Here is a 57,671-nt window from a genome sequence, read left to right on the forward strand (position 1 = left end):
GGCGCGGGGCGCGGGCGCGGGCGCGGGGCGCGGGCGCGGGGCGCGGGCGCGGGCGCGGGGCGCGGGCGCGGGGCGCGGGCGCGGGCGCGGGGCGCGCGAGAACGGACCATGCGAGGCGGACGAGCGGTGCGGGCGGGGGCAGGCGCCCGGGGGCGCTCCGCGTGATCTATCCGGTGCCCACCCACGCCCAGTGCCGCGACCAGGGCAACCCGGTCAGGGGTTCCGGGGCAGCCCGACCCACGCAGGGATCAAGCCTGACCGCCCGGAGTGGGTCGGGCTGCCCCGGAACCCCCACACCGCAACCACCCGCAAGAACCAACCAGACGATCAGTGATCAGCGCTGTTCCAGTCCCGGCCCAGGCCGACCGACACCTCCAGCGGCACCGACAGCGGGTACGCCTCGCCCATCTCCCGCCGGACCAGTGCCTCCAAGGCCTCCCGCTCACCCGGCGCGACCTCGAAGACCAGCTCGTCGTGCACCTGCAGGAGCATCCGTGAGCGCAGCCCGGCCTCGCGGATCGCGGTGTCGACGTGCAGCATCGCCACCTTGATGATGTCGGCGGCGGAGCCCTGGATGGGGGCGTTGAGCGCCATCCGCTCGGCGATGTCACGCCGCTGCCGGTTGTCGCTGACCAGGTCGGGCAGGTAGCGGCGCCGGCCCAGGATGGTGGAGGTGTAGCCGTCCTGGCGGGCCCTGGCGACCACCTGCTGGAGGTAGTCGCGCACCCCGCCGAAGCCGGCGAAGTAGTTCTCCATCAACCCGCGCGCCTCTTCGGTGCTGATGCTGAGCTGTTGGGACAGGCCGAAGGCGCTGAGCCCGTACGCCAGGCCGTAGTTCATGGCCTTGATCTTGCGGCGCTGGTCGGGGGTGACAGCGTCGAGCGGAACCCCGAAGACCGACGAGGCGGTGGCGGCGTGGAAGTCGGCGCCGGAGTTGAACGCGTCGATCAGCGCGTCGTCCGAGCTGAGGTGCGCCATGATGCGCATCTCGATCTGGCTGTAGTCGGCGGTGAGCAGACTCTCGTAGCCCTCCCCCACCACGAAGGCCCGGCGGATGCGGCGGCCCTCCTCGGTGCGGATCGGGATGTTCTGCAGGTTGGGCTCGGTGGAGGAGAGCCGGCCGGTGGCCGCCACTGTCTGGTTGAAGGTGGTGTGGATCCGGCCGTCGTCGGAGACCGACTTGAGCAGACCGTCGACTGTCGACTTGAGCTTGGCCACGTCCCGGTGGCGCAGCAGGTGGGCCAGCACCGGGTGCGGCTGCTGCGCGTAGAGCCACTGCAGGGCGTCGGCGTCGGTGGTGTAACCCGTCTTGATCTTCTTGGTCTTGGGCAGGCCCAGCTCGGTGAAGAGGATCTCCTGCAACTGCTTGGGCGAGCCGAGGTTGAACTCCCGGCCCACCGCCTCGTACGCGCCCTGCGCGGCGGCCTTCACCTCGGCGGCGAAGTGGGCCTCCAGCTCGGAGAGGTAGTCGGTGTCGGCGGCGATGCCGGTGCTCTCCATGGTGGCCAGCACCCGCATCAACGGCAGCTCCACGCCCGCCATGAGCCGGGCGGACTGCTCGCCGTCGCGGGACAGCTCGGCGTCGATCGCGTCGGCCAGGTCGAGAGTGGCACGGGCCTGGAGCATCAGGTTCTGCTCGACGACCCCTTCGTCACCGAGCCCGTCGAGGGTGAGCTGGCCGGACTCCGGGACGTCCACCCGCAGCTCCCGGTGCAGGTAGCGCAGCGCCAGGTCGGTCAGGTCGTAGGACCGCTGGTCGGGCCGGGCCAGGTACGCGGCGATCTGGGTGTCCCGGACGATGCCGGTGAGCTGCCAGCCGTGCGCGGCGCAGGCCAGCACTGCCGGCTTGCTGTCGTGCAGGACCTTGGGGCGCTGCGCGTCGGCCAACCAGCCGGCCAGGGCGGCCTCGTCGGTCGGGTCGAGCTGCGCCGGGTCGATCCAGGCCGCCGCGCCGCCGGCGGTGGCCAGCGCGAGACCGGTGATCGAGGCGGTGTGCCGGCGGTTGGGGCCGGTGTCGAGTTTGACCGCCAACCCGACGGGGGTGCCGGTCGGGACGTGCGTGCTCAGCCACCCGGCCAGCGCGCCGGGCTCGGTGAGCACCTCACCGGCCAGGTCGAAGCCGGACTCGGCCTCCGGCTCGACCGCCTCCAGGTACTGGTAGAGGCGGTCGCGCAGGATGCGGAACTCCAGGGTGTCGAAGACCTGGTGCACCGCCTCGCGGTCCCAACCCGTCCAGCGGGTGTCCTCGGGGAGCAGCGGCAGCTCCAGGTCGGAGACGAGTCGGTTGATCTCGTAGTTGCGGATCACGTCGGCGAGCCGCTCCCGCAGGCTGTCGCCGGCCTTGCCCTTGATCTCGTCGGCCCGGGCGATCACGCCCTCCACCCCGCCGTACGTGGTGATCCACTTGGCGGCGGTCTTCGGGCCGACGCCCGGGATGCCGGGCAGGTTGTCGCTGGTCTCGCCGACCAGCGCGGCGAGATCCCGGTACTGCTGAGGCGGAACGCCGTACTTCGCCTCGATCGCGGCCGGGTCCATCCGGGCCAGGTCGGAGACGCCCTTGCGCGGGTAGAGGACGGTGATCTGGTCGTCGACCAGTTGGAACGCGTCGCGGTCACCGCTGCTGATGAGCACCGACATGCCCTGGTCGCGGGCCTGGCAGGCGAGCGTGGCGATCACGTCGTCGGCCTCGAAGCCCTCCTTCTCGACCACCGGGATCTGCAGCGCGGCCAGGACCTCCTTGACCAGGCTGACCTGGCCCTTGAAGTCGGTCGGGGTCTCGCTGCGGCCGGCCTTGTACTCCGCGTACTTGTCGGTGCGGAAGGACCGGCGGGAGACGTCGAAGGCCACCACGATGTGGGTGGGCTGCTCGTCGCGCAACACGTTGATCAGCATCGAGGTGAAGCCGTACACCGCGTTGGTCGGCTGACCCGTCGTGGTGGAGAAGTTTTCCACGGGCAGGGCGAAGAAGGCCCGGTATGCCATGGAATGTCCGTCGACGAGAAGCAGGCGCGGTGTCGTAGCTGTCACGGCAGCGACTCTAGTCCGTCGCACCGACATCCCCGACCTTCGGCACGGGGTGCCGCAACGACTGCCGACCCGAACGCCGACGGCCGGCCACCCCGCGAGGGGATGACCGGCCGGCGGCTCGGGTGGCTCAGGCCACGCCGAGGTACGCCTCCTTGACCGACGGGTCGTGCAGCAGGTCCTGACCGGACCCCTCCTTCACGATCCGACCGGTCTCCAGCACGTAACCGCGGTGTGCCCGCGACAGCGCCTGCTGGGCGTTCTGCTCCACCAGCAGGATCGTGGTGCCCTGCTGGTTGATCTCGGTGATGATGTCGAAGATCTGCCGGATCACCAGCGGGGCCAGCCCCATCGACGGCTCGTCGAGCAGCAGCAGCTTCGGTCGGCTCATCAGCGCCCGGCCGACAGCGAGCATCTGCTGCTCACCGCCGGAGAGGGTGCCACCGGCCTGCTTGCGGCGCTCGGCCAGCCGCGGGAAGAGGGTCAGCACCCGGTCCAGGTCGGCGGCGATGCCGGCGGAGTCCCGCCGGGTGTACGCCCCCATGTCCAGGTTCTCCATGACCGTCATACCCGGGAAGATCTGCCGTCCCTCCGGCGACTGGCACAGCCCCCGGACCACCCGCAGGTCGGCCCGGAGCTTGCTGATGTCCTCGCCGTTGAACGTGATCTTCCCGGCGGCCAGCGACCGGGTTCCTGAGATGGCCCGCATGGTGGTGGTCTTGCCGGCGCCGTTCGCGCCGATCAGGGCCACCACCTCACCCTCGTTCACGGTGAGGCTGATCCCGTGCAGCGCCTCGATCCGACCGTACGCGACGGCGACGTTCTCCAGCTCAAGCAGCGTCATCGGCGGGCTCCCCCAGGTACGCGGCGATCACCTTCGGATCGCGGCTGACCTCCGCGGGCGCACCCTCGGCGATCTTGCGGCCGAACTCCAGCACCACGATCCGGTCGGTGACACCCATGACCAGCCGCATGTCGTGCTCGATGAGCAGCACGGTCAGGCCCATGTCCCGGATCTTGCGGATCAGGGTGAGGAGTTCCTCCTTCTCCGCCGGGTTGAAGCCGGCGGCCGGCTCGTCCAGGCAGATCAGCTTCGGCTCGGTGGCGAGCGCGCGGGCGATCTCCAACCGACGCTGGTAGCCGTACGGCAGGTTGCGCGCCTCGTCGTTGGCCCGGTCGGCGATGCCGACGAACCGCAGCAACTCCAGCGCCTTGGCCTCGGCCGCCCGCTCCTCCAGGATGTGCCGGGACAACCCGAACGTCTTGGCGAACGTGCGACGCGTCTCCTGCCACGTCCGCTGGATGCCCGCCTCGGCGGTCACCTGCGGCAACTCGTGCGGCTTCGGCTTCTTCCGGGGCACCCGGAAGAGCGCTCCGGGCACGCTGGTCTTGTGCCGGGAGTCGGTGCCGACCATGACGTTCTCCAGTGCCGTCATCTCCGGGAAGAGACGGATGTTCTGGAACGTACGGGAGATGCCCAACTGGCTGATCTGATGCGGCTTGCGGCCGGTCACCTTCTGGCCGCGGAACCGGACCGCACCGGAGGTCGGCTTGTAGACCCCGGTCATCACGTTGAAGCTGGTGGTCTTGCCGGCGCCGTTCGGCCCGATGAGGCCGAGGATCTCGCCCTCGTAGATCTGGAAATTGATCTTGTCAAGGGCGACCACACCACCGAAGCGCAGCGTGACGTCGTCGACTTCGAGCAGTACCGACCGGGGCCCCGGCTGGGCCGGGATCTTCGGCGCGGACGTGCTGGTGGTCTGGTCAGACATGAGCGGGCGCCTCCTCTGCCTCCGCCGCGCGATCCTTCAACTCGCGGGCTCGCCGCCGGCTCGGGATCAGACCCTGCGGACGCAGGATCATCACCAGCACCATGGCCAGACCGAAGACCAGCCACCGGTAGTCGGCGAAGTCCCGGAACCGTTCCGGCAGGTACGCCAGCAGCACCGCGCCGAGCGAGACACCGAGCATGTTGCCGGAACCGCCGACCACGACCATCGCGACGAAGAGGATCGAGAGGTTCGCGTTGAACTGGGTCGGGTCGATGAACGCGTTACGGCTGCCGAAGAGGAAACCGGACAGGCCACCGAGCGCCGCGCCCATCGCGAACGCCCACAGCTTGAACTTGAACGGGTACACGCCCATCACGGCGGCGGCGTCCTCGTCCTCGCGGACCGCGAGCCAGGCGCGACCGACCCGGCTGTGCTCCAGCCGACGAACCAGGATCACCATCAGCAGGACGAAGGTGATCGCCAGCCAGTACCAGGGCTTCGCGTCGATCAGACCGAAGACCTTGTTGTCCGCCGACGGCGGACCCTCCGGACCCGGAATTGCCGAGATACCGACCGGACCGTTGGTGACCCCGGTGGCGTTGCGGGCCACGATGCGGATGATCTCACCGAAGCCGAGCGTGACGATGGCCAGGTAGTCACCGCGCAACCGAAGCGTCGGCCAACCCAGCAGCACACCGGAGATCATCGTCAGCACGATCGCGAGCAGGAGGCAGATCCCCCAGGTCACCGCCCAGGTCGGCGGCAGGTCGAACTCCTGCTGGATCCACTTGACGACCGGCGAGTTCACCGAACCGAACAGCGCCACGCTGTAGGCGCCGATCGCGAAGAATCCGATGTAGCCGAGGTCGAGCAGGCCGGCGAGGCCGACCACCACGTTCAGGCCGATCGCGACCAGGACGTAGATGGCGCAGACGAAGAGCACGCCCGCCCAGTTGTTGCCGCCGGCGATCGAGTCGGTGCGGAGGTTGTTCAGACCGGGGATCATCAGACCACCGGGCAGCTTGCCCAGGTACGGCAGGGTGTAGACGAAGACGAGCAGGGCGGCCACGCCGATGGCCTTTTGCCACTTCGGCAGGGCCCCCCAACGGTCGCCGATCGAGGTCAGGAAACCGACCCGGCGGCGATCTGCGGAGCGAATCTTGTCGATCATGCGCGGGCCCTCCCGAGCGACTCACCCAACAGGCCGGTGGGCCGGAACATCAGCACCACGATCAGCACCACGAAGGCGATGACGTCCTCCCAGTTGGACGCGAAGAGCGTCGCGCCGTAGACCTCGACGATGCCGAGGAAGAGGCCACCGAGCAGCGCACCGCGCAGGTTGCCGATGCCGCCGAGCACCGCGGCGGTGAACGCCTTCAGACCGAGCACGAAGCCGATGCTGTTCTGGGTGAAGCCGAACCGCATGCTCCACAGCAGCGCGGCGGCGCCGGCCATGATGCCACCGAGCACGAAGATCAGCATGATCACGCGCTCCTGGTTGACGCCCATCAGCGCGGCGGTCTCCGGGTTCTGGGCCACCGCACGCACACCCCGGCCGTACCGGGTGCGGTTGATGAACCAGTCCAGCAGCGCCATCATCGCCACGGCCGCGACGAAGACGATCAGCTGGATGTTCGTGATCGCGGTGTTGCCGATGGTGAACAGGGTCTCCTGCTGGATGATCGTCGGCATACCGATGATCTGCCGGGGCCGGCCGAACACATCCGGCAACGCGCCACCGAGCAGCTTCGGCAGCACCTGCCCGAAGAGCTCCACGAAGACCAGTGACAGACCGATCGCGGTGATCAGGAAGATCAGCGGCGGCGCGTTCTTGCGCCGCAGGGGGCGGTACGCGACCCGCTCGAGCGCCAGGGCTGTGCCGCCGGAGGCGACCGCCGCGACGATCAGACCGAGCACCAGGAAGAGGATCGCCTGGCCGATGGGCGGGTTATTTTGCACGCCGAGTTGGTTCCACAGGATCAGCACCGCGAAGGTACCGACCATGAACACTTCGGAGTGCGCGAAGTTGATCAGGCGAAGGACGCCGTAGACGAGGGTGTAGCCAAGGGCGATCAGGGCATAGATGGCGCCCTTGGACAGGCCATCGACCGTGTGCTGGCCGAGATGGCCGATCAGTTCATCGAAATGCACCGGGGGTCTCCTTGAATCGAGTGCGGCCGGGGTGAGACACCCCGGCCGCACTCCATTGCGTGGGGCGTCAGCTGAGCTTGAGCTCCTGCAGCGCCTCGATGGCCTCGCCCTTGATCTGGTAGGCCCAGATGACGACCTTGGTCGGGTCAACGTCACCCTTGGCGTCGAACTTGATGTACTTCGACACACCCTGCTTGTCGTACGACTTCACGAACGCCAGGATGTCCGCCCGGGTCTTCTTGCCAGCCTTGAAGGCGTCCAGGTAGATGGTGGCGCCGTCGAAGCCCTCAGCACCGTAGGAGCCCGGCGGGATGCCGAACTTCTTCTGGTAGTCAGCGGAGAAGGTGCCGCCGGCCTTGTCGGCCGGGAGGCACGGGCAGGTGATGATCGCGCCCTCGGCGCCACCGGAGGCACCCTTCGGGAACGCGGTGTCGTAGAGACCGTCCGGGCCGACGAACTTGGCCTGGACACCGGCGGCACGCATCTGCTTCACCAGCGGAGCGGCCTCACGGGTGTAGCCGCCGTAGAAGACGAAGTCCGCCTGAGCGGCCTTGATCTTGGAAACGGTGGCGTCGAACTGCGTCTGCCGCTCCTGGATCTTGTCCTTGTTGACGACCAGCGGGCCGAGCTGCTTGCCCAGCTCGTCGGTGATGCCGGCGCCGTAGGCGCTGGCGTCGTCGACCATGAAGACCTTCTGCGCGTTCTGGGTCTTCAGGTAGCTCGCCACCGCGCCGGCCTGCGTGCCGTCGTTGCCGACCACGCGGTAGAAGGACGTGTTGCCCTTCTGGGTCAGGTCGGTCCGGGTCGCGGACGGGCTGACCATCGCCAGGCCCGCGGCCTGGTAGATCGGCATCGTCGCGTCCGACTCACCGGAGAAGTGACCACCGATGACACCGAGGAACGAGTTGTCCCCAGCGATCTGGTTCGCGAACGGGGTCGCCACCGCGGGGTCACCCTGGGTGTCGAACTCCTGCATGGTGACCTTGCAGTCCGGGTTCGCCGTGTTGAACTGCTCCACGGCGAGCTTCGCGCCGTTCAGCGACGGGATCACCAGACCCGCGTTGTCACCCGTGAACGCGCCGAAGATCGCGATCTTGCCACCGCAGTCGCCCGACGCGGTCCCACCGTCGCCGCCACCGGAATCCTGGCAACCAGCCGCGACCACCAGGGTCGCGGCGAGCGCTACGGTGCCCAGCGCCCGTACATAGCTTCGCCTCACGGCTTCCTGACCTCCTCGAGATGCGGACGCGGCTGACCCGAAGCGACGGCGACAGCAGCAGACCCGCAATTCCACCCACCCCGCAGGGACGCCCCCTGCGTTACGGCTCGTGATGGCGGAGCGTACCGACACGACATACCGTCCCGGAAGGCCTGAAGGCGGGGTCTGCGAAACCGTTACGAAGACGTGGGCAATCATGTCGATGTCCGTAACAGGTGAATCCGCCGGACGGTCCTTAAAACCACGCCCGGTCGACGTCCAGCAGCGCCCACCCCGCCCGCGCGAACCCGACGAAAAGCCGACTGACCTGCGCAAACGCCCGCTCGGGTCAGCTGCCGGGGTGAACCCTCACCGCACCGGCGGCGATCAGGCGCCCAGGCCGGTCGCCGACCACAGCCCGGCCCGGGTGCCGTCGTCCGCCGCCAACCACCACCGGTCACCCACCGCCATCAGCGTCACGTCCCGGTCAACGCCCGCCGGCACATCGAGGGGCATCGTCGCCTCCCGCCACGAACCACCCCGGTCGGTCGACACCCACACCGAGTGCCGTGCCCCATCCGTCACCGCGGCGAACAGACTGCCGCCGGACGACACCAGCGAGCCCACCCCCGGCACCCCGGCCCCACCCCGCCGCCCGAACGCGCCGCCAGCCACCCAGCCCGACGCCTCCTGCCGCCACGCGCCGAACGTCCCCCCGCGCAGCCCGACCGCCACCGGCACGCCGTCGACCAGCACCACCCGCTGCAACTCCTCGTACTCCGGCCCACCCGGCAGCACCGTGCGCCGCCACGACCGCCCGTCCGGCGACGACCACACCGCCGGGTCACGATCGATCCGGCCAGCCGGCAACAGGCCACCCACCGCCAGCCACCCCGACGACGTCGCCACCGCGTCGAACGCCCAGGTCACCCCCACCGCGTCACTGGCCAGCTCCGGTGCGCCCTCGACCAGCGCGAACTCCGCCGCGGCAGGCGACGCCACCCAGGACGCCGCACCCGCCGACCGGTTACCGACGATCAACCAACCCGGCGGGCCGGCCGTCAGCCGGGACACGTTCACCGCCGTCGGCCCGCCGTACGTCTCGAACGGCGCCTGCACCTCGACCAGAGCGCCGTCGGCCACCTGCCGCCACGTGCTCACCCGCGGGTAACCGTGCGCACCGCCGACCTTCGCGCCGATCAACGCCACCTGCCCGTCCCGGCAGGCCGCCGACAGGAACACGTTCTGCCGGCCGTAGAAGGAATCCGGACGCACCGGCAGCACGCTCCACGTCGTACCGTCCACGCTGGTCCAGGCCGCCGGGCGGGTGCCACCGTCGGCGTCCACGACACCACCGACCACGAACCACCGGCCCGCGCACGACGCCGCGTCCCGCACCAGCGGACGACCCTCGCCACCCGGCGGCGTCGGCAACGTCAGCGGCTGCCAACCCGGCCGCAGCGGCGGCGCCGGGGCCGTCGTCGACCCCGCGCCGCTCGGCGCGGCCGGCCCGTCGCACCCGGCGAGCAGCAGCGCGAAGAGGCCGAACACCGCGATCACCCGTCGGACGGACACCCGTCGATGCTAACCAGCAGAGCCCGCACATGGTGGCCCGGCACGGCCCGGCGTCGCCCGGACCGCTCAGACGGTCGGCTGCTGCGACACCTCGCCACCGGCGGTCTCCGCGAGGATTCGCTCGGCGACCTCTTTCATGGTCATCCGGTGGTCCATGGCCGTGCGCTGGATCCACTTGAACGCCTGCGGCTCGGTCATCCCGTAGGTGGTCATCAGCGCGCCCTTGGCCCGCTCCACCGACTTACGGATCTCCAGGCGGTCGGTCAGGTTCGCGACCTCCGCCTCCAGGGCCGCGACCTCCGAGTAACGCGACAGCGCGATCTCCACCGCCGGGACCAGGTCGCTCTTCTGGAAGGGCTTCACCAGGTACGCCATCGCGCCCGCCGCCCGCGCCCGCTCCACCAGATCACGCTGGCTGAACGCGGTCAGAATGATCACCGGAGCGATCCGGGCGCCGGCGATGCGCTCGGCGGCGGCAAGCCCGTCCATGATCGGCATCTTGATGTCCAGGATGACGAGATCGGGCTTCAGCTCCTCGGCGAGGCGAACGGCTGTCTCACCGTCGCCGGCCTCCCCCACCACCTCGTAACCCTCTTCGACCAGCATCTCGGCGAGGTCCAGCCGGATCAGCGCCTCGTCCTCGGCGATCAGTACGCGCCTGCGCTCGGCATCCGTCGGCGTCTCAGCCACCAGCCCTACCCCCACCATCGATCACTGCACGGCTACCACCCATGCTCCCGCATGAGAGTAGTCGGGTACAGTAGGCGCCACCCGCCGGGATGGTGGAACGGCATACACGGAAGTCTCAAACACTTCTGCCCGAAAGGGCTTGCGGGTTCGAATCCCGCTCCCGGCACTCTTGTCATACGCCTGTTCGACGATGTGGACGTGCATCCACCGCAGATGCGGGCACAGGCCCGCGCGCTCCGCGTTCGCGGACACAGCATTCATTCCGTAGCTCGGAAGCTGTCGTTGCCGTACGCAACCGTCTGGCACTGGTGCGTCGATCGGCCCGAACCGGTGCGGCGCGGCACGGAACTGCGCTGCTTCCGATGTCGGCCGGATGTCGACAATCCGACCGACCCCGGGGCCTACGCCTACCTGCTCGGTCTCTACCTGGGCGACGGCCACCTGGTCACGACGGCGCGTGTTCCGGTGTTACGCATCTACTGTTCCGATGCCTGGCCCGGGCTGATCGAGGCGTGCGACGTGGCCATGCGAGCCGTGTTGGCCTCCAGGGTGCAACGGATCCAGAAGCAGGGTTGCGTGGGCGTGCAGAGTTACGGCCTCCACTGGCCCTGCCTGCTCCCGCAGCACGGTCCCGGCAAGAAGCACGAGCGACCGATCGTCCTCGCCGACTGGCAACGGCCGATCATCGAACAGCACCCCGGCGACTTTCTGAGAGGGCTGTTCCACTCCGACGGCTGCCGGGTCGCCAACCGGGTGACCGTGCGCGGCAAGGCGTACGTCTACCCGCGCTACATGTTCGTCAACGAGTCGGCCGACATCATGGGGCTCTGCCAGTGGGGCCTCGACCTGCTGGGCATCGCCTGGCGGATGAACCGGCGCAACTCGCTGTCGGTGGCCCGGCGCGACGCGGTCGTCACCCTGGACCGCCACGTCGGTCCGAAGTCTTGACCGGTCAGGCGATCGTGTCCAGGGCGTGGGCGAGGTCGGCGCGCAGGTCCTCGGGGTCTTCCAGACCGACCGAGAGGCGCAGCAGGGCGGCGGCGGGTTTGGCGTCGCCCTCGACCGGCCGGTGGGTGAGCGAGGCCGGGTGCTGGATGAGGGTGTCCACGCCGCCGAGCGAGACCGCGTGGGTGATGAGCCGGCAGGCACCGGCGACGGTCGCGGCGGCGGGCGCCCCGCCGCGTATCTCGAAGGCGAGCAGGCTGCCGGGTCCGGCCATCTGCCGGCCGACCAGCGCCGCCGGGTCGTGCACCGAGGGGTGGTGCACCCGGTGTACGGCGGGGTGGTCGGCGAGCCAGCCGGCGAGTTTCTCGGCGGTGGCCTGTTGGGCGCGGACCCGCAACGGCAGGGTCTGCAGGCCACGGTGCAGCAGGTAGCCGCCGAGGGGGTGCAGGATCGCGCCGGTGACCGCGCGGACCTGGCGTAGGCGCACGGCCCAGGTGTCGTCGCAGGCGACGACGCCGGCGAGGACGTCGCCGTGCCCGCCGATGCTCTTGGTGGCGCTGTGCAGGACGAGGGTGGCGCCGTGGCGGGCGGGCTGTTGCAGCACGGGGGTGGCGACGGTGTTGTCCACCAGCAGTGGGATGTCGCCGGCCGCGGCGGCGAGGGCGGCGATGTCGACCAGGTCGAGGGTGGGGTTGGCGGGTGTCTCGACGATGATCAGTGCGGTGTCGGGGCGGATGGCGGCGGCGACCTCGTCGGGGTGGGCCCAGGTGACTGTGGTGCCGAGCAGGCCGGTGGCGAGGATGTGGTCGGTGCCGCCGTAGAGGGGTCGGACGGCGACGACGTGCCGGCGGTCGTCGCGGGCGGCGGCGAGCAGGGTGGCGGTGAGGGCGGCCATTCCGCTGGCGAAGGCGACGGCCTGGGCGGTGCCCTCCAGTTCGGCGAGGGCGCTCTCGAAGCGGGCGACGGTGGGGTTCCAGAGCCGTTGGTAGACGGCGCCACCTTCGGCGGGGAGGGTGCCACCGGTGGCGAGCTGCTCGTAGGCGTTGCCGCCGTCGTCGACCGAGGGCAGTGGGTTGGTGGTGGACAGGTCGATGGGCGGTACGTGCACGCCGAGGGTGCGGAGGTCGTCGCGGCCGGCGTGCACGGCCCGGGTGTCCATCGGTGTCATGGCGGTAGCGTCGAACATCTGATGCTATGACGGCAATAGTTCGGAAAACTATTCTGTGAAAAGCTCTTGTTTCGGCAGAGAATTCGGCAAAGGATGCGGGGATGCCCCCCGAGCCGAATGATGTGCGGCCGTACCCGGCCCTGGACGAGGTGGATCGCGCGATCCTGACCGAGCTGGCGGCGGACGGCCGGCTGCCGAACAACGCGCTCGCCGAGCGGGTGGGGGTGGCGCCGTCGACGTGCCTGACGCGCACCCGGGCGTTGCGCGAGCGCGGTGCGATCCGTGGTTTCCACGCCGAGGTGGATCCGGCGGCGCTCGGCCTGCCGTTGCAGGCGTTGGTGTCGGTGCGGTTGACAGCGCACGAGCGGGCGGCGGTGGACGCGTTCCGGGCCCGGTCGGTGCGGCTGCCCGGGGTGGTGTCGGTGTTCCACGTCGCCGGTGCGGAGGACTACGTGCTGCACGTGCGGGCGGCGTCCGGCGACGCGTTGCGCGACTTCGTCCTGGACCACCTGGCGGTCGACCCGGTGGTGCAGCACACCCAGACCAGTCTCATCTTCGAGCAGGCCCGCGGGATGGGTTGAGCGGCGGGTGCGCTGGCCGACGAAAACCCGGATGTCGGAACAAAGCCGGTCGGTGCCGGGTTGGCTGACCTTGTGATCACCGTACCGTTGTCTGTTCTTGATCTTGCCCCGGTCGCCAAGGGCGCCACCGCTGGCGCGGCCCTGCAGGCCACCACCGAGTTGGCCCGCCGCACCGAGGAGTTGGGCTACCACCGGTTCTGGGTGGCCGAGCACCACAACATGCCGGCGATCGCCAGCTCCGCGCCCGCGGTGCTGCTGGCGCACCTGGCGGCGAACACCTCGACCATCCGGCTGGGCTCGGGTGGGGTGATGTTGCCCAACCACGCGCCGCTGGTGGTGGCCGAGCAGTTCGGCACCCTGGAGGCGCTGCACCCCGGTCGGATCGACCTGGGCATCGGCCGGGCGCCGGGCACCGACCAGATGACCGCGTTGGCGTTGCGGCGCACCATGGAGGGCCTGTCGGCGGAGCACTTCCCCCGGGAGCTTGCGGACCTGATGAACTATTTCAGCGGGGAGAAGCCGGGGCAGATCGTCGCCACCCCGGGTCGCGGTGAGCAGCCGGCCGTGTGGCTGCTGGGTTCCAGCGGTTTCAGCGCCCAGCTCGCCGGCCTGCTCGGCCTGCCGTTCTCCTTCGCGCACCACTTCAGCTCGGCGAACACCCTGCCGGCGTTGGCCCTGTACCGGCAGCACTTCCGGCCGTCGCAGTGGCTGGACAAGCCGTACGCGATGGTGGCGGTCAACGCGGTGTGCGCGGACACCGACGAGCGGGCCGAATGGCTGGCCGGGCCGAGCGCCCTGTCGTTCCTGAAGTTGCGCTCCGGGCGGCCGGAGCCGCTGTCGACGCCCGACGAGGCGGCGGCCTACCCGTACACGGAGATCGAGCGGGAGTTCGTGCTGCAACGCCGCGACGGTCAGGCGATGGGCTCGCCGGAGACGGTACGTCGGCAGCTGACCGAGTTGCAGGAGCGCACCGGCGCGGACGAGCTGATGCTGACCACGCTGGTTTACGACGTGCAGGACCGGGTGCGGTCGTACGAGCTGATCGCCGAGCAGGTGGCGGGTGGTCTGCGCCAGCGGGCGTGAAACACGATCTTCACGTCAGCGTCACCCCGCCGACCCGGACGGTGCCTAATGTTGGTGCCGGTGGTGGTACGGCATTCCCGGTCGGGACGGGTTGGGAATGCCGCGGTGTGGCGCACCGGGCCGGAGCTGAGCGGATTCCGCGGCTGCGGCCCGGTGCCTGCCACCCTAGGCGACCCCGGTCGGGACCGCCAGAGCTCGCATCACCGTAGGTGGATGTCCGGCGTCGGTGGGGTGCCCATTCCGTTGCCGATGAAGAACCGCGGGTGCGGCGGTTGGTTGTAGGCGGTGTTCTGCCACGCGATGGCCACCCGGTACTGCGGGTCGTGCATCAGGGTGTAGATCCGGGTGCTGGTCGGGGTGGGTGTGCTGTAGATGCGCAACGCCCGGCTGTCGGTGGTCCGCCAGATCACCTCCTCGCGCCAGTCGCCCAGGATGTCGCCGGAGAGCGCCGGGGTGGCCTTGGTGCCGTTGTTGGACGCCACCCCGCTGCCGTCGAGCAGCCGGGTCTCGCCGCCGGTGCCGTACTTGTCGATCCTCGTGCCGTCCAGCAGTTCCCGCACCGGGTCACCGTCCCACCAGGCGAGGAAGTTCGCCGAGGACGGCTTGCGGCCGACGTTCTGCCCCCTGGTGTTGGCCAGTCCGGCGACCGCTGACGACCACGACTCCGCGCCAGGACTGCCCGCCCAGATGTCCGCGGAGACACCCCGGCCGTTGTCGCCGGACGCCGGCGTGGACCAGAGGACCTGACCGGTACGGGCGTCGGCGAAGTAGGAACTGGGCTTGCTGCCGTCCTCGTCGACCTTGAACACCTCCAGTCCGGCGCGGCCCGGGTCGAGGTCCCCGACGTGCAGCGCGTCGCCGTGACCGTTGCCGGTGGAGTGCAGCAGCCGGCCGTTGTCGTCGATGGTGGCGGCCCCGTACACGATCTCCTGGCGGCCGTCGGCGTCGACGTCGGCGACGGAGAGTTGGTGGTTGCCCTGACCGGCGGCGGCGCCGTTGCCGGAGGAGTTCGAGTCGAACGTCCAGCGCTTGGTCAGCGTGCCGTTGCGAAAGTCCCAGGCCGCGATCACCGCGCGGGTGTAGTAACCCCGGGCCATGATCAGCGAGGGGCGCTGCCCGTCCAGGTACGCGGTGCCGGCCAGGAACCGGTCCACCCGGTTGCCGTACGAGTCACCCCAGGACGACACGGTGCCGCGCGGCGGGTCGTAGTTCACGGTGGAGGCGATCGCGCCGGTCTGCCCGTGGAACATGGTCAGGTACTCCGGGCCGGACAGCACGTAGCCGCTGGAGTTGCGGTAGTCCGCCGATGACGAGCCGATGAGCTGACCGGTGCCGGAGCGGGTGCCGTCGGCGGTCTTCATGGCCACCTCGGCGCGGCCGTCCCCGTCGTAGTCGTACACCTGGAACTGGGTGTAGTGGGCGCCGGCCCGGATGTTGCGGCCCAGGTCGATGCGCCACAACCGGGTGCCGGTGAGTGTGTACGCGTCGACGTAGACGTTGCCGGTGTAGCCGGACTGGGAGTTGTCCTTGGCGTTCGACGGCTCCCACTTGAGCACGATCTCGTAGCTGCCGTCGCCGTTGAGGTCACCGACGGAGGCGTCGCTGGCGCTGTAGGTGTAGCTCTCCCCGCTCGGGGTGCTGCCCCCGGCCGGGACCTGCAACGGCACGTCCAGGTAGCCCGCGCCGAACTGCAACGCCGGTGCCGACGCCGCCTGCTCGGCGCCGCCCACCACGGCCCGCACCGTGTACGTCGACCCGGCCGCCGCGCCGCTGTCGAGGTAGTTGGTGGCGCCGGTGATCGGGCTGGCGTTGACCCTGGTGGATCCCCGGTAGAGGTTGAACGCCACCCCGGAGGTCTCGGTGCCGAGAAGCCGCCAGGAGACCAGGTTGCCGCCGCCGGAGCGGACGCTTATCAAGCCTCGGTCCAGGTTCTCCATCTGCACCACCCCGGCCGCCGGCGGGGGCGTGGTCGGGGGTGGCGTGGTGGGTGGCGGGGTGGTCGGGGGCGGGGTTGTCGGCTCGCCGGTGGGTGGGGCGCCGGTGCAGGTGGTGCCGTTGAGCGCGAAGCTGCCCGGCACCGGGTTGCTGCCGGTCCAGGAACCGTTGAAACCGAACGAGGTGCTGCCGTTGGTGGCGATGGCGGCGTTGTGGTCGACGTTGCGCGCGGTGACCTGGGCACCGGACTGGGTGACCGTGGCGTTCCACGCCTGGGTGACCTGCTGGCCCGCCGGGTACGACCAGGTGACGGCCCACCCGCTGACCGGGTCACCGAGGTTGGTGACGGTGACGTTGGCGCCGAAGCCGCCCTGCCACTGGTTGGTGATTTGATAGTCGACCCGGCAGCCGACGGCGGCGGCCGAGGCGACGACCGTGCCGAGGGTGCCGGCCACGACGGTGGCCGCCGTGGTGGCGGCGAGCAGGATCAGCCGATGTCTGGACGGGTGCATGCACTGCCTCCGGGGATCCGGTGGTGATCGCTGCGGCACACCGGCCCTGCCCGGGGAAGCACGGTGGACCAACCCCACCGCGACGGCGGCGGACGGCGATCTGATCGGGGGTGAAACGCCCTGGAACTCACGGATCCGACTCACCGCGATCGTAGGGCAAGCGCTTTCCGACACGCAACATCGACGCCTGTCGCTCGCTCTGGATTGAGCTTCCGGTCTTGCCCGGACGATCGATGCCTGGTCAACTCGTGCCGGTGAACCCTCACCACATGGACCCCGCCGAATTCCGTCGCGCCGGGCACGCCGTCGTCGACTGGATCGCCGACTACTGGGCGACAGTGGAGCAACGACCGGTCACACCGACCGCTCCCCCGGGCACCGTGGCCGCCGCCCTGCCCGGCGCCCCGCCCACCACCGGCGGCGAACCGGTCGAGGCGGTCCTCGCCGACCTGGACTCGATCGTCGTACCGGGGCTGACCCACTGGCAGCACCCGAGCTTCTTCGGCTACTTCCCGGCCAACACCTCCGGCCCGAGTGTGCTCGGCGACCTGGTCAGCGCCGGGCTCGGCGTCCAGGGCATGCTCTGGGCCACCAGCCCGGCCTGCACCGAACTGGAGACGGTGATGATGGACTGGCTGGCCCACCTGATGGACCTGCCACAACGGTTCCACTCGACCGGCACCGGCGGTGGGGTCATCCAGGACTCGGCCTCGTCGGCGACGCTGGTGGCCACCCTGGCCGCGCTGCACCGGGCCAGCGACGGCCGGTGGCGTCACGCCGGCATCGACCGGCGCTACCGCGCCTACACCTCCGTGCACGGGCACTCGTCCATCGAGAAGGCCGCACGGCTCGCCGGGCTGGGCGACGACGGCGTCCGGTCGATCGCCGTGGACCCGGACACCCAGGCGATGCTGCCGGGCGCGCTCCGGACCGCGATCGAGGCCGACCTTGCCGCCGGTGACGTACCGGCCATCGTGGTGGCGACCATCGGCACCACCTCCACCACCGCCATCGACCCGCTGCCCGAGATCGGAACCATCTGCGCCGAGTACGGCATCTGGCTGCACGTGGACGCCGCGTACGCGGGCGCCGCCGCCGTCTGCCCCGAGCTGCGGTGGTCGCACGCCGGCCTGGAGTACGCCGACTCCTACTGCTTCGACCCGCACAAGTGGCTGCTCACCGGCTTCGACTGCGACGCGTTCTGGGTGGCCGACCGGGCGGCGCTGATCGAGGCGCTGACCGTACTGCCGGAATTCCTGCGTAACGCGGCCTCCGAGTCCGGTGCGGTGATCGACTACCGGGACTGGCAGGTGCCGCTGGGCCGACGGTTCCGAGCCCTCAAGCTGTGGTTCGTGCTGCGCTGGTACGGCGTCGAGGGGCTGCGGGCGCACATCCGCTCCGGGGTGACGCTGGCCGAGCGGTTCGCCGAGCGGGTCCGCGCCGACGACCGGTTCGAGGTGGCCGCCGCGCACCCGTTCTCACTGGTCTGCTTCCGGCTGCGCGCCGACGACGACACCAACGCGGCGTTGCTGGCCTCGGCGAACGCCACCGGACAGGTGCACCTGACGCACACCCGGGTCGCCGGCCGGTACACGCTGCGGCTGGCGGTCGGCGCACCGCAGACCACGGAGGCGCACATCGACGCGGCCTGGACCCTGCTCTCCAGGACCGCCGACACACTGCCCACCCCCTAACCCCACGCCGCACCGCCGATCCACGCCCCTCCCCCGACCTTGCGCGGTTCTCGACGACGAGCAGCGACCGACCGGGGCGGGGTTCGGGGCGCCCACCCCCGCAAGGTCACGCTCGATCCTGGATGTAGTGGCCACGAAACCCCCGGATGCCACTACATCCAGGATCTTGCGCGATCGTGCGGCGGCGCGGGGGTGGGACGCGGACGGCGGGGGGTCAGCGTGCGGTGGGGGTACCCGTCGCGGCGAGATCGGCCGGGACCTCGTCGGCAGCGGCGGCGCGGGACGTCGCGGCACCAGCGGCAGACTCCCCGGCGGGAGCGGGCGCGGCTTCGGCGTGGGCGTGGCGGGTGCGGCGCAGGGCGCGCACGGCCAGCACCAGGGCGGCCAGCCAGCCGGCGGCCAGGAGCGCGTACACGGCGGGGCGGGCGGGGCCGCCCAGTTCGGCGGAGCGGAGCAGGGTGCGGGCGTTGGTCAGCACGATCACCCCGCCGACCGCAGCGCCGAGCAGTTGGGCGGGCACGATACGCACCAGCCAGGCGGCCAGCGGGGCGGCGATGAGCCCGCCGATGAGCAGCGCGGCGACGGTGGGCAGCAGGAACCCCTCCGAGCCCAACCCGATCAGGAAGCCGATGCTGGCCGCGCCGGCCACGACGAACTCGGCGGTGTCCACCGAGCCGATCACCTTGCGGGGTTCCATCCGGCCGGAGACCAGCAGCGCCGGGGTGGCCACCGGGCCCCACCCGCCGCCGCCGGTCGCGTCGACGAAACCGGCGACCAGGCCCAGGGGGCCGAGGAAACGACCGCGGAGCCGTCCGCCGACCCGGTCGGTGCGCAGCGGGCGGGCGAAGCGGACCAGAAGGTACGCGCCGAGCGTGAAGAGGATGCCGGCCATCCACGGCGCGGCGGCCTCGGTGGAGATCGAGCTGAGCACTGTGGCGCCGGCGAAGGCGCCGATCGCGCCGGGCAGCGCGATGCGGGTCACGACCCGCCAGTCGACGTTGCCGAACCGCCAGTGCGCGACGCCGGCGGCGAGCGTGGTGCCGATCTCGGCCAGGTGCACCGAGGCCGAGGCGGCGGCCGGGGCGACCCCGGCGACCAGCAGCAGCGTGGAGGAGGTCAAGCCGTACGCCATGCCGAGCGAACCATCGATCAGTTGCGCGACGAGCCCGACCAGAGCAAGGACCAACAGCTTGCGCACGAGCACCCCCTGACTTTTCGGCATCTCCTATCGACTTGGTCGACAATGCGGGATGGGGCAGCCAGGGTCAAGCCCCCGATCGGTGGATGGGACGCGCCGGGTCAGCGCCCGGGTGACGCCGATCCGGGTGGTGGGCCGGCGATCAGATCCAGGCGCGCGGGTCGGCGGCCAGCTCGGTGACCCGCGCGGGTAGCGCGCCCGCTGCCACGTCGGCGACGCTCACCAGTTCCAGGATCTCCCGCTCGCTCGCCCGCAGCGCGATCCAGACCTCCTGGAGGGCGCGGGCCGGGCCGTGGTAGCCGAGCTGCTCGGGGCGCTGCCCGCGGACGTGGGCGAGGGGGCCGTCGATCACCCGGATCACCTCGGCGAGGGAGATCTCCTCGGCGGGGCGGGCCAGCCAGTAGCCGCCCTCCGGGCCGCGCTGGGCGTGCACGATGCCGCCCCGGCGCAGCTGCAGCAGGATGCTCTCCAGGAACTTCGGCGGAATCTCCTGGGCACGGGCGATCTGGTCGGCCGTGACCGGTCGGCCGCGCCCGGGACCGCTGGCCGTCGCGGCAAGCTCGGCGGCCGCGCGGAGGGCATAGTCGACCCGGGCGGAGAGGCGCATGCCGGCAAGGTTAGTCCCTGGTCAACCGGGCAGGCGGGCGACCCTCGGCCGATCGGCCACGCATCGATGAAAAGTGCCGCCGCCGGCACCCGACGCGCGCCGCCGGAACTGACCGGTGCGGCCCGTCATGATCCACCGCGCGGTGGCGGCCGAAATGCCGGCCCGGAGCGTCCCTATGCTGGGCGTGAAGACGAATGTCCGGCCCTTTACCCGGCCGCCAGCAACATATTGATAAACACCCGGGTCCGCTCGGGGGGAAGGCAACACGATGACCGATATCGCGACCCGCACCTGGGATGGCATGACCATCCCGGTCGCCGGCACCTATCTTCTCGATCAGGCGCACAAGCGGATCGGTTTCCTGTCCCGGCACATGATGGTCAGCCCGGTACGCGGCGAGTTCGCCGAGGCCACGGCGCAGATCACCGTCGCCGATGACCCGCTGCTCTCCTCGGTGACGGCCACCATCATGTCGGCGAGCATCACCACCGGGAGCGTCGATCGGGACACGCATCTGAAGAGTGCCGATTTCCTCGACGTGGAGCGCTTTCCCACCCTCGAATATCGAAGCACCGGTATCACATGGCAGGGCAACGAGGACCCCATATTCCAGTGGGCGCGCCTGCGCAACCACCGGCTGGGCGGACGAGGCCGGAGTCACATTGTTCCGCCGCAGTCCGACGGTATTCCCGGACGATTCGTCCTCACCGGTGAGCTGACCGTGAAGGGAATCACCCGGGCCGTCGACCTGGAGGTGAATTTCGGCGGCGCTCGTCGTGATCCGTACGGGCAGAACATCTTCGGATTCAGCGCGACGGCGAGCATCAACCGCGAGGACTACGGCCTGCTCTGGAACGTCGTCCTGGAGAGCGGCGGGGTGCTGGTCGGCAAGACGGTGCAGATCGAGATCGCCGGAGAGGCCATCTACCAGGCCTGACCCGCCGCATCCCCGCCAGGAGCCTGGCGGGGATGGGTGGACGCGTCAGGCGCCGACGCGGCGCAGCAGACCCTCCTGGACGGCGCTGGCGATCTGCCGGCCGTCAGTGGTGAACATCCGGCCGGTGGCCAGCCCGCGCGCGCCGGACGCGGACGGGCTCAAACAGTCGTAGAGGAACCACTCGTCGGCCCGGAACGGCCGGTGAAACCACAGCGCGTGGTCCAGGCTCGCGCCGACCAACCCGCCCGGCCCCCACACCTCGCCGTGCGCGGAGAGCACCGAGTCCAGCAGGGTGAGGTCCGAGGCGTAGGTGAGCGCGCAGGCGTGCAGCAGTGGGTCGTCGGGCAGTTTGCCGTCGATGCGCATCCAGACGCGCTGGTGCGGGTCGGCGGGCCGGTCGCCGGGGCGGACCCAGCCGGGCTCACCCACGTAACGCACGTCGATCGGACGCGGGATCTGACCCCAGATGCCCAGCCGCTCCGGGTAGCGGGAGAGCCGGTCGCTCATCGTCGGCACGTCCTGCGGCATCGGGACGTCCAGCGGGGCCGTGACCTGGTGGTCCAGGCCCTCCTCGGCCCGCTGGAACGACGCCGACATGAAGAAGATCGGCTTGTCGTGCTGCAGGGCGACGGCCCGGCGGACCGAGAAGGACCGCCCGTCGCGGATGTTCTCCACCTGGTACTCGATCGGCTCGACCGGGTCGCCGGGGCGGACGAAGTAGCCGTGCAGCGAGTGCACGAACCGCTCCGGGTCGACGGTGCGGCCGGCGGCGACCAGGGCCTGGCCGGCAACCTGGCCGCCGTACACCCGTTGTGGGCCGACCGGGGGGCTCATCCCCCGGAAGGTCATCTCCCCGGTCGGATCGAGGTCCAGCACCTCCAGCAGCTGGTCCACCGCCGCCTGGCCGACCGCGACCCGACCGTCGCTCACTGCAGCGCCCGCGCCGACGCGGCGTCGACCAGCGAGCCGAGCTGGTGTACGCGCAGCGTGTTGGTCGAGCCGGGGGTGCCGGGAGGGCTACCCGCCACGATCACCACGTAGTCGCCGGGGTTGGCCCGGTCGAGGCCGAGCAGCGCCTGGTCGACCTGGCGGAACATGTCGTCGGTGTGCTGCACGAACGGCATCAGGAAGGTCTCCACGCCCCAGGTGAGGGCGAGCTGGTCGCGCACCTCGGGGACCGGCGTGAAGGCCAGCAGCGGCAGGTCGCAGTGCAGCCGGGACAGCCGGCGCACGGTGTCACCGGTCTGCGAGAAGGCGACGAGCGCCTTGGCGTTGATGGCCCGGGCGATCGACGAGGCGGCGACGGTGAGGGCGCCACCGTGGGTACGCGGGTCGTGCTGCAACCGCGGCACCCCGATCGAACCGGCCTCGGTGGTCGTCACGATCTTGGCCATGGTGCTGACGGTGAGCACCGGGTACTTGCCGACGCTGGTCTCGCCGGAGAGCATCACCGCGTCCGCGCCGTCGAGCACCGCGTTGGCGACGTCGGACGCCTCCGCCCGGGTGGGGCGGGAGTTCTCGATCATCGAGTCGAGCATCTGGGTGGCCACGATGACGGGCTTGGCGTTCTCCCGGCACAGCTGCACGGCGCGCTTCTGCACCAGCGGGACCTCGTCCAGCGGCATCTCGACACCGAGGTCACCACGGGCGACCATGACGCCGTCGAAGGCCAGCACGATGGCCTCCAAGTGCTCCACCGCCTCCGGCTTCTCGACCTTGGCCAGCACCGGCCGGAACACGCCCTCCTCGGCCATGATGCCGTGCACGAGCTTGATGTCCTCGGCGGAGCGGACGAAGGAGAGCGCCACCAGGTCGACACCGAGACCCAGGGAGAAGCGCAGGTCCTCGGCGTCCTTCTCCGACATGGCGGGCACGCTGACCGCCACGTTGGGCAGCGACACGCCCTTGTTGTTGGAAACCGGGCCGCCCTCGGTGACGAGGCAGCGGATGTCGTTGCCGGTGACGTCGGTGACCTCGACGGCGACCCGACCGTCGTCGATCAGCAGCCGGTCACCGGGCTTCACCTCCTGCGGCAGCTTGCGGTAGGTGCAGGAGACCCGCTCCTTGGTGCCGATGATGTCGTCGCCGGTGATGACGACCGAGTCACCGGTGCGCCACTCGTGCGGGCCGTCGGCGAACCGACCGAGCCGGATCTTGGGGCCCTGCAGGTCGGCGAGGACGGCGACCGGCTTACCCGCTGCCTCCGACGCCTCCCGGACCAGTCGATAGACCGCCTCGTGGTCGGCGTGGCTGCCGTGACTGAAGTTCAGCCTCGCCACGTTCATGCCGGCCTCGACGAGACCCCGGATGCGCTCCGGGGACGAGGTGGCGGGACCAAGAGTGCAGACGATCTTCGCGCGGCGTGTCACGCCCATCAGGCTAGTCTCTCCTTCAGGTCGGACTCGGGTCCGACCCCTTGCAGGCAGCGGAACATGTGTCCAACGACGCGCGGCGCGCGTCGGGCCGGCGGGCGGAACCGCACCGGGAACGTTGTGGCGACGGGCATCAGCGACCGCGCGCCGGGAATCGTACGCCTCCAGTGGCGTGCGCTGTCGGGGTGCTCCCGGCGGCGGCTCACTCCGGACGCCCTGACGGCGGCAGGCGGCGGCTCACTCCGGGTGCACCGAGGGCGGCAGGGTCGGCACCGCGTGCAGCAGGTCACGGGGGTCGTAGCGGCGCTTGGCGTGGCGCAGCCGCGCCCAGTTCGCGCCGTAGGCGAGCCGGACCCGGTCGGTCTCCTGCGGGGCGAGCAGGTTGGGGTAACCACCGGGCAAGGCCTGCGGGGCGAGCGCCGCCGAGGTCCGCTCGGCCCACTCCTGGTGCGGGCCGGCCGGCTCGCCGGGCGCCCACACCGCGATGATCTCGGCCATCAGGTGGTCGGCACGCAGTCCGAACGCTGTGTCGGCGGGTCGGACCCGGGTGGCCGCGCCGTGGAAGTGGTGCACTGCCAGCGCGGAGAATGGCGAGGTGACCTGCCGGGCCGCGTCGACGAGCGTGTCCACGGTGCTGTCGGTGAGCGCGGGCAGCCATCGGGTCCGCAGCAGGTAGTGGTTGCCGTCGACCATTCCGCCGCCGAACATCCGCAGCGCGTCCGCGTACGGCATCGGGCCGATCTGGTCGACCAGCGGGGTGCCCAGCGCGCGCAGCCGGTCCATCCACGGCAGCCCGGCGTCCAGGTCCGGGCCGCTGTAGAACGGGCAGACGAAGATCACCGGCTCGCCGGCCGGGCCGGGCAGGAAGCCGGCCATCACTGTCAGTTCGTCCGGCGCCTCGGCGACCAGCGCGCCATAGCCGCGCAGGACGGCCGGGGCCTCGGACAGCGCGAACATGATCATGCCGGCCAGCACCCCGCGCAGCCGGTGCGCGCGGAACCGCAGCTCGGTGACGATGCCGAGGTTCCCGCCGCCGCCGCGCAGCGCCCAGTACAGCTCGGCGTCGTGGCGCGGGTCGGCGGTGACCCGGCGGCCGTCGGCGAGAACCACCTGCGCGCCGAGCAGACTGTCCAGGGACAGACCGAACCGACCACACAGCGGGCCGTACCCGCCGGCGAGGGTGAGCCCGGCCATCCCCACGGCGTCGACCACGCCGGTCGGCACCACCAGGTCGTACGGGCGGGCGGCGGCGAGCAGCTCGGCCGCCGTGGCGCCGCCGCCGATGGTCACCGTGGGCGCGTCCGGGTCGACCCGGACGGCGCGCAGCCCGGTCAGGTCGAGCACCAGGGCACCGTCGCGCAGGGCCCGGCCGGCCCAGTCGTGCCCGCCGGAGCGGACCGAGACGGGCAGGTGGCAGCGGGCGGCGACGCGGATCGCCTCGGCCACCTCGTCGGCCTCCTGGCAGTGGGCGACCAGCGCGGGCGTCCGCGCCACCGCACCGTTCCAGAGTTGGGTGGTGGCGGCGTAACCGGGATCGCCCGGCTCGTGCAGCCGGTCGCCGAGCAGGGCACGTAGTCGGGCGGCGGCGGATGCGACATCACCGGTGGCGGCGGAGGTCATGGCGACTCCTCGACCGGGGCCGACCCACGACACCGGGTACGCCCCGGCGGCGGCCCGCGCAGGGCGCGACCGTAGCACCGGCAGGCGGGCGAGCGCCGTCGCCATCACGACAGCCACCGATGGACGGCTGCTCAGCTCCCCGCTTTGACCAGCGGAAACTCCAGGGAACCCGCCGGGCAGAGGAAGGTCAGCACTTCCACCCGGTAGAGCCCGGCCTGCACCGCGGGGTCGGCCTCCAGCACGCTGCGGACGTCGTCGACGCTGCCGGTGCGGGCCAGCCCGAACCCGATCGGCGGATCCGGCTCGCGGGCCGGCCCGTCCACTGAGCCGGCGACCAGGATGATGCCGCGTCGCTGCAACGCCTGCATGTGCTCGGTGTGCTCGGCCTGCAACCGCTGCACCGTCTCGGCGGGCAGAGCCCGCCCGGCCGCGCCGGGATAGATCACGATGCACTCGTACGTGTCGAGCGCGAAGTTGACCTGCGGCACTCCCATGGGTGCTCCCTCCACCGTCGCGCCGGAAACGCACCGGCTCCGGCCAGCGTCGCACGGACACCCCGGTCGTACCGGGTGCTTCCCGGCAACTCGGCTCGGCGCGCCCACGGCGTGTCCGCGCCCACACTCGACCGACCGGCGGCATGGCAGCGGAGTTCCGGGGGATGATCCATCAGTGGCGGGTGGGCTCTTCACGCCCGCGCTGTCCACGCCCGCCACGACGAGACGATTGGGGATCGGGCAATGGCAACAAATATCAGTGAGCAACCCGCGAAGGCGTCCGGCACGTACCGGATCGGCGGCGACGTCACCGTCAACCGGCTCGGCTACGGGGCCATGCAGATCACCGGTCCGGGTGTCTGGGGTGACCCGAAGGACCCGGCCGAGGCGGTCCGGGTGCTGCGCCGGGCGATCGAGCTGGGCGTGACGTTCATCGACACCGCCGACTCGTACGGGCCGTTCGTCTCGGAGCTGCTGATCCGGGAGGCCCTGCACCCGTACGCCGATGACCTGGTCATCGCGACGAAGGCCGGGTTGAGCCGCTCCGGCCCCGGCGACTGGCGGGCGCTGGGCCGCCCCGAGTACCTGCGCCAGCAGTGCGAGCTGAGCCTGCGCCACCTCGGCCTGGACAGCATCCCGCTGTACCAGCTGCACCGGATCGACCCGAAGGTGCCGCTCGCCGATCAGCTCGGTGAGCTGGCCCTGCTGCGGGAGGAAGGCAAGATCCAGCACATCGGGCTGTCCGAGGTGAGCGTCGCGCAGATCGAGGAGTCCCGGGCGATCACCGACATCGTGTCGGTGCAGAACCTGTACAACCTGGCCAACCGCAGCGCCGAGGACGTGCTGGAGTACTGCGAGCGCAACGACCTCGCGTTCATCCCGTGGTTCCCGATCGCCACCGGTGAGCTGGCCCGCCCGGGCGGCCCACTGGACGCCATCTCCACCGCGCACGGCGCGTCGCCCGCGCAGCTCGCGCTGGCCTGGCTGCTGCGCCGCTCACCGGTGATGCTGCCGATCCCCGGTACGTCCTCGGTGGCGCATCTGGAGGAGAACGTGGGCGCCGCCGACGTGCGGCTCACCGACGACGAGTTCGAGGCGCTCGCCAAGGCGAGCTGACCGCTCCCCCGGACGCCGTCGACTCAGTCGGCGGCGTCCGTACCGGGCTCCCGGGCCGCCCGCAGCGCCTCGGTCGCCTGGGCCAGCAGGCGCGCCGAGTCGGTGCGCCCGCTCACCTGCAACTCCACCTCGGTGTCGCCGGACTGGATCCGGATGCTGGCCTCGGTGCGCTGCTGGTCCACCCAGGACTGCAGCAGGTTGAACAGACCCGGCAGCAGGCCCTGGGCCAGCACCGCGATGATCACCGCGTCGCTGAAGCCCGGCCGGCCCCCGCCGCCGCCGGCCTGGCGGACCACCGGCCGGTACTCCGGCCGGCGGTGGATCCAGGTCAGCAGGTCGACCGACGGCTGCTGTCGCTGCCGGGGGTTGATGGTCAGCCGTACGGGCAGCCGGGCGGCGGTGTTGCTGTCGGTCACGGGCTCTCCCGGTCAGTTGGCGGCGGGGCGGAAGGTGACACCCTCCCCGTCGGCGGTGACGACACCGGAGACGGAGAACGGGTCGTCGTCGGTGAACGGTGAGTCGCCCCCGAAGTAGGTGTTGGTCCCGCTGACCTGCACCTGACCCCGGGTCTCGCTCGGGGTGGTGACCTCGGCGCTGGCCGGGCCGGTCAACTCGATGGCGAGCTTCGGGTACTCCAGGATCTTCCAGGTGACCTTCTGCGCGGACCCGCCGTAGTAGCGGAACGGGCAGCCCGGTGGCGCGGGGACCGTCTGCTTGGCGCACTCGTCCAACCAGGCGCGCACCCGGGCGTCGACGGCCTCGACCGCCGCCGGCTTGAGCACCGGGGCCAGTTGCAGAGTGGCCGTGTCCTGCCCCGGACCGACCGCCAAGGTCTCGGTGGGCGTCTCGCTGAGCGCGCTGGACGGCCCGGTCGCGGTGTAGCCGCCGGGCAGCAGCGCCAGCGCCGGGCCGTCGGTGCCGCCGGGCAGTTCGACGCCGTTGAGTCGTACCCCGGGGCCGCCGATCGCGACACCGAGCGAGGTCAGGCCTCCGCTCACCCGCCAGCCGTGGAACATCCCGGCAGTGGTTTGCTCGTCGCGACGCAGGCCGAGTGTCGCGGTCTGCCGCTCACCGCCCAGCCGGTACGTCACGGTGGCCGTGGCGCTGTCGTCGTCACGCTCCAGCGAACTGATCTCGACGTCGGTCGGTGGTTGGTAGCCCTCGCCGCGCAGCAGCTGGGCGAGCAGCTCGCGGTCGGGGGCGCTGCTCCCGTCGGCCAGGAGGTCGAGTGCGGCGTCGCTGTCCCGGTCGGCGAGCGCGGCGAAGTAGCCGTCGACAGTCGCCTGGGGGCGGAAGAACGCCCACTGCACCACCCCGAGCCCGCCGGTGCCGACGCAGGCCACCAGCACGAGGACGCCGACCAGCAGCCAGGTGCGGCGGGTGCCGACCGCGCCGGTGTGCCCGAACAGCCGCTCGACGGTGACGTCCGCGGCGGCGTCCGCACCGGCGGACGCGCCGGCCACCGAGGCCCGTTCCAGCGCGTCGAGCCGGAGTTCGTGCGGCGGGTGGGTGGCGCAGACCGCCTCGTCCCAGCCGCTGCGGCCGGACTCGAAGGACAGCCGGCGCTCCAGGATGCGCCGCATCCCGTCGACGTGCCCGGTGAGCACGGCGCCGAGGTCGGCCCGGTACTCCGCGGCCCGGACGTCGCGGGCGTGCAGCGGCAGCACCACGTACCGCATGATGAGCAGCACCGGCCAGAAGAACAGGAAGACCACGAAGTTGGTGGCCGGGTGCGGGAACGTCCGCATCAGCCAGGTCGGCAGGGCGTGCGCGAGGGTGAGCGGCAGACCGACACCACGGACGAAGGCGCTGGTGATCTCGTCCCCGGTACGCCAGTGCACCAACTCGTGACTGAACAGCGCGGCGATCTCGTCGTCCGGTTCGGTCAGCACGGCGGTGGTGACCACCACGTGCCGGGCGTAGGTGCGGGCGTTGCTCAGGACCGGGTCGTCCTCCATCAGCAACCGTGGCACGCTGGGCAGGCCGAGTCGTCGGGCACAGTCGTCCAGCACGGGCCGCAGCCGCGCCGCCTCGCGGCGGCTGGGCTGGCGGGCACCGGAGACGACCAGTAGTCGCGGTTCCAGCAGCACGCGGTAGAGCGTGTAGAGGACCCCGATCAGCGCCGCCGCGGCGACGGTGCCGAGCAGGCCGGCGATCACGGGGAGCGGTCCTTCGGCACCGACCCAGGGCAGCACCAGCACGGAGATGAAGCCGCCCACGAAACCGACGGCGAAGCCGACGACGCCGCCGAGCACTCCGGCGGAGCGGCTCATGAACGTTTCCAGCAGGGAGCCGATCAGCGGCGCGTCGCGCAGCACCTGCGGCACCTGGTCGTCAGCCCCGATGCCGCCGGCGAAGAGGCCGACGACGCCGAGGCTGAGGCCGCCCCAGAACGCCAGCAGCAGCCCGATCGGCAGGTAGAACCAGGTGGCGGCGAAGGCGCCCAGCACACCGCGCCAGTCCCGCAGGATCCCGGCCCGCAACCAGACCAGCGCGCTGGGATAACCCGGTGGTCGGTCGGCGAACCCGCCGACCGACGACGGCGGGTCGGCCGCTGGCGGCTCGGCGGCCCGGACGTCGAGCTGCGGCACTGTCGGCGGGGTGTTCTCCGGCGGCACGGTGTGCGGCTCGGTCATGCGCGCTGCTCCTTCGGGAGGGTCACCCGTCCTCCGTCGCCAGTGGACAGTCGCAGCAGGCTATCGGGCACGTCTGATGTCTGCCACACCCTTTTCCGGGAACGTCGGGCAACCGACACTTGCCAGTCCGCGTCGGTGCGGGTGGTCCCGGCGGGACCACCCGCACGGGCGGGTCAGAGCGCCAGGCAGTTGGGGCGCACCGGGCCGTCGACCAGGGCGCCGCGCACGATGGTGTACGCCGTGCCGTCGAGCACCAGGCCGAGGTGCCCCACCACCCGCAGCGGGCAGTACGCCTGGATCAGCACGTTCGTCGCACCGTCGTTGACGGCGGCGTTGCCGGTCGGCCGGACCAGCTCGTCCTGCAGGGTGCGGATGGTGGTGTAGCGCACCGCGCCCGGGGTGTCGTCGCCGGCGTTGAGGTCGGCGAGGAACGCCGAGCCGATGGTCATCTGCTGACAGGCCACCACTCCGGCGCAGGTGCCCAGCCCCAGGAACGCCACGATGTTGGCGACGTACGTGCCGTACTGGGGTGTGCCCAGGCTGACGTACCGGCCGACGGCGGCGGTGCCACCGAGCCGCTTGAGGTAGTACCGGCTGACCAGGCCCCCTTCGGAGTGGGCGACGAGGTCGACGGTCGCCGCGCCGGTGCTGGCGCGTACCTGGTTGACGTAGGTGGCGAACGCGCGGGCCGAGGTGGGGATGTCACCGAGGCCCAGTCCGGGAAGTTGGTAGATGAAGGTGCGGTAGCCGTCGGCGCGCAGCCGGGCGGCGATCGGCTCGTACGCGACGGCGACGCCGCTGAGCCCGCCGACCACGATGACGGGGTTGGCCGCCGCGGCGGCGGCGAAGGGGGTGGGGGCCGGGTCGGCGGGCGCCGCGGTCGCCGTGGCGGTGGACGCGAGCAGCGCGGCGGTGGCGAGGGCCAGCACGAGGGCGGTCTTTCGGAGCAGCATCGCTGCACCTCCGGGGGGAGGCGCCCGGCGAACCGGGCAGGTGGGTGGGGGTGTCCGGTCGACCGTGCGACGATGATGCCCGCAACAATTTGGAAACGTCAATGACTTGTTACGCGCCGGTAACCCGTTGTTCCGCCGGGGGTGTAAACGGTCATACCGCCACGCTCCATATCGGACCCCGGACGCTCACTGGCATGCTGTGGCCGTGGCTGTCGACGAACCCACCGAGCGCGAGCTGCGGGTGATGCCGTGGTGGCTGGTCCTGGTCGGCCTGCTGGCCGCCGTCGTCCTGGGCTGGCTGGTGCTGGACCTGCTGCTCACCGAGGCCGACCGGGCCAGCCAACCCGACACCCGTGCCACGCTGCGCATCGACGCGATCCGGACCGGCCTGACCGTCGTCGCCGGCACCGGCGGAGGGCTCGCGCTGCTGCTCGCCGCCCGCCGCCAGTGGATCACCGAACGCGCGCAGCGACACCAGGAGAGCGTCGCCGCCCGCGACCAGGTGCACCGGGACCGGGTGCAGGCGCACGCCGAGGCGGTGGCCGAGGCCGCGCAGCGCCACCAGGATCGGCAGTCCGGGGCGGCCGAGCACGACGCGGCGGAGCGTCGGCTGACCGAGCTCTACACCCGGGCGGTGGAGCTGCTCGGCAACGACAGCGCGGCGGTACGCCTCGGTGGCCTGCACGCGCTGGAGCGCCTCGGTCAGGACAACCCGGGGCAGCGCCCGACGATCGCGGCGGTGCTCTGCGCGTACCTGCGGATGCCGGCGCCAATCGGCGAGCCGCGCGAGACGGAGGTCCGGCGCAGCGCGCAGCGCGTGCTCACCCGGCACCTGCGCGCCGCCGACGACGACGCCTTCTGGCCGGAGGTGACGCTCGACCTGGCCGGTGCCGAGCTGGTCGACTTCGACGCCGCCGGCTGCACGCTCGTCGACGCGAACTTCACCGAGGCGGTGTTCACCGGCACGACCACCTTCGCCGGCGCGACGACGCGGGGCCGGCTGCTGCTCGGGGCGGCGACCTTCGACGACGTGCTCTTCGACAACCTCGCGGCCGACGGCGAGGTGATGCTGGACGGCGTTCGCGTCAGCGGTCTGGCCACCTTCGACGGGGCCGCGTTCACCGACGGTCTGTCCTGCCGACGGTCCCGCTTCGCCGGCCCGACCTCATGTCGTCGGGTGACCTTCGGCCAACCGACCAGCTTCGACGCGACCCGCTTCGAGGACGCCACCTCGTTCCGGGAGGCCGTCTTCGACGGCGCGGTGTCGATGGAGCACACCGAGTTCGGCGGGGCGGCCGGCTTCCACTCGGTCCGCTTCACGAACATGGCGCTGTTCCGCTGGACGGTGTTCGGCGCGGAGGCGCTGTTCGACCGGGCGCACTTCCTCGACGCCGCGAACTTCGGCCGGGCCCGGTTCCACCGGATGGCCAGCTTCCGCGACACACGGTTCAGCCGGCCGCCCCAGGTCGAGCAGGCCCGGGCGGTGGCCGACCCCGGTCACCGCTGGCCGGCCGACACCACAGTGGAACGCCTCGACGACGAGTGGCTGCTGCTGGTCGACCGCTGACCGGCCGCCTGAGCCGTCGACGCGACCCGGGCGACCGGGGCGCGGCTGGCTCTCAGCGCGGGGCGGCCGGCGGGCGCAGGCCGTCCAGGGCCACGCCGAGCACCCGGTCGCGCTGCTCGGGCGACGGGAACTGGGCCATGGTGAGGCCACTGATCAGCCGCACCACGTCGTCGAAGCCGATGTCGTCACGAACCACGCCGGCGGCCTGCGCGCGACGCATCAGCGGCTCACCGGCGGAGAAGATCTCGGTGCGGCAGCTGGCGAAGATCTCCGAGTCGTGCAACAACTGCTCGGCGAGCGCCCGCTTGGTGGCGACGTACGCGACGAACCGGTGCAGCCAGGCGACGAGCGCGTCCCAGGGCGGCAGCTCGGCCAGGCCCTCGGCGGAGTGGCACAGCTCCCGGACCTCCTCGACGTAGACGGCCTCGAACAGGTGCCGGCGGGTCGGGAAGTTGCGGTAGAGCGTGCCGATGCCCACCCCGGCCCGGCGGGCCACGTCCTCCAGCGAGGCGGCGGCCCCGTTCTCGGCGAACGCCTCGCGCGCCGCCGTGATCAGGGCGTCGTAGTTGCGCCGCGCGTCGGCCCGCTTGGGCCGCTGGGCGAAGACCTCGGGCACCTGCCCCGCGCTGGTCATGACGTGCGTCACCTCACCCTGGTTGCATCCGGAGGCAACCCTCCACTAACTTAGTGGAGGCACCCCTCCGGAATCCCGGAGGCCTGCCTCCGGTTAGCTTACCTCGGGACCCGCCCGATCGCCGCCTGGCCACCCCGATCGCCCGGACCCCGACAAACGACCCGTCACAGACGACGGGCCACACGCCTCCATCCCGTACGTAATCAGGGAGTTATCTCTCGTGGCAGTGACCTCCCGACGCGGCTCGCGTCGGCTCACCTTCACCGTGCTCGCGGCCGGCGCCGGGTTCTTCGCGATGCTCCAATCGCTGATCACCCCCGTGCTGCCGACCATCCAGCAGGACCTGCACACCTCTCAGAACACAGTGACCTGGGTCCTGACCGCCTACCTGCTCAGCGCGTCGATCTTCACGCCGATCCTCGGACGCGTCGGCGACATGGTCGGCAAGGAGCGGATGCTGGTCGTCTCGCTCGCCGCCCTCGCCCTCGGCTGCCTACTGGCCGCCATCGCGCCGAACATCGGCGTGCTCATCATCGCCCGGGTCGTCCAGGGCATCGGCGGAGCTGTCTTCCCGCTGTCGTTCGGCATCATCCGCGACGAGTTCCCGGCCGCCCGGGTCTCCACCGCCGTGGCCGCCATCTCGGCGATCGTCGCCGTCGGCGGTGGCCTGGGCATCGTGCTCGCCGGCCCGATCGTCAGCACGCTGGACTACCGCTGGCTGTTCTGGATCCCGATGGTCGTGGTCGGGCTGACCGCCGTGGCCGCGCACCTGTTCGTGCCCGAGTCGCCGGTCCGCACCCCCGGACGCATCGACTGGCGCGCCACAGTGCTGCTCTCCGGCTGGCTGGTCGCGCTGCTGCTGCCGATCAGCCAGGGCGCGGCCTGGGGCTGGACCTCCGCCCGGGTGCTCGGCCTGCTGGCCCTCGCCGTGGTGTTGCTGGCCGGGTGGCTGGTCGCCGAGGTGCGCTCGGCCAACCCGCTCATCGACATGCGGATGATGCGCCTGCCCGGCGTCTGGACCACCAACCTGGTCGCTCTGCTCTACGGCGCGTCGATGTTCTCCGTGTACGCGTTCCTGCCCCAGTTCGTGCAGACCCCGACCGCCGCCGGCTACGGCTTCGGCGCCAGCATCAGCCAGGCCGGCCTGCTCATGCTGCCGATGCTCGTCGCGATGTTCGTCGCCGGCCTCGTCGCCGGCCGGCTCCAGGCCGTGTTCAGCGCCAAGGCGCAGCTCGCCACCGGCGCCGCGTTCAACGTGGTCGCCGCCGCGATGCTCGCCGCCGCACACGACACCCGCTGGGAGGTCGCCATCGCCGGTGGCCTGGTCGGCCTCGGCATCGGCCTGGCCTTCGCGTCGATGGCCAACCTGATCGTCGCCAGCGTGCCGGCCAGCCAGACCGGCGTGGCCACCGGCATGAACGCCAACATCCGCACCATCGGCGGCGCGATCGGCGCCGCCGTGGTCAGCGGCGTGATCACCGCCCACCCGCAGGCCAACGGCCTTCCCCGGGAGGCCGGCTTCACGATGGGGTTTCTGGTCCTCACCGCGATCGCCCTGGCCGCCGCGCTCGCGGCCCTCGCCGTCCCGTCCGCCCGGCGGGCGTCGGCCGGTCGCCGGCCGTCCGCCACGACGATCGTCGAGTCGGAGCTAGCCGGCGAGTTCGCCACCATGCCGGCGACCCGCTGACGGACCGTGGCGCAGCCCGGGCGGTTCGCCGCCCGGGCTGCGCCATGTCCCGGAGTACGCTGGCCGCTCCCCCACCCACCGACCGTCGTCTTTCAGGATGCGCCCATGTCCGAGTTGCTGACCGCCGACCGCATCGAAGAGATCGCCGCCCTGGGCTCCGAGAGCCCGGACCCGGCCGCGCTCGTCGCCGAACTGGTGGGCGCCGTCGACGAGGGTCGGGTGGCGGACCCCGACGAGACCGGGTACGCACTGCTGGTCGCCGCTGACATCCTGGAGCAGGCCGGTGACCTGGCCGACGCGCTCGCCCTGGCCACCCGTGCGGTTGCCGAACAGCCGGACGACAACGCGTACGCCCGAGCCGTGCGCGGCGGCCTGCTGCTGCGCCTCGGCCGCTCGGACGAGGGCCTGACCGAGCTGACCGCCCTGCGCCCGCTGCTGGAGACCGACCCCAAGTCCATGTACCTGATCGACGAGCTGGCCGAGTCCGGCCACGCCGAACTGGCACTGGAGTGGCTCACCGGGGCGCTGGACGCCATCCTGGAGCGGACCCGCACCCAGCAGCACGCGTCCGAGGACGCCCAGGACGAGGCCGCCGCCATGATCTACGGCCTGGCCCAGCAACGGCACGACCTGCGCGAAGAGGCGGGCCTACCGCACGACGAGTACGACACCCTCGCCGACCGGCTGCGCGCCGCGAGCACCCACGCGCTCGACGCCCTCGACGACGGCCCGGCGACACTGCTGTTCTGGCCGCAGGCGGAGTTCACCGCACTGCTGCTGCGCTGGCCCACCCTCGTCGACAGCTACCCCGCCACCTGGGACGAGCACCGCGCCCAGATCGAACGCGCCCTCGTGGACGCCTCCGGGCTGGGCGGCGCCGACCTGGGCGTGGTCGTCGGCACCGTCGACGGACTGGCGGCGTTCGCCCAGACCGCCGGCAGCGACCCCACCAGCGAGGAAACCCTCGACGAGTACGCCGACAGCCTCGACGAGGCCGGCGTGACAGCCTGGCCGCCCGGCCGCAACGACACCTGCTGGTGCGGGTCCGGCAGCAAGTACAAGAAGTGCTGCCTGCCGCGCTCACGCGGCTGACCCCTCCCCCGCCGCGTATGATCGACACCCCACTCGACCGTCCGGGCTCGACGATGGAGGCGATGCCGTGACCACCCACGAGCAGCACGAAACGGTCGAGGACAGCCCGGTCGGCTGGGTCGCCAGCCACATCCGGCGCTACGTGCAGACCGACGGCGCGGACGGGGGCACCTTCCACGGCGTACCCTCGCTGCTGCTCACCACCCGCGGACGCCGATCGGGCACACTGCGCCGCACCGCCCTGATGTACGGGCGCGACGGTGACAACTATGTGCTGGTGGCGTCCAACGGCGGCGCGGCCAGACACCCCGCCTGGTACCTGAACCTGACCGCCGACCCGACAGTGGAGATCCAGGTCGGGGCGGAGCGGATCGCCGGGCGGGCCCGGACCGCGACCGGCGAGGAGCGCGTCCGGCTGTGGCCGGTGATGACGAAGGTCTTCCCGACGTACGCCCGCTACGCGAAGGAGACCGACCGGGAGATCCCGGTCATCGTCATCGACCGCATCGATTGATATCCGTAACTGCCGGGGCAGGCTAGGGTGACCGCAGGTAGGCACCCACTCCGGCAAGGAGGACCATCGTGCGCCGCATCATCACCGCCATCGCACTACTCGGGCTGACCCTCTCCCTCGCGCTCGCGCCAACCCCGGCGAGCGCGGCCAGCAGCGTCGAAGTCACCTCCGCGACCCTTGTCGCACGCGGCGTCGCCGTGGACATCACCCTCACGGTGACCTGCCCAGCCGGCCTGTCCGGCGCCACCGAGCTGATCGTCCGGCAGCGGTCGGGCGACAGAGTCGCCTACGCGGGTGGCTGGGCACCCCTCAACAGCTGCACGGGCGAGCCGCAAGCAGTGACCGGGAGGGCGTGGGCGCAGCCCGACGGGCTGGTCCTGCACAAGGGCGTCGCGCTGATCAGCGGTGGTTTCGAACTCTGCAACCAGGACGTCTGCGACTACCCGACCTTCGAGCAGACGTTCCGCATCACCCGCTGAGCACGGTTGCGCTGCCCTCGCAGGTGGTCAGTTGCCGAGCGCCCGGACCTTGGCGATCGTCTCCTGGACGTGCTGCTTGGCCGGGTCGCCACCCTGGGCGGCCTGTGCCAGCGCCTGACGGTACGAGTCGATCATGCCAACCAGCGGACCAGCGGCAACGCCCTCAAGGGCACCGGCGACCAGCGCCCGCGCCTCGGCCGCGTCCTGTGCCGCCGCTGCGGTCTTGGCCTTCGCCTCGTCCAGCTTCTGCGCCGCCGCCGCCAACCTCGCGATGATCTGTGCCGCGCTCACGCGCACCTCCCCGTGATCGACCACCAGCTCCACCGCGGAGACCACCTGGGAGCCTACGAGATCCGCGCACCCCACGCGATCGGGCGCTCGCTCCCGCCTCGCCAGGTGCGAACACGAGATCTTGGACAGTTTCCGTCACGTCCTGACGGAAACTGTCCAAGATCTCCAGCAACACCAGCCGGCAGGCCAGGCCGAGGCGGGCTATGGCGACGGCGGGCCGTTCTGTGCCCGGGTGATCAGATCGTGCAGCGGCTTGGTGCCGCTGCCGACCATCACACCGGTCACCACGGCATCGACCCAGACCGCCACCCCGTTCCAGTCGGCACCGGCGACCGCGTGCAGCACATAGAACCCGCCGGCGCTGGACGCCACGGTGGCCAACCCGCTCGCGAGACCCCACGCGACGATGGTGCGGTTCGCCTTCGCCCGGGCGACCTTGGCCGTGGCCACGGCGATCGCCGCACGGTCGGCCTCGGTGGGGCCGTCGATCCGGCTGTTCGCCTCGGTCATCGTCTGGGACAACGCGGCCTCGGCGGCGCGTCCCGGCAGCCACCGCGAGAACGGTTCGAGGATCCGTTCGACAGCCGCGGCGAAGACCAACAGGGTGAGGAACACGCCGGTGGTGTCCTCGGGCTGGATCTTCGCCGCGGAGGCGCCGCTACGCCAGATCAGCCAGCCGGCAACAGCGCCGACGCCGATCAACCCGAAGCCCGCAACCACCGCGCCCACGCCGGCCTGCTGCGATGCGGCGACGACCGACAGCGCCCGCTCCTGGTCTGAGCCGGGCGTCGTCCTCGGTGCGGCAGCATCGGCTTCAGGTGGCGAAACGGTCGTGCTCTCCCGCACCGACACCGGATCCCCGTGAGTGGACACCAGACCCTGCAATTGCCCGACCAACCTTTCGACAGCCGCTCATGAGATGCCGAGGCTGGACATTCCAGCCCCGGTCTCCCCAGCGGAACCGACAGCGCTCGGGGCGCGAGACTACGGCACCGGTGTAGGCACAGTGGAGGCGACGGCCGGGAGGCGTGGCCGGGCACGCCCGCACCGTCGACCGGACCACGCGGGTCGTTCGGCGAGTCGAGCCTCGGCCGCGACGCCAGGTAGCAGCGGTGGCGCACGATCGACGGTGTGGACATGGCGCTGGAGTGGTTGCGGATGTGGGACTGGCTGGACCGGGGTGAACTGCTGCTGAGCACCCTGCTGGCCATCGTGGTGGTCTCAAGCTGGGCGAAGCTCCGGATGCGCCAACTGCGGCGCGGGGCGCCCGAGGAGCGGTACCGCCGATGGTTCATCACCGAGCACCGGGTGTACAACCCGTACCTGGCTGCGCCGGAGACGCTACGACTCGAACGGACCCTGGTGCCGCTGTTCGTCACCGAGGATGGGCAGCCGGACCGGGCAGCCGACGCCGGCGAACGGATCGCCGACCGGGACAGCCACGTCGTCCTTCTGGGTGACGCCGGGTCCGGCAAGACGACCACACTGAAAGCGTTCGGGATCGCGGCCCTCGGCGGCGTCGACGGTCACAGTGGGGACGGGCGGAACCGTGAGGTGCCGTTCCTGGTGCCGGTACGGCTGCTCCGCGGCGTCGGACAACCGGTCACCCTGACCGACTACATCCTTGCGATGTTGCGGTCGCAGAAGGGGTTGGCGCTGACCAGGGAGGAGGCCCACCAGCTCTTCGCCCAGGTGTTGCAGCAGCGGCGCTGCGTGGTGCTGCTCGACGGGTTGGACGAGGTGACGCCGACCGTCTACGCGGCCGTCCGGGACGAGGTGTACCGCTTCCTCACCGACCACACCCCGGAGCTGCCGACCGCCAACGCCCGCATCGTGATCACCTGCCGGCGACTCACGTTCCTGCGGATCGCCGACGACTGGCAGCCCCAGCCGTTCGGTGCGCACCGCAGCTATGTGCTGGCACCACTGCGGGACACCGAGATACTCGCCTACCTGCGGGCCTTCCCGGACCGGTTCCCGGAGGTGGACGGACCGCAGCGCTTCATGCGGCAGCTACACGCATCGGGCACGCTGGGCATGCACCGCAACCCGCTGGTCCTCTCGATGTCGGTCGGCCTCTACGCGGGGCGGAAGTTCCCCGCCATCGCGCACTCGACGGCGCGGCTGTACGACGAGATGATCGACGAGATGCTCGGCCGGCACAGTTTCCGGGCCGATGACCTCACCAGCGGTGCGAACGAGTTCGATCAGGCCGACAAGCTGCGAGTTCTGCGGGAGTTCGCGCTGCGGGCGGCGCTCGGCCCGCCCGGGTTCGGACCGTTCGACCGGTTGACGCTCGTCGACTTCGTGTCGGCGACGGGAGATCGACTACGGCAGAACCTCAACGGCCGCGCCGAGGAGTTCGTCGGCGAGATCATCCATCGGTCTGGGCTGCTCAGCCGTGTCGCCGACGAGCAGTACGAGTTCGTGCACCGTTCGTTGCAGGAGCACCTGGTCGCCGCCGAACTGCTACGCCAACGCGACGACGGCCTACGACTGCTACGTGAGCGGGCGACGGAGCGCGAGTGGCGTCGAGTGGTGCTCTTCTACACCGCCACGGCGGACCAGGCCGTCGTCACCGGCTTCATCGAGGACCTGGCCGACCTTGACCCGGCCCTCGCCTGCGCCTGCCTGGCCGGGGCGGACTGCCTCAACCCGGTCGGATTCGCCGTCCTGGAGCGGATGGCCAAACCGCTGCGCGACCCGAGGCCCGCGGTGATGCTCCCGGCGCTGGCAGCGGTGCTGAGCGCCACGGCCTCGCCCCGCGCGGCGATCCGCGACACCGCGCGCGACCTGGCCTTCACCTGGCTGACGAACGTCGCCGGCGAGGCGGACGCGGCGGACGCGCTCGGCGGCACCCACGAGACGCTGCTCGAGGTGGTGACGATGCTGGTGGAACGGTTGGGGGAGAGTTCCATCAGCCGCTTGATGGTCGCCCGGTTGGTGGGCGTCGTGCCTGATGATCCACGATTCGTCGAGCCGTTGTGGCGGTGCCTACGCACCGCCGAGGGCGCGGGCACCGACGACCCCTCCCTCGTACCGCTGGTCGACCGACTGCTCCGGCTCGCCACCGACCCGGCCTGCTTCCACACGTTGCAGCGTCAACCGGCCGCGCAGCCGAGGTTCGCGACCGCGCTGCTGCGTCAGCAGGTGTATCCGTTCCGGCGCGGACTGGACCGACAATCGAACCTGGTGACCCTGCTGTGCTGGGCCAGGGAGGTCACCGCGGAGGCACCGGACGTCAACCGTTTCCTGGAAGCCAAGGCCACCGACCCGGGCCGCTGGGCCAGCCTTGAGGCGGACTGGCGGCACCGGACCGCCTCGGTCGTCGTTCCGGTCTTCCGGGCGCACCGGGTCGACCGCCACCGGGCCGAGCGGGCGACGGGCGCGACGCTGACCCTGCTCTCGGTGGCGGCGCTCGTCGCGGTCGGCTGGGATCTGGCCCGACCCAGCGGCTTGCTGGGCCCGGTCGGCGGCACCGCGGCGGTCCTGTTGGCGACGGTGGAGCTGGGGCTGGCGCTGACCATGCTGGGGCTGCAGCCCTGGATCCGGATGCGTGCCGTACGGATGTGGCGACCCAACGAGTGGATCGACACCTACGAGGATCCCCGCAGCCGACACTGGTTGGTGCCGGACGGCGGCGACGGCCGGCCGGTGGGCGGCGTCACGGCGTGAGGTACGGCGGGACGTTGGCCGGCAGTCGGGGGCCGGTCTTGCCGAGTTGCCGGTACATCACGACCTTGCCGGTGGCCCGCCCGTCGCCGTTCGCCCGGCCACCGAACGACAGGGTGCCGGACGCCCCGGCGACCTTGTGGGCCAGCGTGAGGTTGCTGAACTGGGTTTGCACGTCGGCGGCTCCGGGCAGGTTGTCTCTCCCGGTGGCCATCCGGATCGCTTTCACAGCGCTCGCGACGGCGTCGTGGTACATCACCGCGTAGCCGTCGTTCAGATTGTCGGACGGGAACTTCTCGTCGACGTGGTATGCCTTGAGGAAGTCCGCGAAGCCCGCCGGCGTACCGGGTCGCCTGCCGATCCAGGCCGGCGCGTCCGCCGAGGAGGCCCAGATCACCGAGACGTTGGCCTCGTCGAGGAGATTCACCTGCTGCGGTGAGAGCTGAAATCCGGTGGCACCGACCATGATGGTCAGTGGGTGACTGCGGCAGGTCCGCTCCCGCAGTGCGGCGGCCAGGCTCGGAAAGTCGGCGACCCGGCCGGCGTAGAACACCATTTGCAGTTTGATGGCGTCGTCGGCCACCGCGTTGCACAGGTTCGTCACCACCGGGCTGAAGACGTTCGGCATAGCTGGATTGCCGACCGTGCCGCCGGCGAAGGCCTGCGGCGGCGCTTTGAGGTAGCCCTTCAGCACACTGGTGAAGGCCTCGGTCAGCGTCAACGGATAGGGGTCCTTGTTCTGGTCGTAGACGACGATTCCGTTGCGGGGCAGCGTGTCCGGGTTTTTGTCCAGCAGGTCCTTCAGCGACATCGCGTAGTCGTCGTTGCTCGGCGACACACTGTGGAACGTCGAGTATCGCTCTGCGTTCAGGCTGGTCGCGGAGGTGACCGCCCCGACCATGGGGATGCCCCGCTGGGACAACGCCGACGCGACCCCTTCGGTACCCGTGAAGCTGGAGCCGAGGCCCACGACGGCCACCACCGGATGCTCAGCGTCGCCCAGCGCCACAATCGCCGGAACGAGCGCGTCGAGGGCCGGTTGCCTGCTGCCCTGGTTGACCAGGAGCAACTGCACGGCGGGTGCGTTCTGGTCGCCGAAGGCCGACGAGGTGTTTGCCCGGCGCAAGGCCACGTAGGCGCCCTGCAAACTGAATGTGATCGGTTCGAGGGACATGGCCGAGGCTGCGGGTTTCGGGGCGATGCTCAACGGCGTCAGCAGCACCACCCGGACGTACCGTCGGGCCTGGGCACCGACCTCTCGATTGCTGACGAGGATCTTCTCGGCGACGTCCCGGATCGCGGGGTCGAGCGTGGCACTGTCGGTGACCGGGCCGAGGCATTCCTGGGTGCTGTCGTCCAGCACGCCGGCGCAACCGGCCGCGGAGGGCGTCGGGGCGCTCGTCCGCTTCTGGTCGGGCTCGCTGTCGCAGAAGGCCAGCACACCGACGAGCGCGAGCAGCGCAAGAGCGATGACCCCGGCCATCCCAATCCGTAACGCATTCGTACCCGTCGAACCGAACACCGAACTACCTCCATTTGACCAGAGCCCTGGGACGCAATTTCTGCCGGCGCGCCAGATCCGAGACATTTGCACTTCATTTCTCGGCTCGGGGGCGGCTACCGGCAGACGCGGACACCGTCTCCACCATCGGTCATGCCCAACGAATGGATGCGCTTCAGTCATCTAGCTGACTCGGCACCGCGACCAACCCCTCGGCCTACCGCTCACGACCCCCCGAGGTGGAACGACCCAGATCCTCGGCAAGCGGAATGCACACCGATAGCGCTCGGGGCGCGCACACCGATCAGCGCAGGCCGCGCACCAGCAGCAGATAGGCGCAGTAGGCCACCGGCACCAGCAGGAAACAGATCAGGAACCCCAGCGGCAGATAGCGCGGCGGGGTGCCGGCGACCATCGCGGGTCGTCCCCACCGGCCCAGCACCAGGTACCCGCCGAAGAACGCCACCGCCGGCAGCCCCGCGCAGATCCACGCGCCGAGGGTGAACCCGTCGACCAGACCGACGCCGGAGGCGAGCACCAGCATCAGCATGAGCACCCCGGCCGCCGCGCCGCAGCCGGCGTAGACGGCGACCGCCCGGGCCAGCGGCGACCACGTCGGCAGCAGCACCGGCCGCTGGGCCAGCAGCTCCGCCTGGTGCCCGTGCCGGTCGGCCTCGTCGGCCATCCGCCGGGCCAGTTCCAACTCCACCGCCGGGTCGGCAGCGGCCGCGCGTTGCGCCGGCACCCCACCGCCCGCCGGGGTCACCGCCGTCGGCAGCGCCAGCCGCGCCTCCCCCGCCGGCAGCTCGGGGTACGCCTCGACCCCCGCCCGCCCCGGGGCGCCGGCTGCGCCGGCGGATTCCCCGCCCCCGGTTCCGGGTGCGGTGGCGGGGCCGAACCCCGTGGCGGACGCCGAACCGGAGCCGGACGCTGGCACCGAGCCGGCAGCGGACGCCGATCCGGGGCCGGACGGCGGGCCGGGCCAGGTGGCGGCGTCGCCCGACGCCCCGGCCCCCGGGCCAGCGGTCGGGGATGGCTGGTCGACGCCGATCGCCCGGCCGAGCTGGTCGAGGCGCTGCCCCTGGGCGGTCAGCCGCTGCTGGAGGGAGTCGACGGCGGCGTGCAGGTCACGACGGCGCGCGGATTCGGTGGCGGCGTGTTGTTCACCGGCGCGGCGCTGCTCGGAGAGCTGCCGGGCCAGCGCCGCGTACTCCTCGAAGGACACTGTCACCGCTCCCCGTCCGGCTCGTGCCCGTCGCCGACGAACGGGACAATCAGCCGGATGCGCTGGTCGTGCCGGTCGATCAGCAGCGCCCGGTCGGCGCGGGGCGTGTAGGTCAGGTCGTGTGCGCCGAGGTGCACTGCCAGCTCGGCGCCGGGCACGTTGAGCGCGACCAGGCAGGCGACGTCGTCGCGGTTCTGGGTGCCGCCGAGGTCGTCGGCGAGCCGGCGCAGCCCCCGCCACCAGCCGAGCAGGTGCACCCCCTGCCCGGGGCCCTGACGCAGCACGGTACGCAGGTCGTCCAGCCCGGAGCGGAACGTGTCGGGGTCGGTGGCGCCGAGGACGGGCGCGGCGGCGTCCATCCCGAACACCACCAGGTATTCGCGGCCGGTGGGCTCGGCGGCCAGCGCGGCGATCCGGTCGCGCAGCCCGGTCGCGTCCAGGCGCTGCACCGGGTGGCCGGCGGCCCGCAGCGCGGCCTCGGTGTCGTCGGCGACCGGGTCGGCGGCGGTGACCAGGCAGGCCAGCTGGAACCGGGCGTCGCCGGGGGTGTGCTGGCGGGCCAGGCTGAGCGTCGCGGCGCGCAGCACGTCCGCGCCGGTCGGTGCGGTGCCCACCACGGCGAGGTGCCGGCCGGGGGTGGTGTCCATGAGGAACAGTGCGGTGGTGCCGTGCACGTCGACGGTTCGGCCGACCAGGGCCATCGGGCGTCGACCACCGGGGCGCAGCCCCGCGAAGGTGCTGTCGTCCTCGATCCGCGCGGCTTCGTACCCCTTGAAGACCGCCGGTGCCCGCGAGCCCGGCGGGCGGGCCTGCCACAGCTCGTGGCGCAACGCGGCGAGGTCGGCCGCGGCGGCGTGCGCGTCGGGAAAGCGCAGCACGGTGTCGGCGCCGACCGCGCCGGCGGCGGTGTTGACCACGGCGGAGCCGACCGGCAGGGCCGCGGCGGCGTCGTTGAGCTGGTCGAGCACCCCGCCACCGCCGGGCAGCGCCACCCGCAACGCGAACTGCCCGAAGATCGCCTCGGCCCGGCCGTAGAGAGCTTCGATGCCGGTCATGCTCTGGCTGGCCAGCACCAGGTGGATGCCGTACGAGCGGCCCTTGCGGGCCAACTCCTCCAGCAGGTCGACCGCCTCGCGGGCCAGCGCGTCGTTGCCGGCGAGCAGCACGTGGAACTCGTCGATGACGGTCACGATGCGCGGCAGCGGATTGTCCCGGGGCAGGTCGGCGAGCTTGGTGACGCCGTGCCGTTTGAGCGCGGTGGCCCGGCGCTGGGCTTCCCGGCGCAGCTCGCGCAGCACCGCGAGACCGTACTCGCGGTCGGACTCGATGCCGACGGCACGGGCGTGCGGCAGCCAGGACGGGTCCCGACCGGTGGGCACGAACTCGGTGAAGCTCACGCCCTCCTTGAAGTCGAGCAGGTAGAGCTGCAACTCGGCCGGCGAGTAGCGGGCGGCCAACCCGTAGAGGACGTCGAGGAGGAAGACGGTCTTGCCGGCACCGGTGCGCCCACCGACCAGCCAGTGCGGGGTGGCGTCGTCGAAGGCGAGCGTCAGCGCGGTGGCGAAGGCCGCCGTCGACCCGCCGCTGGCCCGGCCGATCACCGTACGCAGACCGGTGCTGGCGGACTCGGCCCAGCGCCGTTCGGGCAGCAGGTCGGTGAAGGGCAACGCGTCGGCGCGACGGGTGGCGGTGCCGAGGTGCTCGGCGAGCGCGCGGACCGAGGCGGGCGGCGGGTCGCCGTCGAGCAGGACGCGGGCGGCGAGGCCGCTGCCGTCGGCGCTGAACGGCGCGCCGGGCGGGTCGCCGACGTGTGCGTACCCCTGGTTGAGCCGCACCGCCGTGGTGCCACCCAGCGGCGGCGGGGTCTCGCCGGGCTGCCGGGACGGGTGGCCGGCGAGCAGCACGCACACGGCGGCGGCCGGGCCGGCGTGGGTGAGCGCGGCGAGCCGGGCCAGCTCGCGCGGCGGCGGCGCGGCGGTGGCGACGACCAGCAGCAGGCGGCGGGCGGTCGCCGCACCGTGCTGCGCGGCACGGGCGTGTTTCTCGGCGGCGTCCAGCAACGCGGCCACCTCGGCCTCGCTGGTGGCCGGCGGGTCGAGCACCCCGGCGTCGAGCAGCGGTCGTAGCGGGCCGAAGGTGGCGCCGAGCGTGGCGGTGTCGATGCCGACGACGCGAACCTGACCGGGTGGCGCGGTGGCGACCAGCCGCAGCACCAGCGCCCGCAGCAGCCCGGCGACCTGCGACTCCCGGGCGTCGGCGTCCAGCGCCAGGTGGTGGCCGCCGCCGAGCGGGACCAGCACCGGGAAGCCGCCGTCCGCTGTGGACGCCGCACCGATCCGCACCGCTGCCGGCTGGTCCGTCAGCGGGGTGGCACCCGGGGCGGGGTTGGCCAGCGCACCGCCGAGGCGGGCGAGGCGGGCCACCACGTCGTCGTCGACCGGTGCGACGGTCGGTGCCGCCCCGAGGACACCGCGGACGGTGTCCAGGTGCGCCCGGGCCGCCCGGTGGGAGTTGACCGCCTGCCCGTACGCCGACGCGAGCCTGCCCACCCTCTGCCCCCAACGCCACGGCCGCCTGGTCCCAGGAACCCTAACGGACACCGGCGGCGCCCGGACAGTCCTGCGAGGACGTGTCGGTCAGGCCGGGCCGCACACCGCCGGGCCGGGCACGTCGGCCACCCCGCAGCGGAACACCTCCACCGGCGCCCTCGCCACATCGGGCACCTGCTCCACCCGCATCAGGGCCAGTCGCTTGTCGACCGGCTCCCCCGAGTCGGCCGTGAACCGGATCAGCCCGGCCACCCCCGGATAGCCCTGACCGGCGTTCTGCCGCAGCACCTCGGCGTGCACCGCCACCGGGTTGACGGCGCTCGGCTCCCAGCGTTGCCGGGGGTCGGCGTGGTGCAGCCGGGCGGCGAGGCTCTCCACCGCCCGGATCAGCATCATCGCCGCGTCGTAGGCGAGGCTGACCCGCTCGCCGACCTGCACCTCGGCGCCCGGCCGGCAGCGCGGCGGGTCGAGCAGGTCGTCGGCCTGGATCCGGGACAGGAAACTGGCCCGCGCGTCGTCGCGCCGGTCCTGGGCGGCCCGCAGCGCGGCGCAGGTGGCCAGGGCCGCCTTCGAGACGTACGTGACGGGCAGGTTGCCGGGTGCGGCGGCGCGCAGCCCGGGGTTGGCCATGTACCGGTTGGCCGAGTCGTCGGCGACGAGATGTCGGGGCGGGTTGCCGCCGCATTCGCGCAGCGCCCGCAGGAAACCGTCGAACTCCGACCATCGGCCGGCGTAGAAGAGCAGCCCGGTGTAGCCGCACTCGTCAATCAGCCGCTGCCCGGTGTGCCACTCGTCGAGGCGGGTGATCCGGGGGCCGAACCGTTGTCGGAGCCCGTCGACGAGGGTGCCCACGTAGAGGTCCTCGGTGAGCGAACTGCCCTCCAGGGTGGTGTAGAAGACGTGCGCGTCGTTGACCTTGAGCACCTGGGTGGCGTACGCGTCGACCAGCTTCACCTGATCGGTGTTCGGCGCGGAGATCTGCAGGTAGAGGCGGGAGTTGGCGTCCATCCTGTCGGCGGAGAGAGTGGGCGCCAGCGCCGGCAGCCCGGCCTGGTTCAGCTCGCGCAGCGCGCGGGCGGTGCTGGTGCGGCTCTCCACCAGCCCGACCACCCCGAGCACCGTGGGGTCGTCGCGGGCCAGCCCGGCCAGCATCGCCACGGCCCGGTCGGCGTAGATCATCTGTCGGCCGGCGTTGGCCACCACGATCCGCAGCAGCGCCGCGCCGTCGGCGCCGGCCGACTCCTTCAGCAACGCGTACTGGGCGGTGGCCATCCCTTCGAGTCCCTCACGCTCGGAGACGTACGACTCCTCGTCCGCGCGGGTCAGGTTTCCGGTCAGGGTGCCGAGGTAGACCAGGGTGAGGAAGGGCCGACGTCGGTCGCTGCGCTGCCAGACCTCCTCGGCGGCCCGGTTCTGCGCGAAGATGCGCCGTTGGACGGTGCGCAGCCGGTCCTGGCCGGGGTCGTTGTTGAACACCTGCGCGGCGCTGTCGCTGTAGCCGACACACTCACCGCTGGGGGCCACCTCGACGGAGACCTGACCGGTGAGCGAGGGGTGACAGCCCGGCCCCCACCGGCTGGCCACCCACAGGCCGAGCGCCGCCACCAGCACCAGACAGAGCGCCGCCGGCAGAAAGCGCCGCGACCACCACGGCGGGTCGGGCGCGGAGAACGGCCGCACTCCGCCCCGCGCCGGTGGGCCGGTGTCGGTCTCGTCGGGGCGCAGCGCCACCAGCCAGGTGGCCGGGCGGCGCAGCCGTCGCATCTCCGGCAGCGCCTCGGCCCACTCGTCGTACGCCTCCTCGGCCTCGGTCAGCGGGTGCGGTTCGGGCAGGTCCGGTGGGGGTTGCCCACCGGACGCGACGATCAGCAGCGGGTCGTTGCGCCCGGTCTCGGTGCGGACGTCGCCGATCAGGCGGACCAGTTCCCCGCCGACGTTGCCGGGGGCGACGTGATCGATCAGCAGCGCCGGGTACGCGGTGCGCCGCCAGTCCGACGGGCGCCACGGCCGACGCCGGTACGCCTGCCGCAGGTCCTCCAGGAAGGCGTGCAGCAGCAGCTTGTTGACCTGGTCGGGTTGCTCCCCGTCGCGCCAGCCGGCGGTGAGGCGCTCGGCGAAGCCGAGGAAGGTGACCGACTGCCGGGGCGCCAGGTACTGCTGGCGCATGAACCAGTTGTAGTGCCGGCCGAGCACCGGCACCCGACCGGAGACGGCAGCCCGGAAGACCACCCCCGGCACGGCGCGACGGACCAGCCAGAGCAGCACCTGCGAGACGATGCTGACCGCGTCACCGCCGGAGGGCAACGCCTCCGGCGTACGCGGGCCCCTGCGGTCGCGCAGCCGGCGGACCAGAGCCGCGCGGCTGTCTTCGGCGTCGACGCCGAGGGTGAAGCTCTGCTGCATGAGCCAGTCGGCGAGTGGATAGTGCCGGAAGCGCAGTCGGGCGGCGCCGAAGGCCTCCAGGGAGAGCTGCCGGTGCAGCTCGCGCAGCAGCGCCGGCACGTCCCCGGCACCGGGCGGCACGTCAGCGTCCAGCACGGCGTGCGGGACCCGCCGTCGGGGGCCCTGGCCGAAAAACCGGCGCAGCGGCACCATCAGATCCGCGGTGTCGGAGCGGACCAGCCACAGCAACGGCAGCCGGCGGTCACCGCGACGGGGCCGCCGCAGCAGCCGGGCGAGCAGCGCGAAGAGCTCCAACCCGCCGGGCGGCAGTCGCTCCCGCGCCGCTGTCGACTGCCGTTGGCTGATCAACTCCCGCTTGGGCAACTCCGAGCGCCGCACGCGTCACCTCCGATCCCACTCAGTGTGACGCATCAGGTACAGACGCGACGCCGGCCGGCGGCCGAGCGCCCACAGGGGACACTCGGCCGCCGGCCGGTGCGGGGGCACGAGGACGGATCCGCGTTGGATCCGGTGGCGCGGAATCGTCAGCCGGTGACCGCGTTCAGCGCCGGCAGGTACCCGTAGCGGTAGCCGTCGGCGTCCGGGTGGTAGGCCTCGATGATCCCGGAGACGTCGTTGATCCACGGGTCGCCGGCGCAGACGCCGTGCCCGGAGAAGGAGGACCGGGTGTCGGCGAAGGTGGCTCCGGCCGCTGTGGCCCGGGCAGACGTGACCGAGGCGAGCACGTCGGCGGCCTCGTTGAGGATGGTGCGCTTGTAGGTGCTCATCGCGAGCCAACCGCAGGAGTTCGTCTCGAACAGGCGCGGGTAGCCGAGGACGATCAGGCGTGCGTTGGGAGCCCGGTTGCGGATGGCGGCGTAGGTCGCGTCCAGTCGGGCGGGCAGCGTCGTCGTGGCGAAGGTCTTGGCCGTGTTGACGGCGTTGGTGCAGGACGAGGTGCTGCCGAATCGGCAGCTGGTGATGACGTTGACGAAGCCCGCGTCGTTGCCGCCGATGGTGATGGTGACCAGGGTGGTGCTGGCGCTGAGGGCGCCCACCTGGTTGTTGAGCACGTCGGCGGTGACAGCGCCGCCGCAGGCCGGGAAGCTGAAGGTGGTCACGCCGTGGGCGGCCGCCCAGAGCGGGGCGTACGACTTCTGACTGCGCAGGCAGCCGGACAGATCGTACGGACCGGCGCCGACGCCGGAGGAGTACGAGTCGCCGAGCGCGACGTAGTTGACGGCGGCGGCCTGCGCGGTGCCGGGCACGAGCACGGCGCCCAGAGCGGCGGTGAGGACGGCGACCAACGCGGCCAGCGCGCGGGCCAGCGGACGGTGGGGCATGACGGACCTCCACAGAACGGGGGTGGTGGGATCCTGCGACCGCGCGCGTGGCCAGGGGCGGAACGGTTGTTACCAGGCGGTAATGCTATCGAAACATCGACATCAACGGAATAGCGCGACCACGCCGCGCGGCGGGTCGGCGACGTTCACAGTTGTCGATTAGGTTGACGAGGCGAACACCCCGATGGAGGGAGTCCACCCCGTGCGACGAGCACTCACGGCGGCCACCGCCGCCCTGACCCTCACCACCGCCGGCACCATGCTCGCCGGCACCCCCGGCCAGGCGGCCCCGACGGGCTGGGGCCGGCCGGTCGTCACCGCCGCGCCGCAACCCGGCGCGCCCGGCCTGGGCGACACCTACTTCCCCGACTACGGCAACGGCGGCTACGACGTCGAGCACTACGACGTCCGGCTGCGCTACGACCCGGCCACCGACCTGCTCACCGGCACCACCACCATCCTCGCCACCGCCACTGAGGACCTCTCGACGTTCAATCTGGACTTCCTGCTCGACGTCGAGTCGGTCCGGGTCAACGGCTGGGCGGCGACCACCAGCACCGCGGGGGCGCACGAGCTGGTGGTCACCCCGGCCCGCACGGTGACCCGGGGTCAGCAGCTCACCATCGTGGTGCGCTACTCCGGCGTGCCGTCGGAGACGCTGGTCGGCGGCTACACCGGGTGGACGCGCACCGACGACGGCGCGCTCGCCGTCAACGAGCCCGAGTCGGCGTGGTGGTGGTTCCCGAGCAACGACCACCCACTGGACAAGGCCACCTACGACATCTCGGTGTCGGTGCCCACCGGCGTCGAGGTGATCAGCAACGGCGTGCAGCCGAGGCCCCCGGCGGCCGAGGCCGGCAACCGCACCCGGTGGATCTGGCGGACCACCACCCCCACCGCCACCTACCTGGCCTTCATGGCCATCGGCCAGTACGACATCGTCACCGACACCACACCGGGCGGCCAGCCGGTGATCAACGCGTACAGCACCTCGTTGGGCGCGCTCGGGCCGGCCGCGCGGGCCAGCATCGAGCGGACCGCCGAGATCGTCGACTGGGAGAGCGGGATCTTCGGCCCGTACCCGTTCGAGGCGCAGGGCGGCGTGGCCGGGCCGGTGGACGGCATCAGCTTCGCGTTGGAGACGCAGACCCGACCGGTGTACGGGCCGGGTTTCTGGCGACGCGGCGCCAACACCTACGTGGTGGCCCACGAGAACGCCCACCAGTGGTTCGGTGACTCGGTCTCGGTGGCCGAGTGGCGCAACATCTGGCTCAACGAGGGCTTCGCCTCGTACGCCGAGTGGCTGTGGTCGGAGGAGCAGGGCGAGGGCACCGCCCAGGAGGTCTTCGACTTCACCTACGCCAGCTACCCGGCCGACGACGAGTTCTGGCAGGTGCTGCCCGGTGACCCGGGTGCCGCCCGGGTCTTCGACAACGCCGTCTACGACCGGGGCGCGATGACCCTGCACCAGCTGCGGTTGGCCGTCGGCGACGACGCGTTCTTCGAGATCCTGCCAGCGTGGACCGCCGAGCACCGGTACGGCAACGCCACCATCGAGCAGTTCCAGGCGCTGGCCGAACGGATCTCCGGTCTGGACCTGGACGACCTGTTCACCACCTGGCTGTTCACCGCCGGCCGCCCCGACGTGGCCAGCGTCGCCCGCAAGGCCGCCGCGCCGACCGAGCCGAAGTCCTGGGCCAAGATCCGCGAGGCCCACGACCTGATGTCGCACTGAAGGTTCGACCACTGCTGAAGATCCGCGCAACTTCAGGGAGGCACCACGTTCCTGTTGTTGCGCGGATCTCGGCGTGGGGTGGACGCCGCGCTCACCGCGATGTCGGTGCCGGCCCGGCGGTGGCCAGCTCCCTGAGCTGGGTCCTGTTCGACGCGACAGCACCGGCGTCGGCGGGCGCGATCACACAGACCGCCCCGGTGGGCCGCACGATGCGGGCGGCCCGGAACGCCGCCCGGCGTACCGGATGGCGGGGCCGCGGCACGACCAGTGCGAGGGTGGCCGTGCGGGCGCGCTGCCGGTCCAGCGCGACGCTCGCCGCCACCGTGGCGATCGCGGCGGCCGATCCGGCGAGGACAAGCGTCTGACGGGGCCCGGCGTGTTCGGCGAGCCAGCCCAGCAGCGGGGCGCCGACCGCGGCGGAGACCGAGCCGGTGACCGCCAGGGCGGCGAGCACCCGCCCCCGCATCGCGCTGTCGGTGTCGAGTTGGGCGCGGGTGCCGACGGTGGTGTCGATGACCACCGCGGCGGCGGCGATCGGCAGGATCACCGCGGCGAAGCTCCAGGTGCCCGGTGCGAGACCGGCGACGATCTGCAACCCGCTGGCGAGCAGGCCGGCGACGACAAGCGTCCGGTAGCCCAGCGATCGCCGTCGGGCCGCGACGAGCGCGCCCACCACCGTGCCGACAGCGAACACCGTCGACAGCAGGCCGTACCCGGAGGCGCCGGCGTGCAGCGGGCCGTCGCTCATCGCGGCCATCGTCACCTGGTAGTTGCGGCCCAGGCTGCCGAGCACGAACGACAGGGCGAGCGCGAGGAGCAGCACCGGCTGCCCCCGCAGGTAGGTGAACCCGGCGCGGACACCGCCCCGGTTCGGCCCGGCGTCGGGCACCGCGAGTCCGGGCACGGCTCCCTGGCGTACGGCGAACAGCGCCACCACCACGGCGATGAAGCTGGCCGCGTTGATGCCGAACAGCAGGGCGGGGCCGACGGCGGCCACCACCACGGCACCGAGGCTCATGCCGAGGATGCGGCCGGCGGAGTTGGTGAGCGAACCGAGCGCCAGGGCGTTGCCCAGCGTCTCCCGGTCGACGAGGCTTGCCGCCCAGCGCCCCATCACCGGGCCTTCGACGGCCGAGACGGCACCGGTGGCCAGCGAGATCGCGAAGATCAGTGGCAGGCCGCCGACCCCGGTCAGGGCGACCGCCGCCAGTCCGGCGGCGAGCGCCGCGTGGGCGCCCTGGGCGGCGATCAGCAACGGGCGGGCGGGCAGCCGGTCGGCCAGCACGCCACCCCACACGCTGAGCAGCAACGTGGGCGCCGCCTGGAGCAGCACGGCGAAGCCCATTGACGTCGCCGAGCCGGTCTCCTTCAGCACGTACCAGTTGACCCCGAGGACCTGCATCCAGGTGCCGACGACGGAGACGAAGCCGGCGAGCGCCCAGATCCGGTAGTTGCGGTGGCGCAGCGCGGCGAAGGTGGCACCTCTGGCCACGGCGATCCTCCAGCGATCGGCAGCACGAGCATTCACACCGATCGCGGCGCGGTTCGGCAGCCGACAAGTCTTGTCGGCTTAAACCCTTTTGCCCACTTTTGTGAGCGGCTTCACCAGCGGGAATACCCGGCCGGTGCGGCAGCGGACCTGCCGCACCGGCCGGGCGCCCGCAGCTCAGCGAGCGGCGAGAGCCTGCGCGTCCGGGCCCACCGGGGCCGGCAAGGCACCGACACCACCCAGATAGCCGTGGATGGCGGCGGCCGCCGCCCGCCCCTCGGCGATCGCCCAGACGATCAGCGAAGCGCCCCGGTGCATGTCACCGGCCACGAACACCCCGTCGGCGGCGGTCTGCCAGTCGTCGCGGGCGTCGACGGCGCCCCGCGGGTTGCGGGCCACGCCGAACTGGGCCAGCAGCGGCTGCTGCTCGGTGCCCTCGAAGCCGATCGCCAACAGCACCAGATCGGCCGGCAACTCCCGCTCGGAGCCCGGCACCACCGTGACGATCCGCCGGCCGTCGCGCTTCTCCACCGTCACCTCGGCGATCCGCACCGCCCGCACCTGACCGGTGCCGTCGTCCACGAACTCCTGCACCGCCACGGCGAAGACCCGCTCGCCGCCCTCCTCGTGCGCCGGGTAGCTGCGCAGCACCCACGGCCAGGTCGGCCACGGGTCCCGTGCCTCGTCGCGCTCCTGCGGCGGCTGCGGGTACAGGTCGAGCTGGTGCACGCCCGCGGCGCCCTGGCGGTGCGCCACCCCGAGGCAGTCGGCCGCCGTGTCACCACCACCGATGATCACCACGTGCTTGCCGGCCGCGTCGATCGGGGTGCCGTCGGGCAGCACCGCCCGCCCCGGCCGCCCCTCGCCGGTCACGGCGACGCCCGGCTGGTCGGTGGTCGCGGTGGCGACCGCGCGATTCGCCGCGACCAGGTGCGCCATCGCCTGGTGTACGCCCCGAAGCGCCCGCCCGCGGGTCTCCGGGGTATCCCGGCCCTGCAACGCCCCACACGCCAGCAGCACCGCGTCGTGCTCGGCACGCAACTGCTCGGCGGTGACGTCCACCCCGACGTTCACGCCCGTACGGAAGCGCACCCCCTCGGCGGTGAGCTGCGCCAACCGGGCGTCGATGTGCCGCTTCTCCAACTTGAAGTCGGGGATGCCGTACCGGAGCAGACCACCGATCGCGTCGTCGCGCTCGTACACCGTCACCGCGTGACCGGCGCGGGCCAACTGCTGGGCGGCGGCGAGGCCGGCGGGCCCGGAGCCGACGACGGCGACCGACCGGCCCGACGGCGCCGGCACGGCGCGGGGGGTGAACCCACGCGCGGCGGCGGCGTCGGCGATCTCCACCTCGACCTGCTTGATGGTCACCGGTTGACCGCCGGAGATGCCGAGCACGCAGGCCGCCTCGCAGGGCGCCGGGCAGAGCCGGCCGGTGAACTCCGGGAAGTTGTTGGTGGCGTGCAGCGACTCCACAGCGGCGTCCCAGTTGCCGGTGCGCACCAGGTCGTTCCAGTCCGGGATGCGGTTGCCCAGCGGGCAGCCGTCGTGACAGAACGGGATGCCGCAATCCATGCACCGGGTGGCCTGCTCGCGGATGAGGTCCTCGCCGGCCGGCGGGTAGACCTCCCGCCAGTCGCTGATCCGCACCGGCACCGGGCGGCGGGCCGGCAGTCGCCGGTCGTAGCGCAGGAAACCGTTCGGGTCAGGCACGTGCCACCTCCTGGGCAGCCACCCGCGGGGCGGGCGGCACCGGCATCGCCGGCACAGCGGGTGCGGTCAGTTCTGTCATGACCGCGTCGTCGACGTCGCGGCCGGCGGCTTCGGCGGCCCGCATGATCTCCAGCACCCGGCGGTAGTCGCGGGGCACCACGGCGGTGAACTCCGCGACCGCCTCCGGCCACCGCTTGAGCAGTTCCTCGGCGACCGCCGACCCGGTCTCGGCCACGTGCCGTTGGACCAGCTCGTGCAGCAGCGACTGCTCCTGCTCGCCCAGCGGCATCAGGTCGACGAGCTCCGCGTTGACGCGGGCCCGGTCCAGGTGGTGCACGAACGCCGTGCCACCGGACATGCCGGCCGCGAAGTTCCGGCCGGTCGCGCCGAGCACCACCACCGTGCCACCGGTCATGTACTCGCACCCGTGGTCACCGACGCCCTCGACGACGGCGACCGCGCCGGAGTTGCGCACCGCGAACCGCTCCCCGACCCGGCCGCGGAGGAAGACCTCGCCCGCGGTGGCCCCGTACAGGATGGTGTTGCCGGCGATGATCTGGTCCTCCGCGCGCTGGCCGGGCGCGGCGTCCGCGTCGAGGAACGGCGCGGCGGCGTCCGGACGGACGATGAGGCGACCGCCGGAGAGGCCCTTGCCCACGTAGTCGTTGGCGTCGCCGTGCAGCCGCAGGGTCACCCCGCGCGGCAGGAACGCGCCGAACGACTGCCCGGCCGTGCCGTGCAGCACGAACTCGATGGTGTCCTCGGGCAGGCCGGCACCCCCGAAACGGCGGGTCACCTCCCCGCCGAGCATCGCGCCGACGCTGCGGTGCTCGTTGCGCACCGCCACCTCGACCCGCACCGGCGCGCCCTCGGCCAGCGCCGGACGGGCCAGCGCGATCAGCTCGTTGTCCAGCGCGTGCTCCAGGCCGTGGTCCTGCGCCCGGACCCCGCGCCGGGCCGCGCCGGCCGGCAGTTCGGGCAGGTGCAGGACGGGTGCCAGGTCCAGTCCGTGCGCCTTCCAGTGCGTCACCGCCGGGGCGACGTCGAGCAGCTCGGACTGCCCGATCGCCTCCTCGATGGACCGGAAGCCCAGCTCGGCCAGGTACCCCCGGACCTCCTCGGCGAGGAACAGGAAGAAGTTCTCCACGAACTCCGGCTTACCGGTGAACCGCTCCCGCAGCACCGGGTTCTGCGTGGCGATGCCGACCGGGCAGGTGTCCAGGTGACACACCCGCATCATGACGCAGCCCTCGACGATCAGCGGCGCGGTCGCGAAGCCGAACTCCTCCGCGCCGAGCAGCGCCGCGATCAGCACGTCCCGGCCGGTCTTGAGCTGACCGTCGACCTGCACGGTGACCCGGTCACGCAGCTTGTTGAGCAGCAGCGTCTGCTGGGCCTCGGCCAGCCCCAGCTCCCACGGGGTGCCGGCGTGCTTGAGCGAGTTCAGCGGAGACGCGCCCGTGCCGCCGTCGTGCCCGGAGATGAGGATGACGTCGGCCTTCAACTTGGCCACGCCGGCAGCGACCGTGCCGACACCCACCTCGCTGACCAGCTTGACGTGCACCCGGGCGGCCGGGTTGACGCACTTCAGGTCGTGGACGAGCTGCGCCAGGTCCTCGATGGAGTAGATGTCGTGGTGCGGCGGCGGAGAGATCAGACCCACGCCGGGGGTGGCGTGCCGGGTCCGGGCGATCCACGGCCAGACCTTGTTGCCGGGCAGCTGACCACCCTCGCCCGGCTTGGCGCCCTGGGCCATCTTGATCTGGAGGTCGTCGGCGTTGACCAGGTATTCGCTGGTCACGCCGAACCGGCCGCTGGCGATCTGCTTGACCGCCGAACGGCGGGCCGGATCGTGCAGCCGATCGACGTCCTCGCCGCCCTCGCCGGTGTTGGACTTGCCGCCGAGCCGGTTCATGGCGATGGCCAGCGTCTCGTGCGCCTCCGCCGAGATCGACCCGTACGACATGGCGCCCGTGGCGAACCGCTTGACGATCTCGGAGGCCGGCTCGACCTCGTCCAGGGGCACCGCCGGGCGGACCCCGGTACGCAGGGTGAACAGCCCGCGCAGCGAACCGGCCTGCGCGGCGAGCGCGTCGACTTTCGCCGTGTACTGGCGGAACACGTCGTACTGCCGGCTGCGGGTGGCGTGCTGGAGCAGGAAGACCGTCTCCGGGTTGAACAGGTGCAGCTCACCCTCGCGGCGCCACTGGTACTCGCCGCCGACCTCCAGCCGGTCGGAAGCCGCCGCGCCGGCCGGCGGCCAGGCCAGCGCGTGCCGGGCGGCCACCTCGGTGTGCACGCCCGCGAGACCCACCCCGCCGATGCGGCTGGGGGTGCCCCGGAAGTAACGCTCGACCAGCCGGGTGTCCAGGCCGACCGCCTCGAAGACCTGCGCCCCGCAGTACGAGGAGACCGTCGAGATGCCCATCTTGGACATGATCTTCAGGACGCCCTTGCCGAGCGCCTTGGCGTAGTTGCGCACCGCGGCGGCGGGCTCGATGCCGGCCAGCGCGCCGGTGGAGATCAGATCCTCCACCGACTCGAACGCCAGGTACGGGTTGACCGCCGCCGCGCCGTAGCCGATCAGCACCGCCGCGTGGTGCACCTCCCGGCAGTCGCCGGACTCGACGATCAGCGCCGCCTGCGTACGTGTCTGCTCCCGCACCAGGTGCTGGTGCACGGCGGCGGTGAGCAGCAGCGACGGGATCGGTGCCAGGTCGGCGTTGGAGTCCCGGTCGGAGAGCACCAGGATGCGCACGCCGTCCTCGATCGCCTCGGAGACGTGCCGGCAGATCTCGGTCAGCCGTGCCTTGATCCCGGCGGCCCCCTCCCTGATCCGGTACAGCCCGGAGACCCGCACCGCCTTGAAGCCGGGCAGGTCGCCGTCCTCGTCGATGGAGAGGATCTTCGCCAGCTCGTCGTTGTCGATGATCGGATGCGGGAGCACGATCTGCCGACAGCTCGCCGCGCCCGGGTCGAGCAGGTTGCCCTCCGGCCCGATGGTCGACGCCAGGCTGGTCACCAGCTCCTCGCGGATGGCGTCCAGCGGCGGGTTGGTGACCTGGGCGAAGAGCTGGTGGAAGTAGTCGTAGAGCAGCCGCGGCCGGGTCGACAGCGGCGCGATCGGGGTGTCCGTACCCATCGAGCCGAGCGGCTCGGCGCCGGTGCGGGCCATCGGCGCGAGCAGGATCTTCAGCTCCTCCTCGGTGTAGCCGAAGGTCTGCTGCCGGCGGCGCACCGAGTCGTGCGTGTAGACGGTGTGCTCGCGGGCCGGCAGGTCGTTCAGCTCGATCAGCCCGGCGTGCAGCCACTCGCCGTACGGCTCGGCGGCGGCCAACTCGGATTTGATCTCCTCGTCGTGCACGATCCGCCCGGCCACGGTGTCGACCAGGAACATCCGGCCCGGCTGGAGCCGCCCCTTCGCGACCACGTGGGCCGGGTCGAGGTCGAGGACGCCCGCCTCTGAGCCGAGCACCACGAGCCCGTCGTCGGTCTGCCACCAGCGCCCCGGGCGCAGCCCGTTGCGGTCCAGCACCG

The 57,671-nt window shown here is 71.8% G+C and carries 43 protein-coding genes and 1 tRNA gene (1 of these 44 running past the window's edge); 14 read left to right on the forward strand and 30 right to left on the reverse strand.

Going from position 1 to position 57,671, the window contains the following annotated elements:
* Window positions 1-327: 327 nt before the first annotated feature.
* The 8 genes from polA to IF22_RS0120385 form a co-directional block, all read right to left on the reverse strand.
* Entirely contained in the window at window positions 328-3,027 is a 2,700-nt protein-coding gene (gene polA, locus IF22_RS0120350; protein WP_030334334.1) for a DNA polymerase I, read from the reverse strand.
* A 127-nt stretch (window positions 3,028-3,154) separates the two neighbouring features.
* Complete coding sequence (locus tag IF22_RS0120355) at window positions 3,155-3,868, reverse strand: ABC transporter ATP-binding protein (RefSeq protein ID WP_030334337.1); 714 nt, start codon at window positions 3,866-3,868, stop codon at window positions 3,155-3,157.
* Window positions 3,855-4,796: an ABC transporter ATP-binding protein gene (locus IF22_RS0120360; RefSeq protein ID WP_036411954.1), complete on the reverse strand. Its 942-nt coding sequence runs from the start codon at window positions 4,794-4,796 to the stop codon at window positions 3,855-3,857. The genes IF22_RS0120355 and IF22_RS0120360 overlap by 14 nt, the downstream gene beginning before the upstream one ends.
* Window positions 4,789-5,967, reverse strand: coding sequence for a branched-chain amino acid ABC transporter permease (locus tag IF22_RS0120365; RefSeq protein WP_030334340.1), 1,179 nt, complete (start codon window positions 5,965-5,967; stop codon window positions 4,789-4,791). The genes IF22_RS0120360 and IF22_RS0120365 overlap by 8 nt, the downstream gene beginning before the upstream one ends.
* Complete coding sequence (locus IF22_RS0120370) at window positions 5,964-6,947, reverse strand: branched-chain amino acid ABC transporter permease (RefSeq protein WP_030334342.1); 984 nt, start codon at window positions 6,945-6,947, stop codon at window positions 5,964-5,966. The genes IF22_RS0120365 and IF22_RS0120370 overlap by 4 nt, the downstream gene beginning before the upstream one ends.
* Before the next feature lie 67 nt (window positions 6,948-7,014).
* A complete protein-coding gene (locus tag IF22_RS0120375; RefSeq protein ID WP_030334344.1) occupies window positions 7,015-8,166 on the reverse strand; it encodes a branched-chain amino acid ABC transporter substrate-binding protein in 1,152 nt (383 codons plus the stop codon).
* A 366-nt stretch (window positions 8,167-8,532) separates the two neighbouring features.
* Window positions 8,533-9,720 carry a hypothetical protein gene (locus tag IF22_RS0120380; protein WP_051708660.1) on the reverse strand — a complete coding sequence of 396 codons (1,188 nt, stop codon included), beginning with the start codon at window positions 9,718-9,720 and terminating at the stop codon, window positions 8,533-8,535.
* A 66-nt stretch (window positions 9,721-9,786) separates the two neighbouring features.
* Window positions 9,787-10,410, reverse strand: a complete 624-nt coding sequence (locus IF22_RS0120385) for an ANTAR domain-containing response regulator (RefSeq protein ID WP_030334352.1) — start codon at window positions 10,408-10,410, stop codon at window positions 9,787-9,789.
* Between the two features lie 83 nt (window positions 10,411-10,493).
* On the opposite strand from IF22_RS0120385, the gene IF22_RS0120390 reads away from it, so the two are divergent.
* Together IF22_RS0120390 and IF22_RS0120395 are read left to right on the forward strand one after the other, a co-directional pair.
* A tRNA-Leu gene (locus tag IF22_RS0120390) sits at window positions 10,494-10,576 on the forward strand.
* Between the two features lie 116 nt (window positions 10,577-10,692).
* Window positions 10,693-11,358: a transcriptional regulator gene (locus IF22_RS0120395; RefSeq protein WP_245233683.1), complete on the forward strand. Its 666-nt coding sequence runs from the start codon at window positions 10,693-10,695 to the stop codon at window positions 11,356-11,358.
* A gap of 4 nt (window positions 11,359-11,362) precedes the next feature.
* On the opposite strand, the gene IF22_RS0120400 is transcribed toward IF22_RS0120395, so the two are convergent.
* Window positions 11,363-12,541 (reverse strand): trans-sulfuration enzyme family protein, encoded by a 1,179-nt coding sequence (locus IF22_RS0120400; protein ID WP_030334354.1) that lies wholly within the window; start codon window positions 12,539-12,541, stop codon window positions 11,363-11,365.
* An 83-nt stretch (window positions 12,542-12,624) separates the two neighbouring features.
* Between IF22_RS0120400 and IF22_RS0120405 the strand changes: the two genes are divergently transcribed.
* Complete coding sequence (locus tag IF22_RS0120405; protein WP_030334356.1) at window positions 12,625-13,104, forward strand: Lrp/AsnC family transcriptional regulator; 480 nt, start codon at window positions 12,625-12,627, stop codon at window positions 13,102-13,104.
* 60 nt (window positions 13,105-13,164) lie between these two features.
* Window positions 13,165-14,187 (forward strand): LLM class flavin-dependent oxidoreductase, encoded by a 1,023-nt coding sequence (locus IF22_RS0120410; RefSeq protein ID WP_036411957.1) that lies wholly within the window; start codon window positions 13,165-13,167, stop codon window positions 14,185-14,187.
* A gap of 200 nt (window positions 14,188-14,387) precedes the next feature.
* On the opposite strand, the gene IF22_RS0120415 is transcribed toward IF22_RS0120410, so the two are convergent.
* Window positions 14,388-16,634: a rhamnogalacturonan lyase family protein gene (locus tag IF22_RS0120415; RefSeq protein ID WP_030334359.1), complete on the reverse strand. Its 2,247-nt coding sequence runs from the start codon at window positions 16,632-16,634 to the stop codon at window positions 14,388-14,390.
* Window positions 16,635-16,903: 269 nt separating this feature from the next.
* Here IF22_RS0120415 and IF22_RS0120420 point away from each other — a divergent pair, with 269 nt between their 5' ends.
* Window positions 16,904-18,328 carry a pyridoxal-dependent decarboxylase gene (locus tag IF22_RS0120420; protein ID WP_030334360.1) on the forward strand — a complete coding sequence of 475 codons (1,425 nt, stop codon included), beginning with the start codon at window positions 16,904-16,906 and terminating at the stop codon, window positions 18,326-18,328.
* Between the two features lie 214 nt (window positions 18,329-18,542).
* Here IF22_RS0120420 and IF22_RS0120425 read toward each other — a convergent pair whose 3' ends face one another.
* Window positions 18,543-19,526: a sulfite exporter TauE/SafE family protein gene (locus tag IF22_RS0120425; RefSeq protein ID WP_030334361.1), complete on the reverse strand. Its 984-nt coding sequence runs from the start codon at window positions 19,524-19,526 to the stop codon at window positions 18,543-18,545.
* Between the two features lie 142 nt (window positions 19,527-19,668).
* On the reverse strand, window positions 19,669-20,133 hold the full coding sequence (locus IF22_RS0120430; RefSeq protein WP_030334362.1) for an RrF2 family transcriptional regulator: 465 nt from the start codon (window positions 20,131-20,133) through the stop codon (window positions 19,669-19,671).
* Window positions 20,134-20,401: 268 nt separating this feature from the next.
* Between IF22_RS0120430 and IF22_RS0120435 the strand changes: the two genes are divergently transcribed.
* Entirely contained in the window at window positions 20,402-21,070 is a 669-nt protein-coding gene (locus IF22_RS0120435) for a YceI family protein (protein ID WP_030334363.1), read from the forward strand.
* Window positions 21,071-21,115: 45 nt separating this feature from the next.
* On the opposite strand, the gene IF22_RS0120440 is transcribed toward IF22_RS0120435, so the two are convergent.
* From IF22_RS0120440 to IF22_RS0120455, 4 genes are all read right to left on the reverse strand, one after another.
* Window positions 21,116-22,000, reverse strand: a complete 885-nt coding sequence (locus IF22_RS0120440; protein ID WP_030334365.1) for an acyl-CoA thioesterase — start codon at window positions 21,998-22,000, stop codon at window positions 21,116-21,118.
* Complete coding sequence (gene pyk, locus IF22_RS0120445) at window positions 21,997-23,445, reverse strand: pyruvate kinase (RefSeq protein ID WP_030334367.1); 1,449 nt, start codon at window positions 23,443-23,445, stop codon at window positions 21,997-21,999. Before pyk ends, IF22_RS0120440 begins: the two co-directional genes overlap by 4 nt.
* 234 nt (window positions 23,446-23,679) lie before the next feature.
* Window positions 23,680-25,062 (reverse strand): FAD-binding oxidoreductase, encoded by a 1,383-nt coding sequence (locus IF22_RS0120450; protein WP_036411973.1) that lies wholly within the window; start codon window positions 25,060-25,062, stop codon window positions 23,680-23,682.
* Between the two features lie 131 nt (window positions 25,063-25,193).
* Window positions 25,194-25,556, reverse strand: coding sequence for a YciI family protein (locus tag IF22_RS0120455; RefSeq protein WP_030334370.1), 363 nt, complete (start codon window positions 25,554-25,556; stop codon window positions 25,194-25,196).
* Window positions 25,557-25,799: 243 nt separating this feature from the next.
* Between IF22_RS0120455 and IF22_RS0120460 the strand changes: the two genes are divergently transcribed.
* A complete protein-coding gene (locus IF22_RS0120460) occupies window positions 25,800-26,672 on the forward strand; it encodes an aldo/keto reductase (RefSeq protein WP_030334372.1) in 873 nt (290 codons plus the stop codon).
* Window positions 26,673-26,695: 23 nt separating this feature from the next.
* Here IF22_RS0120460 and IF22_RS0120465 read toward each other — a convergent pair whose 3' ends face one another.
* From IF22_RS0120465 to IF22_RS0120475, 3 genes are all read right to left on the reverse strand, one after another.
* Window positions 26,696-27,088, reverse strand: a complete 393-nt coding sequence (locus IF22_RS0120465) for an effector-associated constant component EACC1 (RefSeq protein ID WP_030334374.1) — start codon at window positions 27,086-27,088, stop codon at window positions 26,696-26,698.
* A 12-nt stretch (window positions 27,089-27,100) separates the two neighbouring features.
* On the reverse strand, window positions 27,101-29,308 hold the full coding sequence (locus tag IF22_RS33870) for a M48 family metalloprotease (protein WP_051708661.1): 2,208 nt from the start codon (window positions 29,306-29,308) through the stop codon (window positions 27,101-27,103).
* 173 nt (window positions 29,309-29,481) lie between these two features.
* Window positions 29,482-30,261: an esterase/lipase family protein gene (locus IF22_RS0120475; protein WP_030334377.1), complete on the reverse strand. Its 780-nt coding sequence runs from the start codon at window positions 30,259-30,261 to the stop codon at window positions 29,482-29,484.
* Window positions 30,262-30,466: 205 nt separating this feature from the next.
* On the opposite strand from IF22_RS0120475, the gene IF22_RS33875 reads away from it, so the two are divergent.
* On the forward strand, window positions 30,467-31,828 hold the full coding sequence (locus IF22_RS33875) for a pentapeptide repeat-containing protein (protein WP_156057716.1): 1,362 nt from the start codon (window positions 30,467-30,469) through the stop codon (window positions 31,826-31,828).
* A gap of 52 nt (window positions 31,829-31,880) precedes the next feature.
* On the opposite strand, the gene IF22_RS0120485 is transcribed toward IF22_RS33875, so the two are convergent.
* Window positions 31,881-32,462: a TetR/AcrR family transcriptional regulator gene (locus tag IF22_RS0120485; protein ID WP_156057719.1), complete on the reverse strand. Its 582-nt coding sequence runs from the start codon at window positions 32,460-32,462 to the stop codon at window positions 31,881-31,883.
* Between the two features lie 220 nt (window positions 32,463-32,682).
* On the opposite strand from IF22_RS0120485, the gene IF22_RS0120490 reads away from it, so the two are divergent.
* From IF22_RS0120490 to IF22_RS0120505, 4 genes are all read left to right on the forward strand, one after another.
* Window positions 32,683-34,149 (forward strand): MFS transporter, encoded by a 1,467-nt coding sequence (locus IF22_RS0120490; protein ID WP_030334385.1) that lies wholly within the window; start codon window positions 32,683-32,685, stop codon window positions 34,147-34,149.
* Window positions 34,150-34,254: 105 nt separating this feature from the next.
* On the forward strand, window positions 34,255-35,241 hold the full coding sequence (locus IF22_RS0120495; protein ID WP_030334387.1) for an SEC-C domain-containing protein: 987 nt from the start codon (window positions 34,255-34,257) through the stop codon (window positions 35,239-35,241).
* A 67-nt stretch (window positions 35,242-35,308) separates the two neighbouring features.
* Window positions 35,309-35,755, forward strand: coding sequence for a nitroreductase family deazaflavin-dependent oxidoreductase (locus IF22_RS0120500; RefSeq protein WP_030334388.1), 447 nt, complete (start codon window positions 35,309-35,311; stop codon window positions 35,753-35,755).
* Between the two features lie 68 nt (window positions 35,756-35,823).
* A complete protein-coding gene (locus IF22_RS0120505) occupies window positions 35,824-36,234 on the forward strand; it encodes a hypothetical protein (RefSeq protein ID WP_030334390.1) in 411 nt (136 codons plus the stop codon).
* 27 nt (window positions 36,235-36,261) lie between these two features.
* On the opposite strand, the gene IF22_RS0120510 is transcribed toward IF22_RS0120505, so the two are convergent.
* Together IF22_RS0120510 and IF22_RS0120515 are read right to left on the reverse strand one after the other, a co-directional pair.
* Window positions 36,262-36,525, reverse strand: a complete 264-nt coding sequence (locus IF22_RS0120510; protein ID WP_030334392.1) for a DUF6244 family protein — start codon at window positions 36,523-36,525, stop codon at window positions 36,262-36,264.
* Window positions 36,526-36,726: 201 nt separating this feature from the next.
* Window positions 36,727-37,254, reverse strand: coding sequence for a hypothetical protein (locus IF22_RS0120515; RefSeq protein ID WP_030334394.1), 528 nt, complete (start codon window positions 37,252-37,254; stop codon window positions 36,727-36,729).
* 408 nt (window positions 37,255-37,662) lie between these two features.
* Between IF22_RS0120515 and IF22_RS0120520 the strand changes: the two genes are divergently transcribed.
* Window positions 37,663-40,200 carry an NACHT domain-containing protein gene (locus IF22_RS0120520; protein ID WP_030334396.1) on the forward strand — a complete coding sequence of 846 codons (2,538 nt, stop codon included), beginning with the start codon at window positions 37,663-37,665 and terminating at the stop codon, window positions 40,198-40,200.
* On the opposite strand, the gene IF22_RS0120525 is transcribed toward IF22_RS0120520, so the two are convergent.
* From IF22_RS0120525 to IF22_RS0120545, 5 genes are all read right to left on the reverse strand, one after another.
* On the reverse strand, window positions 40,190-41,785 hold the full coding sequence (locus tag IF22_RS0120525) for a type 1 periplasmic-binding domain-containing protein (protein ID WP_156057725.1): 1,596 nt from the start codon (window positions 41,783-41,785) through the stop codon (window positions 40,190-40,192). The genes IF22_RS0120520 and IF22_RS0120525 overlap by 11 nt on opposite strands.
* 217 nt (window positions 41,786-42,002) lie before the next feature.
* On the reverse strand, window positions 42,003-42,923 hold the full coding sequence (locus IF22_RS35985) for a hypothetical protein (protein ID WP_030334400.1): 921 nt from the start codon (window positions 42,921-42,923) through the stop codon (window positions 42,003-42,005).
* Window positions 42,924-42,925: 2 nt separating this feature from the next.
* Complete coding sequence (locus tag IF22_RS0120535; protein WP_081883926.1) at window positions 42,926-45,472, reverse strand: FtsK/SpoIIIE domain-containing protein; 2,547 nt, start codon at window positions 45,470-45,472, stop codon at window positions 42,926-42,928.
* A gap of 87 nt (window positions 45,473-45,559) precedes the next feature.
* On the reverse strand, window positions 45,560-48,253 hold the full coding sequence (locus IF22_RS0120540) for a type 1 periplasmic-binding domain-containing protein (RefSeq protein ID WP_245233684.1): 2,694 nt from the start codon (window positions 48,251-48,253) through the stop codon (window positions 45,560-45,562).
* A gap of 146 nt (window positions 48,254-48,399) precedes the next feature.
* Window positions 48,400-49,197 (reverse strand): SGNH/GDSL hydrolase family protein, encoded by a 798-nt coding sequence (locus IF22_RS0120545; protein ID WP_030334407.1) that lies wholly within the window; start codon window positions 49,195-49,197, stop codon window positions 48,400-48,402.
* A 184-nt stretch (window positions 49,198-49,381) separates the two neighbouring features.
* Between IF22_RS0120545 and IF22_RS0120550 the strand changes: the two genes are divergently transcribed.
* Window positions 49,382-50,932 carry a M1 family metallopeptidase gene (locus IF22_RS0120550; protein ID WP_387217325.1) on the forward strand — a complete coding sequence of 517 codons (1,551 nt, stop codon included), beginning with the start codon at window positions 49,382-49,384 and terminating at the stop codon, window positions 50,930-50,932.
* Between the two features lie 91 nt (window positions 50,933-51,023).
* On the opposite strand, the gene IF22_RS0120555 is transcribed toward IF22_RS0120550, so the two are convergent.
* The 3 genes from IF22_RS0120555 to gltB form a co-directional block, all read right to left on the reverse strand.
* Window positions 51,024-52,424 (reverse strand): MFS transporter, encoded by a 1,401-nt coding sequence (locus IF22_RS0120555; protein ID WP_030334411.1) that lies wholly within the window; start codon window positions 52,422-52,424, stop codon window positions 51,024-51,026.
* Window positions 52,425-52,598: 174 nt separating this feature from the next.
* On the reverse strand, window positions 52,599-54,134 hold the full coding sequence (locus tag IF22_RS0120560) for a glutamate synthase subunit beta (protein WP_030334412.1): 1,536 nt from the start codon (window positions 54,132-54,134) through the stop codon (window positions 52,599-52,601).
* A protein-coding gene (gene gltB / locus IF22_RS0120565; protein ID WP_030334414.1) for a glutamate synthase large subunit crosses the window boundary here: on the reverse strand, window positions 54,127-57,671 show its 3' portion. It continues 1,168 nt past the right edge of the window; only the last 3,545 of its 4,713 coding nucleotides appear in the window; its start codon lies beyond the right edge, outside the window; the stop codon is at window positions 54,127-54,129. The genes IF22_RS0120560 and gltB overlap by 8 nt, the downstream gene beginning before the upstream one ends.

Source organism: Micromonospora parva (assembly GCF_000718515.1).
GTDB lineage: Bacteria > Actinomycetota > Actinomycetes > Mycobacteriales > Micromonosporaceae > Micromonospora > Micromonospora parva.

What these genes read in the sequence shown, in the direction of transcription:
- IF22_RS0120355 (WP_030334337.1), bottom strand. Translation starts at nt 3,868, where the DNA reads ATGACGCTGCTTGAGCTGGAGAACGTCGCCGTCGCGTACGGTCGGATC.
- IF22_RS0120415 (WP_030334359.1), bottom strand. Translation starts at nt 16,634, where the DNA reads ATGCACCCGTCCAGACATCGGCTGATCCTGCTCGCCGCCACCACGGCG.
- pyk (WP_030334367.1), bottom strand. Translation starts at nt 23,445, where the DNA reads ATGGGCGTGACACGCCGCGCGAAGATCGTCTGCACTCTTGGTCCCGCC.
- IF22_RS0120495 (WP_030334387.1), top strand. Translation starts at nt 34,255, where the DNA reads ATGTCCGAGTTGCTGACCGCCGACCGCATCGAAGAGATCGCCGCCCTG.
- IF22_RS0120360 (WP_036411954.1), bottom strand. Translation starts at nt 4,796, where the DNA reads ATGTCTGACCAGACCACCAGCACGTCCGCGCCGAAGATCCCGGCCCAG.
- IF22_RS0120545 (WP_030334407.1), bottom strand. Translation starts at nt 49,197, where the DNA reads ATGCCCCACCGTCCGCTGGCCCGCGCGCTGGCCGCGTTGGTCGCCGTC.
- IF22_RS0120420 (WP_030334360.1), top strand. Translation starts at nt 16,904, where the DNA reads ATGGACCCCGCCGAATTCCGTCGCGCCGGGCACGCCGTCGTCGACTGG.
- IF22_RS0120550 (WP_387217325.1), top strand. Translation starts at nt 49,382, where the DNA reads ATGGAGGGAGTCCACCCCGTGCGACGAGCACTCACGGCGGCCACCGCC.
- IF22_RS0120435 (WP_030334363.1), top strand. Translation starts at nt 20,402, where the DNA reads ATGACCGATATCGCGACCCGCACCTGGGATGGCATGACCATCCCGGTC.
- IF22_RS0120450 (WP_036411973.1), bottom strand. Translation starts at nt 25,062, where the DNA reads ATGACCTCCGCCGCCACCGGTGATGTCGCATCCGCCGCCGCCCGACTA.
- IF22_RS0120525 (WP_156057725.1), bottom strand. Translation starts at nt 41,785, where the DNA reads ATGTCTCGGATCTGGCGCGCCGGCAGAAATTGCGTCCCAGGGCTCTGG.
- IF22_RS0120460 (WP_030334372.1), top strand. Translation starts at nt 25,800, where the DNA reads ATGGCAACAAATATCAGTGAGCAACCCGCGAAGGCGTCCGGCACGTAC.
- IF22_RS0120365 (WP_030334340.1), bottom strand. Translation starts at nt 5,967, where the DNA reads ATGATCGACAAGATTCGCTCCGCAGATCGCCGCCGGGTCGGTTTCCTG.
- IF22_RS0120400 (WP_030334354.1), bottom strand. Translation starts at nt 12,541, where the DNA reads ATGTTCGACGCTACCGCCATGACACCGATGGACACCCGGGCCGTGCAC.
- IF22_RS0120475 (WP_030334377.1), bottom strand. Translation starts at nt 30,261, where the DNA reads ATGCTGCTCCGAAAGACCGCCCTCGTGCTGGCCCTCGCCACCGCCGCG.
- IF22_RS0120455 (WP_030334370.1), bottom strand. Translation starts at nt 25,556, where the DNA reads ATGGGAGTGCCGCAGGTCAACTTCGCGCTCGACACGTACGAGTGCATC.
- IF22_RS0120405 (WP_030334356.1), top strand. Translation starts at nt 12,625, where the DNA reads ATGCCCCCCGAGCCGAATGATGTGCGGCCGTACCCGGCCCTGGACGAG.
- IF22_RS0120430 (WP_030334362.1), bottom strand. Translation starts at nt 20,133, where the DNA reads ATGCGCCTCTCCGCCCGGGTCGACTATGCCCTCCGCGCGGCCGCCGAG.
- IF22_RS0120520 (WP_030334396.1), top strand. Translation starts at nt 37,663, where the DNA reads ATGGCGCTGGAGTGGTTGCGGATGTGGGACTGGCTGGACCGGGGTGAA.
- IF22_RS33870 (WP_051708661.1), bottom strand. Translation starts at nt 29,308, where the DNA reads ATGACCGAGCCGCACACCGTGCCGCCGGAGAACACCCCGCCGACAGTG.
- IF22_RS0120485 (WP_156057719.1), bottom strand. Translation starts at nt 32,462, where the DNA reads ATGACCAGCGCGGGGCAGGTGCCCGAGGTCTTCGCCCAGCGGCCCAAG.